The 57,671-nt window shown below is 58.3% G+C and carries 52 protein-coding genes, 1 tRNA gene and 1 riboswitch (2 of these 54 running past the window's edge); of the genes, 20 read left to right on the top strand and 33 right to left on the bottom strand.

Translation table 11 applies throughout. From position 1 onward, the window contains the following. The 6 genes from OKB77_RS03920 to OKB77_RS03895 all read left to right on the top strand — a co-directional run. A protein-coding gene (locus OKB77_RS03920) for a hypothetical protein (RefSeq protein ID WP_224970212.1) crosses the window boundary here: on the top strand, positions 1-655 show its 3' portion. It extends 32 nt beyond the left edge of the window; only the last 655 of its 687 coding nucleotides appear in the window; its start codon lies beyond the left edge, outside the window; the stop codon is at positions 653-655. 82 nt (positions 656-737) lie between these two features. Beyond that, on the top strand, positions 738-1,475 hold the full coding sequence (locus tag OKB77_RS03915; RefSeq protein WP_270816953.1) for a substrate-binding periplasmic protein: 738 nt from the start codon (positions 738-740) through the stop codon (positions 1,473-1,475). Between the two features lie 245 nt (positions 1,476-1,720). Then, positions 1,721-2,116, top strand: coding sequence for a nucleoside diphosphate kinase regulator (gene rnk, locus OKB77_RS03910; protein WP_005334070.1), 396 nt, complete (start codon positions 1,721-1,723; stop codon positions 2,114-2,116). A 193-nt stretch (positions 2,117-2,309) separates the two neighbouring features. Beyond that, positions 2,310-2,900, top strand: coding sequence for a transcriptional regulator UhpA (uhpA, locus tag OKB77_RS03905; protein ID WP_005334071.1), 591 nt, complete (start codon positions 2,310-2,312; stop codon positions 2,898-2,900). Next, positions 2,897-4,417, top strand: a complete 1,521-nt coding sequence (gene uhpB, locus OKB77_RS03900; RefSeq protein ID WP_270816952.1) for a signal transduction histidine-protein kinase/phosphatase UhpB — start codon at positions 2,897-2,899, stop codon at positions 4,415-4,417. Before uhpA ends, uhpB begins: the two co-directional genes overlap by 4 nt. A gap of 21 nt (positions 4,418-4,438) precedes the next feature. Continuing rightward, positions 4,439-5,773, top strand: a complete 1,335-nt coding sequence (locus OKB77_RS03895; RefSeq protein WP_270816951.1) for an MFS transporter — start codon at positions 4,439-4,441, stop codon at positions 5,771-5,773. An 86-nt stretch (positions 5,774-5,859) separates the two neighbouring features. Here OKB77_RS03895 and OKB77_RS03890 read toward each other — a convergent pair whose 3' ends face one another. Continuing rightward, positions 5,860-6,993, bottom strand: a complete 1,134-nt coding sequence (locus tag OKB77_RS03890; protein WP_270816950.1) for a GGDEF domain-containing protein — start codon at positions 6,991-6,993, stop codon at positions 5,860-5,862. Positions 6,994-7,513: 520 nt separating this feature from the next. Here OKB77_RS03890 and OKB77_RS03885 point away from each other — a divergent pair. The 3 genes from OKB77_RS03885 (at position 7,514) to OKB77_RS03875 (ending at position 10,100) form a co-directional block, all read left to right on the top strand. Then, positions 7,514-8,314: a transporter substrate-binding domain-containing protein gene (locus OKB77_RS03885; protein WP_162517391.1), complete on the top strand. Its 801-nt coding sequence runs from the start codon at positions 7,514-7,516 to the stop codon at positions 8,312-8,314. A 99-nt stretch (positions 8,315-8,413) separates the two neighbouring features. After that, the gene (locus tag OKB77_RS03880) at positions 8,414-9,373 is read left to right on the top strand and encodes an amino acid ABC transporter permease (RefSeq protein ID WP_100646278.1); all 960 of its coding nucleotides are present in this window, start codon (positions 8,414-8,416) and stop codon (positions 9,371-9,373) included. Then, positions 9,357-10,100 (top strand): amino acid ABC transporter ATP-binding protein, encoded by a 744-nt coding sequence (locus OKB77_RS03875; protein ID WP_110302921.1) that lies wholly within the window; start codon positions 9,357-9,359, stop codon positions 10,098-10,100. The genes OKB77_RS03880 and OKB77_RS03875 overlap by 17 nt, the downstream gene beginning before the upstream one ends. A gap of 107 nt (positions 10,101-10,207) precedes the next feature. Here the strand turns inward: OKB77_RS03875 and OKB77_RS03870 are convergent, their stop codons facing one another. Beyond that, positions 10,208-10,999 (bottom strand): substrate-binding periplasmic protein, encoded by a 792-nt coding sequence (locus OKB77_RS03870; RefSeq protein ID WP_005334089.1) that lies wholly within the window; start codon positions 10,997-10,999, stop codon positions 10,208-10,210. Positions 11,000-11,167: 168 nt separating this feature from the next. On the opposite strand from OKB77_RS03870, the gene OKB77_RS03865 reads away from it, so the two are divergent. Continuing rightward, positions 11,168-12,007, top strand: a complete 840-nt coding sequence (locus OKB77_RS03865) for a sterol desaturase family protein (RefSeq protein WP_270816949.1) — start codon at positions 11,168-11,170, stop codon at positions 12,005-12,007. Positions 12,008-12,118: 111 nt separating this feature from the next. On the opposite strand, the gene OKB77_RS03860 is transcribed toward OKB77_RS03865, so the two are convergent. The 9 genes from OKB77_RS03860 to tadA form a co-directional block, all read right to left on the bottom strand. Next, positions 12,119-13,534, bottom strand: a complete 1,416-nt coding sequence (locus tag OKB77_RS03860; protein WP_270816948.1) for a basic amino acid/polyamine antiporter — start codon at positions 13,532-13,534, stop codon at positions 12,119-12,121. Positions 13,535-13,543: 9 nt separating this feature from the next. After that, positions 13,544-14,446, bottom strand: coding sequence for a homocysteine S-methyltransferase family protein (locus tag OKB77_RS03855; RefSeq protein ID WP_270816947.1), 903 nt, complete (start codon positions 14,444-14,446; stop codon positions 13,544-13,546). A gap of 293 nt (positions 14,447-14,739) precedes the next feature. Continuing rightward, on the bottom strand, positions 14,740-15,282 hold the full coding sequence (locus OKB77_RS03850; RefSeq protein WP_021231037.1) for a hypothetical protein: 543 nt from the start codon (positions 15,280-15,282) through the stop codon (positions 14,740-14,742). 19 nt (positions 15,283-15,301) lie between these two features. Beyond that, entirely contained in the window at positions 15,302-16,621 is a 1,320-nt protein-coding gene (locus OKB77_RS03845) for a hemolysin family protein (protein ID WP_005334094.1), read from the bottom strand. 190 nt (positions 16,622-16,811) lie between these two features. Continuing rightward, positions 16,812-17,522 (bottom strand): phosphate signaling complex protein PhoU, encoded by a 711-nt coding sequence (gene phoU / locus OKB77_RS03840; protein ID WP_005334097.1) that lies wholly within the window; start codon positions 17,520-17,522, stop codon positions 16,812-16,814. 85 nt (positions 17,523-17,607) lie between these two features. Beyond that, positions 17,608-18,426 (bottom strand): phosphate ABC transporter ATP-binding protein PstB, encoded by an 819-nt coding sequence (gene pstB / locus OKB77_RS03835; RefSeq protein WP_005334102.1) that lies wholly within the window; start codon positions 18,424-18,426, stop codon positions 17,608-17,610. A gap of 133 nt (positions 18,427-18,559) precedes the next feature. Then, the gene (gene pstA, locus OKB77_RS03830) at positions 18,560-20,209 is read right to left on the bottom strand and encodes a phosphate ABC transporter permease PstA (RefSeq protein ID WP_040066195.1); all 1,650 of its coding nucleotides are present in this window, start codon (positions 20,207-20,209) and stop codon (positions 18,560-18,562) included. A gap of 32 nt (positions 20,210-20,241) precedes the next feature. Beyond that, complete coding sequence (locus tag OKB77_RS03825; RefSeq protein WP_204483816.1) at positions 20,242-22,479, bottom strand: ABC transporter permease subunit; 2,238 nt, start codon at positions 22,477-22,479, stop codon at positions 20,242-20,244. Positions 22,480-22,683: 204 nt separating this feature from the next. Continuing rightward, positions 22,684-23,223 carry a tRNA adenosine(34) deaminase TadA gene (tadA, locus tag OKB77_RS03820; protein ID WP_103250562.1) on the bottom strand — a complete coding sequence of 180 codons (540 nt, stop codon included), beginning with the start codon at positions 23,221-23,223 and terminating at the stop codon, positions 22,684-22,686. Between the two features lie 256 nt (positions 23,224-23,479). On the opposite strand from tadA, the gene OKB77_RS03815 reads away from it, so the two are divergent. The 4 genes from OKB77_RS03815 to aceA all read left to right on the top strand — a co-directional run bounded on the left by OKB77_RS03815 (position 23,480) and on the right by aceA (position 27,603). Then, a tRNA-Pro gene (locus OKB77_RS03815) sits at positions 23,480-23,556 on the top strand. 223 nt (positions 23,557-23,779) lie between these two features. Further along, the gene (locus OKB77_RS03810; RefSeq protein ID WP_216954087.1) at positions 23,780-23,920 is read left to right on the top strand and encodes a hypothetical protein; all 141 of its coding nucleotides are present in this window, start codon (positions 23,780-23,782) and stop codon (positions 23,918-23,920) included. A gap of 688 nt (positions 23,921-24,608) precedes the next feature. After that, positions 24,609-26,216 (top strand): malate synthase A, encoded by a 1,608-nt coding sequence (gene aceB / locus OKB77_RS03805; RefSeq protein ID WP_184232274.1) that lies wholly within the window; start codon positions 24,609-24,611, stop codon positions 26,214-26,216. Positions 26,217-26,289: 73 nt separating this feature from the next. Next, positions 26,290-27,603 carry an isocitrate lyase gene (aceA, locus tag OKB77_RS03800; protein ID WP_005344572.1) on the top strand — a complete coding sequence of 438 codons (1,314 nt, stop codon included), beginning with the start codon at positions 26,290-26,292 and terminating at the stop codon, positions 27,601-27,603. Positions 27,604-27,708: 105 nt separating this feature from the next. Here the strand turns inward: aceA and hda are convergent, their stop codons facing one another. From hda to upp, 3 genes are all read right to left on the bottom strand, one after another. Beyond that, positions 27,709-28,410, bottom strand: coding sequence for a DnaA inactivator Hda (gene hda, locus OKB77_RS03795; protein WP_013723920.1), 702 nt, complete (start codon positions 28,408-28,410; stop codon positions 27,709-27,711). Positions 28,411-28,512: 102 nt separating this feature from the next. After that, the gene (locus OKB77_RS03790) at positions 28,513-29,532 is read right to left on the bottom strand and encodes a DUF2066 domain-containing protein (RefSeq protein WP_270816946.1); all 1,020 of its coding nucleotides are present in this window, start codon (positions 29,530-29,532) and stop codon (positions 28,513-28,515) included. A gap of 150 nt (positions 29,533-29,682) precedes the next feature. Further along, positions 29,683-30,309, bottom strand: a complete 627-nt coding sequence (gene upp / locus OKB77_RS03785) for a uracil phosphoribosyltransferase (protein WP_005334115.1) — start codon at positions 30,307-30,309, stop codon at positions 29,683-29,685. A gap of 176 nt (positions 30,310-30,485) precedes the next feature. Here upp and purM point away from each other — a divergent pair, with 176 nt between their 5' ends. Next, positions 30,486-31,523, top strand: a complete 1,038-nt coding sequence (purM, locus tag OKB77_RS03780) for a phosphoribosylformylglycinamidine cyclo-ligase (protein ID WP_042052927.1) — start codon at positions 30,486-30,488, stop codon at positions 31,521-31,523. A gap of 32 nt (positions 31,524-31,555) precedes the next feature. Further along, entirely contained in the window at positions 31,556-32,194 is a 639-nt protein-coding gene (purN, locus tag OKB77_RS03775; protein WP_270816945.1) for a phosphoribosylglycinamide formyltransferase, read from the top strand. A gap of 117 nt (positions 32,195-32,311) precedes the next feature. Here purN and OKB77_RS03770 read toward each other — a convergent pair whose 3' ends face one another. The 5 genes from OKB77_RS03770 to OKB77_RS03750 all read right to left on the bottom strand — a co-directional run bounded on the left by OKB77_RS03770 (position 32,312) and on the right by OKB77_RS03750 (position 38,282). Then, the gene (locus OKB77_RS03770) at positions 32,312-33,073 is read right to left on the bottom strand and encodes a Nif3-like dinuclear metal center hexameric protein (RefSeq protein ID WP_216979065.1); all 762 of its coding nucleotides are present in this window, start codon (positions 33,071-33,073) and stop codon (positions 32,312-32,314) included. Between the two features lie 159 nt (positions 33,074-33,232). Continuing rightward, positions 33,233-34,576 (bottom strand): sigma-54-dependent transcriptional regulator, encoded by a 1,344-nt coding sequence (locus OKB77_RS03765; RefSeq protein ID WP_270816944.1) that lies wholly within the window; start codon positions 34,574-34,576, stop codon positions 33,233-33,235. Continuing rightward, positions 34,573-35,607: a sensor histidine kinase gene (locus OKB77_RS03760; RefSeq protein ID WP_270816943.1), complete on the bottom strand. Its 1,035-nt coding sequence runs from the start codon at positions 35,605-35,607 to the stop codon at positions 34,573-34,575. Before OKB77_RS03760 ends, OKB77_RS03765 begins: the two co-directional genes overlap by 4 nt. A gap of 106 nt (positions 35,608-35,713) precedes the next feature. Further along, entirely contained in the window at positions 35,714-37,135 is a 1,422-nt protein-coding gene (locus OKB77_RS03755) for a sigma-54 dependent transcriptional regulator (protein WP_005350678.1), read from the bottom strand. Positions 37,136-37,403: 268 nt separating this feature from the next. Beyond that, complete coding sequence (locus tag OKB77_RS03750) at positions 37,404-38,282, bottom strand: DUF2726 domain-containing protein (RefSeq protein ID WP_270816942.1); 879 nt, start codon at positions 38,280-38,282, stop codon at positions 37,404-37,406. Positions 38,283-38,478: 196 nt separating this feature from the next. Between OKB77_RS03750 and OKB77_RS03745 the strand changes: the two genes are divergently transcribed. The 3 genes from OKB77_RS03745 (at position 38,479) to ppx (ending at position 42,618) form a co-directional block, all read left to right on the top strand. Further along, on the top strand, positions 38,479-38,994 hold the full coding sequence (locus tag OKB77_RS03745) for a glycine cleavage system protein R (protein ID WP_270816941.1): 516 nt from the start codon (positions 38,479-38,481) through the stop codon (positions 38,992-38,994). 74 nt (positions 38,995-39,068) lie between these two features. Next, entirely contained in the window at positions 39,069-41,138 is a 2,070-nt protein-coding gene (ppk1, locus tag OKB77_RS03740; RefSeq protein ID WP_101529450.1) for a polyphosphate kinase 1, read from the top strand. Then, entirely contained in the window at positions 41,128-42,618 is a 1,491-nt protein-coding gene (ppx, locus tag OKB77_RS03735; protein ID WP_069555280.1) for an exopolyphosphatase, read from the top strand. Before ppk1 ends, ppx begins: the two co-directional genes overlap by 11 nt. Positions 42,619-42,678: 60 nt before the next feature. On the opposite strand, the gene mgtE is transcribed toward ppx, so the two are convergent. The 14 genes from mgtE to OKB77_RS03665 all read right to left on the bottom strand — a co-directional run bounded on the left by mgtE (position 42,679) and on the right by OKB77_RS03665 (position 57,324). Next, on the bottom strand, positions 42,679-44,022 hold the full coding sequence (mgtE, locus tag OKB77_RS03730; protein WP_058056049.1) for a magnesium transporter: 1,344 nt from the start codon (positions 44,020-44,022) through the stop codon (positions 42,679-42,681). Positions 44,023-44,144: 122 nt separating this feature from the next. Then, a riboswitch (M-box (ykoK) riboswitch) is annotated at positions 44,145-44,314 on the bottom strand. A gap of 183 nt (positions 44,315-44,497) precedes the next feature. Continuing rightward, on the bottom strand, positions 44,498-45,706 hold the full coding sequence (gene flgL, locus OKB77_RS03725; protein WP_270816940.1) for a flagellar hook-associated protein FlgL: 1,209 nt from the start codon (positions 45,704-45,706) through the stop codon (positions 44,498-44,500). 4 nt (positions 45,707-45,710) lie between these two features. Then, positions 45,711-47,714: a FlgK family flagellar hook-associated protein gene (locus OKB77_RS03720; protein WP_201951519.1), complete on the bottom strand. Its 2,004-nt coding sequence runs from the start codon at positions 47,712-47,714 to the stop codon at positions 45,711-45,713. Between the two features lie 3 nt (positions 47,715-47,717). Next, positions 47,718-48,791: a flagellar assembly peptidoglycan hydrolase FlgJ gene (gene flgJ, locus OKB77_RS03715; protein ID WP_139742862.1), complete on the bottom strand. Its 1,074-nt coding sequence runs from the start codon at positions 48,789-48,791 to the stop codon at positions 47,718-47,720. Positions 48,792-48,834: 43 nt separating this feature from the next. After that, the gene (locus OKB77_RS03710; protein WP_005350664.1) at positions 48,835-49,932 is read right to left on the bottom strand and encodes a flagellar basal body P-ring protein FlgI; all 1,098 of its coding nucleotides are present in this window, start codon (positions 49,930-49,932) and stop codon (positions 48,835-48,837) included. An 8-nt stretch (positions 49,933-49,940) separates the two neighbouring features. After that, positions 49,941-50,612 carry a flagellar basal body L-ring protein FlgH gene (gene flgH / locus OKB77_RS03705; protein WP_005350662.1) on the bottom strand — a complete coding sequence of 224 codons (672 nt, stop codon included), beginning with the start codon at positions 50,610-50,612 and terminating at the stop codon, positions 49,941-49,943. Between the two features lie 14 nt (positions 50,613-50,626). After that, complete coding sequence (gene flgG, locus OKB77_RS03700; RefSeq protein WP_005334158.1) at positions 50,627-51,415, bottom strand: flagellar basal-body rod protein FlgG; 789 nt, start codon at positions 51,413-51,415, stop codon at positions 50,627-50,629. Positions 51,416-51,430: 15 nt separating this feature from the next. Next, positions 51,431-52,177, bottom strand: coding sequence for a flagellar basal-body rod protein FlgF (gene flgF, locus OKB77_RS03695; protein WP_005334159.1), 747 nt, complete (start codon positions 52,175-52,177; stop codon positions 51,431-51,433). Positions 52,178-52,318: 141 nt separating this feature from the next. Then, a complete protein-coding gene (gene flgE, locus OKB77_RS03690; protein ID WP_042080196.1) occupies positions 52,319-53,692 on the bottom strand; it encodes a flagellar hook protein FlgE in 1,374 nt (457 codons plus the stop codon). 10 nt (positions 53,693-53,702) lie between these two features. Continuing rightward, entirely contained in the window at positions 53,703-54,443 is a 741-nt protein-coding gene (locus OKB77_RS03685; protein WP_270816939.1) for a flagellar hook assembly protein FlgD, read from the bottom strand. Positions 54,444-54,458: 15 nt separating this feature from the next. Further along, the gene (flgC, locus tag OKB77_RS03680) at positions 54,459-54,878 is read right to left on the bottom strand and encodes a flagellar basal body rod protein FlgC (RefSeq protein ID WP_005350658.1); all 420 of its coding nucleotides are present in this window, start codon (positions 54,876-54,878) and stop codon (positions 54,459-54,461) included. Further along, a complete protein-coding gene (gene flgB, locus OKB77_RS03675; protein ID WP_005334169.1) occupies positions 54,878-55,276 on the bottom strand; it encodes a flagellar basal body rod protein FlgB in 399 nt (132 codons plus the stop codon). Before flgB ends, flgC begins: the two co-directional genes overlap by 1 nt. A gap of 294 nt (positions 55,277-55,570) precedes the next feature. Then, complete coding sequence (locus tag OKB77_RS03670; RefSeq protein ID WP_005350656.1) at positions 55,571-56,395, bottom strand: CheR family methyltransferase; 825 nt, start codon at positions 56,393-56,395, stop codon at positions 55,571-55,573. Between the two features lie 17 nt (positions 56,396-56,412). After that, positions 56,413-57,324 carry a chemotaxis protein CheV gene (locus tag OKB77_RS03665; protein WP_005334174.1) on the bottom strand — a complete coding sequence of 304 codons (912 nt, stop codon included), beginning with the start codon at positions 57,322-57,324 and terminating at the stop codon, positions 56,413-56,415. Between the two features lie 144 nt (positions 57,325-57,468). Here OKB77_RS03665 and flgA point away from each other — a divergent pair, with 144 nt between their 5' ends. Continuing rightward, positions 57,469-57,671 carry the beginning of a flagellar basal body P-ring formation chaperone FlgA gene (gene flgA, locus OKB77_RS03660; protein ID WP_005334175.1) on the top strand. The gene runs 481 nt beyond the window's last position, so 203 of the gene's 684 nt are visible here — the first part of the coding sequence; its start codon is at positions 57,469-57,471; the stop codon falls past the right edge of the window.

The raw sequence follows: 57,671 nt of genomic DNA, 5'->3' as shown, positions 1-57,671 counted from the left end.
TGGCAGCACCCTCGCCTTCCCTCTGCATGCTGACGACACGCCCCCGGATCTCGCCGCCCGGATCAGCTATCACGACCGGAACACCGGCAGCGATGGCATCGCCAGAGAGAGTATCTGGCAAGAGAAGTGGCTGCGGGTGGGTAATCAGGTGTGGAGCCAGCGGCTCATTCCCCTACCCCTTGCCCGCGCCTATCACGCCACTCACGACGCCACCCCCGGCCACAAGCACTTTACCCACCAGATGGCAGCCCGCTGGGTCAGTCGCAGTGATGAAGGTGAGTTGCAACTGCGTTATGCCGACAGCTGGCACAACCAGCTGGTTGAAGTGCCGGTGGAAGAGTATGGCCAGGTGGCCTTCAAACCCGACTGGCCACGGATCCGCCATCTCGTCAACCCGGCGCTGATCGAGGGGATGACCCCGCTGGATGAGGCCGCCCCCGAGCAGGCCCGCTGGTATGAAAAGCGCGAAGGGCAGCAACGAACCCGCATTCTCTGGTCGAGTCAGTGGCAGATCCCGCTGGTGGTCGAATCGGCCAGTCTCGACGGCTATCGCAGCTACCGGATGGAGGTAACCCTGCGCAAGCTGCCTGCTCAGCTCCCCTGGCAGCAACTCGCTGATTACGAAGTGCGCGATCTGCGGGATTTCTTCGACTGAGATCCCAACCCCTCAGCGGGTACAACGACAACGCAGGCAGGAATGTTACACTCTGCATATTCGACTCTGGCTCACGACCTTGATGCGCGCTCTCTGCCTGCCCTTTTTTGCACTGCTGTTATTGCTGGTACACACCGGTGCCCAGGCTATTGTGCTGGTGGCGGCCGAGTTGCCCCCCTATGTCATTCGCTCCTCTCACGGCAAACCAAGCGGTGTCGCCATCGAGATCATGGAAGAGGCCGCGCGACGCCTCAAAGAACCGCTCACCATCGAGCTGATGCCACTGGCCAGAGCCCTGACTCAGGCTATCCACCGCAAGGATGTGCTGCTGCTCCCGCCGGTACGCAGCACTCAACGGGAACACCTCTACTACTGGGTAACACCGATACTCGATGACGATTTTGTCATCGTCAGCGATCGCCGCTTTCATCCTGCCCCCCTCAAAGTGACAGATCTCCCACCGCTGCAGATCGGCACCTTGCGCTACTCCTTCGGTCAGCATCTGCTCAGACAACGACTTAAGCTTGAAAGTGATACCGTGGCCACCGAGAAGCTCAATGCCCAGAAATTGCATCGGGGCCGTATCGATGCCTGGGTGGCCGCCTGGAACGCCATCCTCTACAACCAGCGCCTTGGTGATTTGCCAACCGACCGGCTGGTACGCGGGGAGACGCTGATGCGTACCCAGTTTTATGTCGCCGCCAGCAAGGAGTTCCCCTTCACCGAGGGACGGCGCTGGCAAGCCGTGATAGACGAGATGCGCCATGATGGCACACTGGCGCGGATCATCCGTCAGTACAACTATCAGGCTCCTGAGTAGTCACTCAATCACGGTTGCCAAGGCCGGCCAGAATGGTTATGGTAGCCCCATGAAAATACTCGCTATTTCCTCGCATTTGCTCACACCCTGCTGAGCCCCCGCCTCGCTCCTTCGGCCGCGAGTCGCTTGGGGGCATGGCATTTTCAATCGATTGAACCTGTTGAATCCATTTTTGTAACACTTTGCGTGATGGCCAACCTGCACCCGCCGGTATGGGCCTATCCGCTATTGATAAGGAATATCTTATGAAACAACCTCATCTGGTTATCTCCAGCCTTGATCTGGACCGTATCGAACAACTGCTTGGCAACCACCCGCAGCATCTGGCCCTGCAAGAGGAGCTGGACCGCGCCGAGATCCGCGAACCGGCCGACATGCCACCGGACGTGGTCACCATGAACAGCAAGGTACGCTTCAAGATGCAGAGCAGCGGCAACGAGTTCTGCCTCACCCTGGTCTACCCGCGCGATGCCAAGGGCGACGAGAGCAACATCTCTGTACTGGCGCCGGTAGGCAGCGCCCTGCTCGGCCTGAAAGTGGGCGACAGCATCGCCTGGCCGGGCCCGGCCGGTCGCACCATCGAGGTAGAAATTCTGGAAGTGGTTTATCAGCCGGAGCGCGCCGGCGAGCTGCACCGCTGAGTCCCCCGGGCTGGTCATCTCCCTGTTGATCAGCCCGCTTGCTCGCTCTTGCCAGCTGATCCCGATCAAGCTTTGCGCACCTTGCCCCCCGGTTTTTAGCCCCTTTTCCTGCTGCTGCTTGAGCCTGACTCGGGGGGCAGGTATCTTGTTGGCCGCGTCATGGTCATGACGCACCGAATTTCAGGCTGACATCATGATAAAAATTGCCCTCATCGACGATCACCAGATCGTCCGATCCGGTTTTGCCCAACTGCTCAATCTGGAGCCCGATCTGCAGGTGGTCGCCGAATTCGGCTCCGCCAGCGACGCCCTTGCCGGTCTGCCCGGCAGCGGGGCGCGAGTCTGCGTCTGCGACATCTCGATGCCCGACCAGTCGGGGCTGGATCTGCTCAAGCAGCTCCCCTCCGGTCTGGCGGTGGTGATGCTCTCGGTACACGACAGCCCCGCCCTCATCGAGCAGGCACTGCAGACCGGTGCCAAGGGATTTCTCTCCAAGCGGTGCAGTCCGGACGAGCTGATCGCCGCGGTGCGTACCGCCGCCCAGGGGGGGTGTTATCTTACGCCGGACATCGCCCAGAAACTGGCCAGCAGCAGCCGGGATCCCCTCACCAATCGGGAGCGGGAGATTGCCCAGTTGCTGGCACAGGGGCTGGAGGTGAAGGCCATCGCCGAGCAGCTCGGCCTCTCCCCTAAGACGGTGCACGTCCATCGCGCCAACCTGATGGACAAGCTCAAGGTCAGCAACAACGTCGAGCTGGCCCACCGCATGCTGGATAGCTGGTGATCTCCCGTTTCGCCAGCTATGTCGCCATCGCGCTGGCGGCCTGCTTCATCTTTGCCGCCGGCTGGTTTTGCCTCTGGAGCATCAGCCTGCATCTGGCGGGCGACCCAGCGCTGGCGGTGCTGCTGTTCCCCTTCGGCCTGCGCCTCGGGTTATTGTTGCAAAGTCCCGGCCACTACTGGCCGCCGCTGTTGCTGTGCGAAGGGCTGCTGCTCTACTGGCTCAATCTGGAGGTGGGGCTGCCCCACTGGCCTTGGCTGGTCGCGGGCAGTCTGCTGACCCTGCTACCGCTGCTGATTGCCCGCCGCCAGCAGGTGCGCAACGACTGGCAGCAACTGTTGCTGCTGCTCGCCACCGTCACGGCGGCGGCGCTGCTGCAAGCCCTGCTCTGGCATCTGGCGGGGGAAGATGGCCTCTCGGCCCTGCTGCTCAGTCTGACCGGCGGGCTGACGCTGACCTCCACCTGCATGCTGATCTGGCACTACCTCACTCGCGCCACTTGGGTGCCGCTGGGGCCTGCGCTGGTGGATCAGCCGGTAGAGTGGCGCTTTCGCCATCTGGTCTGGTATCTGCTGCTGTTCGTATTGAGCCTCTGGCTGCAACTGGGATTGCCCAACTCGCTGGTGCGCTTTACCCCGTTTTGTCTAGCCATCCCCATCATCGCCATGGCGTGGCGCTACGGCTGGCAGGGGGCGCTGCTCGCCACCCTGATGAACACCATCGCCCTGCTGGCCAGTCAGGCCTGGCACGATCACCCGCTGGATCTGCTGCTCTCCCTGCTGGCCCAGAGCCTCACCGGCCTGCTGCTCGGCGCCGGGATCCAGCGCCAGCGCGAACTCAATCAGGCGCTGACCCGCCAGCTCGCCCATAATCGCCAACTCACCGAGCGGCTGCTGGAGACCGAGGAGAGCATCCGCAAGGAGGTGGCGCGCGAGCTGCACGACGACATCGGCCAGACCATCACAGCCATTCGTACCCAGGCAGGGATCGTGCGCCGCCTCGCCCCCGACAACGCCGGGGTGGGCCAGAGCAGCGCCCTGATCGACACGCTGTCGCTCGGGATCTACGACGCGGTGCGCGGCCTGCTCGGGCGGCTGCGCCCGCGCCAGCTCGACGACATGACTCTGGAACAGGCGATACGGGCACTGCTCAGAGAGCTGGAGCAGGAACGTCACGGCATCGTCACCCGGCTGGAGTGGCAGCTGGCGGATGGGGATCTCTCGGATGCCCAGCGGGTCACCCTGTTTCGGGTCTGTCAGGAGGGGCTCAACAACGTGGTCAAACATGCCAACGCCCACTCGGTCACCATTCGCGCCCGAACCAGCGGCGAGCAGTTGCAACTGGTACTGGAAGATGATGGCCGCGGTCTGCCGGAAAGCCGCCCGCAACAGGGCTATGGCCTGCTCGGCATTCGCGAACGGGTACAGGCGCTCGGGGGCAGTTTGCAACTCTCCTGCATCCACGGCACCCAGCTGACGGTCAACCTGCCCAGTCGCAGACGGGAGGAGAGTCATGGCTAATCATCACCAGAGGGCCTGCCTGTGCTGAGTTTTATGAGAAGTGCGCCGCCCCGGCCCCTTATCCGGGATCAGGCCGAGATCGACGCCACCTATCGCCACTGGCGGCTGCACCTGCTGCTGACCATGTATCTGGGCTACGCGGTCTTCTACTTCACCCGCAAAAGCTTCAACTTCGCCATGCCGGACATGCTGGCGAGCGGCATGCTGGACAAGTCCGACATTGGCATGCTCTGGACCCTGTTCTACATCACCTACGGCTGCTCCAAGTTCTTCTCCGGCATCATCAGTGACCGCGCCAACCCGCGCTACTTTATGGGGGTCGGGCTGATGGCCACCGGCGTTATCAATATCCTGTTCGGCCTCTCGTCGGCACTCTGGATGTTTGCCGCCCTCTGGGTCGCCAACGCCTTCTTCCAGGGCTGGGGTTGGCCCCCCTGCTCCAAGCTGCTCACCAGCTGGTATTCGCGCACCGAGCGCGGAGTCTGGTGGTCGGCCTGGAACACCGCCCACAACGTCGGCGGCGCGCTCATTCCCCTTATCGTCAGCACCATCGCTCTGCAACATGGCTGGCGCTACGGCATGATAGTGCCCGGCCTTATCGCCATCATCGCGGGATTGTTCCTCTGCTGGCGACTGCGGGATACCCCGAGCGCCATGGGATTGCCAACAGTGGGCGAGTGGCGCAAGGATGCGATGGAGCTGGCCCAGCAGACCCAGGATGCGGGGCTCTCCCATCGCCAGATCCTGCGCAAATATGTGCTGGGTAACCCCTATATCTGGCTGCTCGCCTGCTGTTACGTACTGGTCTATGTGGTGCGCACCGCCATCAATGACTGGGGCAATCTCTACATGACCGAGCAGCGCGGCTTCAATCTGATGAGCGCCAACTCGGCCATCTCCATGTTCGAGGTGGGAGGCTTTATCGGTGCTCTGGTGGCGGGTTGGGGATCGGACAAGCTGTTCAACGGCAACCGTGGCCCGATGAATCTCATCTTTGCGGTGGGGATCCTGCTGGCGGTGGGATCGCTCTGGCTGATGCCCTTCTTCAGCTACGTGATGCAGGCGGCCTGCTTCTTCACCATCGGCTTTTTCGTGTTTGGCCCCCAGATGCTCATCGGCATGGCGGCAGCGGAGTGCTCCCACAAAAACTCGGCGGGGGCGGCCACCGGCTTTGTCGGCCTGTTTGCCTACATGGGGGCGGCGCTGTCAGGCTATCCGCTGGCCAAGGTGATGGAGATCTGGCACTGGAACGGCTTCTTCGTGGTGATCTCGGTGGCGGCGGGCGTCTCGGCCCTGCTGCTGCTCCCCTTCCTCAAGGCGCAGGCACCGAGACCCCCTCAAACGAATGCAGAGTAACGGATGGCATCTGACAAGTCATAACCGGCAAGCAGACAGGGCGCGGATCACCGCGCTCTGATTTTATTCCTGGACCCATTCCTGCATCAGGCAGCCTGACAGACCCGATTTTTTCCTTCCCGCTTGGCCCGATAGAGAGCGTCATCCGCACGGCTGAACAGGCTGTCAAAGTGCCACTCCCCCTGCCAGTGAGCAATACCCATGCTGACGGTGATATGGATCCCCTCTACCTCGCTGGCCGCAAGCTGAACCCGCAGTGACTGGCAACGGGCGATCGCCTCCTCTGCGGTGGCATGGCGAAACAGCAGCACAAACTCCTCGCCCCCAAAGCGACTGGTCAATACGCCCTCCAGCTCGCGCAGTGCCAACCCGACCCGCTCCAGCACCCGATCCCCCACCTCATGACCATGCCGATCGTTGATCTGCTTGAAGTCATCCAGATCAAGCACCACCAGCGCCCCCTGCTGTGCAGGGCGTCCCCGGGCCAGACGCTCCATAAAACCACGGCGATTGAGTAACCCGGTCAGCGGGTCATGACTGGCCTGATAGCGCAGCTCCAGCGCCCGGTGCTGGTTGCAGAGCAGCAGCACCCCGAAGGTGAGCATGGAGCTACCCACCAGCATGGAGACATAGGGCAATACGTTGAACAGCTGACGCTGGAACGGGCTTTCGATCACCTCGCCCCACACGGTAAACATCCGCATCAGGGTCATGGCGATCAGCACCAGATTGAGGCCAATCAGCACCCAGACCGCCACCTGATAATCAGGGCGGCCATGACGCCAGAGCTGCCAGATGATGAGCGTACTGAGCATGAGGAAGGTGGCACTGCTGATCATCACCCGTACTGCAATCCGGCCATCGATGGCGACCGACCAGGTCATGACGGCGGCAAACAGTAGGATGAATCCCCAGCAGACAGGCCAGCCCGGCGATTGACGGAAGAAACAGCGTTGGGCGACCAGCAATAACGACACATGAAAAATCAGGAAGACATTGCCAACCCAGGAGCCATAGGGGGTGGGTGTCAGCAGCAGACTGGCAAATCCCGCCTGACCCAGCATGGCAAACAGACTGGACCACCACCAGACCACGACGCCGGGAATATCGTTGTGGGTAACGCGAATGATGGTAAGAGTGAGGAAACCGAGACAATAGCCACACAAGGCCATGATCATCAAGGTAAAAATATCCAGCTTAAGCAGTAGTGAGGCGTCCATACCAAAGCCATGCAGAGAGGGTAACTGAGTATATGAGAAGCGTTTGCCAAGACCCAGTGCGACTTGATGGTTTTCACAATAAAGCCCGTTCGTTTGCTGACAAACAGAGCAATGCGTGTGATATCCCACCAATGCGTATTCGTCTTAACCCCATAAAAAGCCTCTTACGGGGCCCAACAACACAATAAGAGCCGCAAGCGGCGCCCTGACTTTGTAACAAAATGTCTTGGGGATAATTTGGGCTTGAACCCACCCCATTAGATAGATATGTTGTTTTCGTGTGATTTTATGAATGAAGCCATGAGCAATAAATGTCTCTAACCTGTTGAGTCTTCTGACACAATCTGTTTTTGGTACATTTTTCACTCAACCACTATTCATAGCATCTCATATGGGGCTTTTGTCCCGCTCAAGACATTCATCCTGTCTTGCCTGTTGCCGGATGCAGCAGTCTCTTGTGCCACGGAGTCGCACGGGATCAGGTTCAAGGCCGAACACACCACCGACAGAGACGTCACTTATGATCAAAAAACTGATTCTTTCTACCCTGCTGTTTTGCGGGATCGCCACGGCGGCCCCGACCCCAGCCCCTACCTCCACCCTGGATGCCGTGCTCGAACGCGGTGTGCTGCGAGTCGGCTTTGATGCCGGCTATCAACCCTTCGAGATGACCAACAAGCAGGGCCAGTACATCGGCTTTGACGTGGATCTCGCCAAGATGGTCGCCAAAGAGATGGGCGTGAAGGTCGAATTCGTCAACACCGCTTGGGATGGCATCATTCCAGCGCTGCTGACCAACAAGTTCGACGTCATCATGGGCGGCATGACCGTCACTCCCCAGCGCAACCTGCGGGTCAACTTTGCCGATCCTTACATCGTGGTCGGCCAGACCATAGTCCTGCGCAAAGAGAAAGCGGGCGAAATCAAATCCTTCAGCGACCTCAACGACCCGAAATACAAGATCGCGGTCAAGCTCGGCACCACCGGCGAGCAGGCAGTCAAGCGCCTGATCCCCAAAGCCACCCTGCTGCAGTTTGAAACCCAGGATGACGCCAAGCTGGAAGTGATCAACGGCAAGGTCGATGCGTTCGTCTATGACCTGCCCTACAACGCTATTTTCGCCTCCCAGAATCAGGGCGCCGTGGTGCACCTCGACAAGCCGTTCACCTTCGAGCCGCTGGCCTGGGCCATCCGCAAAGGGGATCAGGACACCCTCAACTGGTTCAACAACTACCTGCGCCAGATCAAGGGCGATGGCAGCTACGACCGTCTCTACAAGAAGTGGTTCGAATCCAACGCCTGGCTGAACCAGCTCAAATAACCTCCGGGGGGCGGCACATGCCGCCCCTGCACCACGCAGCTCCCCACACAATAACGAGAAGAGGTTGTGACTGTGCACACACCCAAACCGACAAGACAGATGGAAAAACAGCCCAATCAGCTACTCTGGCATGGGGTTTTCCTGCTGATGCTGCTGGTTGCCGTATTCGGCATCTACAAGGCTGTCCAGTCAGTGGATTACACCTGGCGCTGGGAACGCATTCCCCAATACATCGCCTATCAGGCGGAGCAGAAGAATCTGGCCGAATTTGACGGCACCGTGATGGCGGGCACCAGCGAGGCCGAGAAGGGCAAGCTGTTCCTGCAAGACGATCTCGACCCCAATGTGCGGCAAGCCATCGCCAGTACCGGCGTACAAGTCGCCGAAGGGGATACCGTTTTTCGTGGCGATACCCTCGACACCCAACTGAGCTGGACCGCAGGCCCCATTGCCTGGGGCGTCTGGGTCACCGTCAAGCTCTCGCTGGTGGCGGGCATCTTCGCCATCCTGCTCGGCACCCTGGCCGGGCTGGCGCGCCTCTCCCCCAATCCCGCCCTGCGCAATCTGGCGGTCACCTACGTTGAGCTGATCCGCGGCACGCCGCTGCTAGTTCAGATCTTTATCGTCTACTTCTTTATCGGTACCGTGCTGAACCTCGATCGCTTCACCGCCGGGGTCGCGGCACTGGCGGTCTTTACCGGCGCCTATGTGGCGGAGATCGTCCGCGCCGGTATCAGCTCCATCCACAAGGGGCAGATGGAGGCGGGCCGCAGCCTGGGTATGACCTCCGCCCAGACCATGCGCTATGTCATTCTGCCGCAAGCGTTCAAGCGGGTGCTGCCACCGCTGGCGGGCCAGTTCATCAACCTGATCAAGGACTCCTCGCTGGTCTCGGTCATCTCCATCACCGATCTGACCAAGGCGGGGCGCGAGGTGGTGAGCTCCACCTTCAGTCCGTTCGAGGTGTGGTTTACCGTCGCCTTGCTCTATCTGGTGCTGACCGGCACCCTCTCTTTCCTGGTACGCCGTCTCGAGGTGAAATATGCGAAAAGCAACTGATCCCATCATCAAAGCGACCGGTGTCGAGAAGTTTTACGGCAGCGAAGTGCATGCCCTGAAAAATGTCAGCACCCAGGTCGCCGAAGGGGAAGTGGTGGTGATCGTCGGCCCCAGTGGCTCGGGCAAGTCCACCTTCCTGCGCACCCTCAACCAGCTGGAGACCATCAACGACGGCAACATAGTAGTCGACGGCATCAGCCTGACCGAGCCGGGCGATGTCAACAAGCTGCGGGAAGAGGTGGGCATGGTGTTCCAGTCCTTCAACCTCTTTCCCCACCTGACGGTGCTGGATAATATCTGCCTCGCTCCGCAGAAGGTGCGTGGCCTGTCGCGCCGTGAGGCCGAAGACAGAGCCAAGGCGCTGCTGCTGAAAGTGGGGCTGTCGGTGAAAGCGGCCAGCTATCCCTCCCAACTCTCCGGCGGTCAGCAACAGCGGGTGGCCATCGCCCGCGCACTCGCCATGCAGCCGCGCATCATGCTGTTTGACGAGCCCACCAGTGCGCTGGACCCCGAAATGGTGGGGGAAGTGCTGGATGTGATGAAGGGGCTGGCTCGCGAGGGGATGACCATGGTGGTGGTGACCCACGAGATGGGCTTTGCCCGCGAAGTAGCGGATCGGGTGCTCTTTATGGAGAGTGGCGAACTGCTGGTGGATGAAAAACCGGCCGATTTCTTCGACAATCCCCCCTCCCCGCGTCTGCGCCAGTTCCTGAGTCAGGTGCTGTAGCCAACACGCTCTGCTGGATAAACGAAGAGGGACCGCAAGGTCCCTCTTCTTGTGTGTCACGCTGAGCAAACTCAACCCAGCTGAACCCGAGTGCCCATCTCATCGGCTCAGCGCGGGGACTTTCCCAGATAGCGCTCCACGATCACTTTCACCCCGTCACGTTTTTTGAGCTGATAGAGCTCCTTGTCAAACTGGTCGATAAAGGCCTGTTTGTAGGGGTACTCCCCCTTGCGGCTATAGCCGAGAAACCCCTGCTCCTTGCTGAGCACCGGACCCTGTTTGAGCAGGGACATATCGGCCACCGCCAGCTGATCGGCCTTTATCATGTTGAGCAACTCATAGAGCAGGGAGAGACGATCATTAATGGTGCAATCGACCCGGCCGCGGACAATCTTGAGCAGGTTCTCCCGATTGCTTTTCACCTCCTCCACGTCGATCTGCTTCTCTTTTACTGCCTGCCAAAAGGCATCGCCGCCGACGGCAAAACCGGCGTTCATGCCAAAGCGTAAACCATGATAGTCGAGCGGAAACCTGGCCTGCGGGGTATTGGCCGCCACACTGGCGCCGCACATCACCACCAGCTCTTCATCCAGCATCGGCTGGGAGTAGGGCCACATATAAGGGCGGGTATCGGGCATGTAGTAGGGTGGAAAGATGGCGAAGGCGGTCCCCTGCTCCACCATGCTCAGACCGCGCCGCCACGGCATGGGCTTGAGCACTACCTCATAGTCAGGCATAGCAGAGGTCACCTCGCGGATGATGTCGGCATAGATCCCCCTGACCTCCTCCCCCTCCTGCCAGGAGTAGGGGGGATAGGCGGCATCCGCGAGGATCTCGACCCGGGTCTTGGCGTGCGCCATCATGCACAACCCCAGCAACAAGCAACACCAGACTCGCATAAGCCAGCACCTTCTGAAAAAGCCTGTATCAAGCATAGCCATCCGCCGCGCCTTCCTCTGCTGGCGCGCCATATTTCATGCCATCTCTTCGTTGGCTGAAAAATGTTAATGAAATATTAAAGCCATCCTTTATGCTGGAGAGCAATTGCTCTGAATGGATGGCCGCATATGGATGTGCAACTGCTTTTGCTCTACCTCTCCCCGATTTTTCTGGCCTTTATCGGCTGGGAGATGCTCTACCTGCGCAAACATGGCGCTGACTTTCCCACCGCCACCTACCAGTGGCGGGATCTGTTCGCCAACGCCGCCCTGGCCCTGATGCACCAAGGTGGCGATGCGCTGGCGGCCATTGCCATTGCTTATCTGTATGACACCCTCTGGGGCTGGCGACTGTTCGATATCGAGCTGAATCTCTGGAGTGTGCTACTGCTGTTCCTGCTGCAGGATCTCTGCTATTGGCTGTTCCACTTCACCAGCCACCATGTGCGCTGGCTGTGGGCCTCCCACGTGGTGCACCACAGCTCGGAGCGACTCAACCTCTCCACCGCCTTTCGCCAGAGCCTGATGTATCCGATCTCCGGCATGTGGCTGTTCTGGATCCCGATGATTGTCATCGGCTTCCCGCCCGAGGCAGTGGTCGCCACCGTGCTGCTGAGCCTGGGCTTCCAGTTCTTCGTCCACACCCAGGTGGTAGGCAAACTCGGCTGGCTTGAGTGGCTCTTCAACACCCCCTCCCACCACAGGGTGCACCACGCCAGCAACGCCAAATACATAGACCGCAACTTCGCCGGGGTGCTGATCATCTGGGATCGGCTGTTTGGCACCTTTGTCGAGGAAGATCCGGCAGAACCGTGCCGCTTTGGCATCACCAAGCCTATCCACAGCTTCAACCCCCTCACTCTCACCTTCCACGAATGGCGCGACATGCTGCGCGACGCCCGTGGCCTGCCGTGGCGACAAAAACTCGCGGTGCTGTTTGGCAAACCGGCTGGACCTGCCAGCCGCTAGGCCTTCGCCTCGAATCGCAACTCCCGGATAGCAAGCCCCTGATAACCAGTCCCTGATAACAAGAGAGCGCCACGGCGGCGCTCTCTTTTATGGTCAGTCACATCTTCGATATCAGAGATGGGCAAACGACCAGACGGCGGGGATCAGGCTCAGCAAGGTCACTCCGGCCAACAGCCGCTCGCGACCACTCAGGCAAAGATCTGCGCCCAGCTGACGGCGGCTGTAGAGAAACAGCAGCAAGCCCGGCCCGTAGAGCAACAACGACAGCAGCAGATACTCCACCCCGGCGGCATAGAGCAGCCAGAAGCCGTAACCGCTCGACACCAGCGCCACCGCCCGCATCAGACCGCGGCCCTGCCCGCCCTCACCCTTCTTGCTGAACGAGAGCTTGAGCAGAAACAGCCCGATCAGCAGGTAGGGCACCAGGATCATCGAGGTGGAGATAAGCAGCAGGCTGGTGTAACCCTTGCCGAGCAGCCACACCAGCAGCAGGCATGTTTGCACCGTCAGGCTGGTGAGCCAGAGCGAGGCGATAGGCGTCCCGTTGCGGTTCTGTCGCCGGAAGATGGCGGGAAACGCACCGTGGCGGGCCGCGCTGAACGGCACCTCCGCCGAGAAGAGGGTCCAGCTCACGTAGGAGGCGAGCACCGAGACGATAAGGCCGATGCTGATGAACAGCTTGCCCCAGGAGCCGGTCATCTGGGCCATCAGCCCTGCCATGGAGGGGTTGGGCAGCGCCGCCAGCTCGGGCCGGCTCAATATTCCGAGCGCCAGCACCGAGATTAGCACATAGAGCAGCAGCGCCAGCACCACGCCGAGCACGGTGGCGGTGCCCACATCCCGCCGGTTTCTGGCGCGGGCCGACAACACCGCCGCCCCCTCGATGCCGGTAAAAACCCAGAGGGTAATCAACATGGTGTTGCGCACCTGCTCGGAGACCGGCACCGCCAGGGTACTGCCCTGCTGATCCGCCGCGAAGGTGACCGGGTCGAACCAGTAGCAAGCGAACAGGATAAACAGCAGCAGCGGCAGGCTCTTGGCCAGAGTCGCCACCAGATTGAACAGCGCCGCCTGCTGCACGCCACGAGCCACCAGCAGGTGTACCGACCAGAGGATGCAGGACTCGCCGACAAACGCCGCCAGGGTATTGCCGTCACCAAACCAGACCTGCTCCGGGGTATCGACGAAGCTGCCCAGCGCCGCAAAGGCGATCACCAGATAACCCACCACGCCGATGGTGGCACAGAGCCAGTACCCCCAGGCGGAGAAGAAGCCCACCAGATCGCCAAAACCGGCGCGGGCGTAGCTGTAGATGCCGCCGTCGAGATCCGGTCTGAGTCGCGACAGATAGAGAAAACTCATGGCGAGCGCCAGGATGCCCACACCCGTCACGCCCCAGCCGATCAGCACGGCGCGGGCGCCTGCCACCTCGGCCATGTTCTGGGGCAGGCTGAAAATCCCCGCCCCCACCATGGAGCTGAACACCAGCGCGGTGAGGGACCAGAGCCCAATCTTGCTCTCTTTCATGGAAGCTCCTTAGCGCAACCGGCGGCTCAGCGCCTGAATATGCTCGGGGCCGATGCCGCAGCAGCCGCCGATGAGGCTCGCGCCGGCCGCGCGCCAGCGCTCGGCCCAGCCGAGATAATCCAGCGGCCCCAGATCGGCACGGATCTCGTCCAGCCCGTCGTTGGCGGTGGCCTCCTTGGGTTGCGGCGGGAAGGCGTTGGCATAGGCACCGAGGCGAATGTCTGCGCGGTCCAGCGCCTGCAATCGGGTGCGGGCAACCTCGAGGGCCCCCTCGATCACCTCGGGCTGACAGCAGTTGAACAGGATGGCATCGACCCCGGCCGCCACCAGCGCGCTAACCGAATCGGCCACCCGCTCGCCGGAACGCAGTCGCGGTTCGTTGCCCGGCGCCTCATCTTCCAGCGTGAAGGAGACCCAGAACGGCTTGCCGTCATCAGGCAGCAGCGCTTTCAGGGCCAGTGGCTCGGCAATCAGGCTCATGGTCTCGGCCAACCAGATATCCACATAAGGGGATAGCGCCCGGATAAGCGGCGTCGCCAGCTCGCTCACCCGGTCCGCCTTGAACAGGTCGGCACGGTAGGAGCCAAACAGCGGTGGCAGAGAACCCGCCACCTGCACGGCGCCCTTCTGCTCGTCAGCCACCTCGCGGGCCAGTTGACCAGCCAGCGCTGCCAGCCCCTCCCCGTCGGCAAAGAAACGCTCATCGCCGATATGAAACGGCACCAGCGCATAGCTGTTGGTAGTAATGACTCTGGCCCCGCTCGCCACATAGGCCTGATGCACGTCACGCACCGTCTCTGGCGCCTCCATCAAGGCCAGCGCCGACCACTCGGGTTGACGAAACGGTGCCCCCCACCGTGCCAACTCGCGCCCCATGCCCCCATCCAGCACCCACAATTCCCTGGTTTCCATCTGTCGTGTCTCTTCGTTATGTGCGTTGTTTATTTGCGTATTTATCTGTTTGTTTTGTTGATCTGCGGTTTCACATCGAATCGCTGCAGATCGTCCTGCTTCATCCTGTGAAGCCCTTTTATTATGCAGCCATAAAAACATATGGATGTTTAGATGGCCAAAACAAGATAAAGCAAAGCGCCACGGGCGGCAATCAGTATCAGCAGAAATGAGCGTGCAAACGGCGAGGCAAACGCAGAAATGCAAGAGGCCACCCTAAGGTGGCCTCATCACAATCTTGATCCGCTGGTAACTTAACGCCCGGCCAGCACTCGCTTAATCTGTTTGACCCAGTCGGAGACCCGACCCTGCTGCGGCAAACCGCGCCAGACCTGCTCCCACTGGGCAGGGCTGAGCGGACGACCGAGGCGACGCTGCACACCCGCATAGAGGTAGTCATGGGCCGTGGTGGCCGCATGCTCGGAGGTGAGGAATTTGGAGACCGGATCGGTCAACCGCACATCCCGCATGCCGAGCAGCGGATAGTCGTTGTGCACCGCCGCCAGCATGGTCTCGCGCATGGCGGACTCGATGTAGCCACGGGCAAACAGGGCCGTCACCGACTCCAGCGACCCCTGGTCCGGGCCATGGTACTGCTCGTCAAAGACCGGGCTCGGCTCGGCCATGCCACTTTGAACCACCGCGTCGGGATCCGGCTGCGGCACGACCACGGCAGGCTTGGGGGTTACCGGCTTGGCTGCCACTGTGGCTTTGCGCGGCGCACTCTGACTACAGGCACCCAGTGCCAGGGCAAGCGCGACACAGGCCAGCGCACGGGAATGAGACTGCATCTTCATGACTCTTATGTCGCTCCTTTTACGATTCCTGAGCTGGCTTCTCGGCAACAGCCGGTTCGACCCGGGTAACCAGCAGCTGATCAATCTTGTAACTGTCGATATCCACCACTTCGAACTTGTAACCGGCGTATTTGACCGAGTCAGTGCGCTTGGGGATCTTGCGCAGCATATACATGATAAAGCCGGCGATGGTCTCGTAGTTCTGGTTCTCGGGGAACTCTTCGATATCGAAGGCGCGCATCACGTCGGAGATGGGGGTGACCCCGTCCACCAGCCAGGAGTTCTCGTCGCGCTGGACGATCTGCTCTTCCACCACGTGGGTCGCCCACTCACCCATGACGGTGCTCATCAGGTCGTTCATGGTGACGATCCCCACCACCAGCGCATACTCGTTCATCACCACGGCAAAGTCGCCACGATGATTCTTGAAGTACTCCATCGCTTCATAGAGGTTCAGGGTATCGGGGATGATGATGACGTTCTGCACCAGGTTGCCACCGATAAGGTCGATGCTCTGGCCGCCGATAACGCGGATTAGCAGCTCTTTGGCATCGACAAAGCCCTTGATGCTGTCGAGGTTGTGGTCACAGACCAGAAACTTGTTGTGGGGATGCTCGGCGATCTTCGCCTTGATGCTCTCTTCACTCTCTTGCAGGGTGAAGTAGATGAGGCTCTCGCGGGCCGTCATGGCAGAGGTGACACCAAGGGACTGCAACTCGAACACGTTCTCGATGAGCTGATGCTCCTCGCGCTGGATAACCCCCGCCTCGGCACCGGCATCCATCACCGCATAGATATCGTCGGAGGTGATCTCGTCGTTACGCACCGTGGAGACGCGCATCAGACGGAACAGGGAGTTCGCCAATCCGTTGAAGACCCACACCAGCGGCATCAAAACGGTGACGAAGAAGAGCATGGGGCGCACCACCACCACGGCAATCTGCTCGGGCATGGTCATGGCCAGACGCTTGGGCATCAGGTCGGCGATCAGGATAAACATGCCGGTAACAAACACGAAGGAGGCACCGGAGCTGATCTCGCCAAGCCAGGGGCCCTGGTAGAACTGGGAGACAATCCCCTTGATGGCGGGGTTGAGGGCAGACTCACCCAGGATACCGCCCAGAATGGCGACGGTATTGAGGCCAATCTGCACCACGGTGAAAAAGTTGCCCGGCTGGGCCTGCAGGGCCAGCACCTTTTCGGCCTGGCGATTACCTTCATCCGCCATCACCTGCAATTTGATTTTGCGAGACGCGGCGAGAGAGATCTCGGAGAGGGAGAAGAACACACTGCCGCCAACCAGCAGCATTAAAAAGAACAAACTATCGGCAAAACTCATGATTAACCTATTGCTACACCCGCCTTAGCACAAGACGGCAAACTGGGCCCGGGAGACCGGACCGTGAGCCCATCCGGGACTCACACAGGGGGAGTATTCTATCAGAAAACAGCCAGTTGGGGGCTTTATCTTACTCCGACCAGTTATGCAACAAAAAAGGCGCTTCACGCGCCTTTTTATTCACTTCCGGTTAGCCCTTGCCCAGCAAGGTGCCCAGATCATCCGCCTTGGTGTGGCGCACATCCTTGCCTTTCACGTAGTAGACGATGTACTCGCAGATGTGCTGGCAGCGATCGCCGACCCGCTCGATGGCCCGCGCCGCCCACAGGACGTTGAGCACCTGGGGGATGGTGCGGGGATCTTCCATCATATAGGTCATCAGCTCGCGGATGATGGACTCGTACTCGCGGTCTACCTTGTCATCTTCCTTGTAGACCGCCAGCGCCGCATCCAGATCCATGCGGGCGAAGGCGTCGAGCACATCGTGCAGCATCTTGATGGTACGACGGCCCATGTTCTCCAGAGACACCAGCGGCGGCTGCGGCTTGTTGGCGTTGTCGGTCAGCATGCGGGCGATCTTGTCGGCCACGTCACCAATGCGCTCCAGATCGGTGATGGTCTTGATGATGGCCATCACCAGTCGCAGGTCGGAGGCTGTCGGCTGACGCTTGGCGATGATGCGGGTGCACTCCTCGTCGATCGCCACTTCCATGGCGTTGACCTTGTGGTCGTTGGCCACGATTTTACGCGCCGCATCGAGATCCTGATCGTGGATCGCCGCGATGGCGTCGGTGAGCTGCTGCTCCACCAGACCGCCCATCACCAGCACCTGGTTGCGCACGCTCTCTAGCTCGGCATTGAACTGACCGGAGATGTGTTTATTGAGGTTCATATTGTCCATACAAATAATCCTTGATTGCTCCGATTATGCCTTAGCCGTTGAACCGACTGCCAATCTGTTTGCTGAGATTCATCCTCTCCTCTCCTTAGCCGTAACGACCGGTAATGTAATCTTCGGTCTTTTTCTTGGCCGGGGTGGTGAAAATGGTGTTGGTATCCGAGTACTCGATAAGCTCGCCCATATACATGAAGGCGGTCTGATCCGATACACGCGCAGCCTGTTGCATGTTGTGGGTCACGATCACCACGGTGAACTGGCTCTTGAGCTCGTTGATCAGCTCCTCGATGGTGAGGGTGGAGATGGGGTCGAGCGCCGAGGTTGGTTCATCGAGCAGCAACACTTCCGGCTCGATGGCGATGGCACGGGCAATCACCAGACGCTGCTGCTGACCACCGGAGAGACCGAAAGCGTTGTCGTGCAGACGATCCTTCACCTCGTCCCACAGGGCCGCACCGCGCAGGGAGCGCTCGGCCGCTTCATCCAGAGTGCGACGATCGTTGATCCCCTGCAGGCGCAGACCATAGACCACGTTCTCGTAGATGGACTTGGGGAAGGGGTTCGGGCGCTGGAACACCATGCCCACCTGACGGCGCAGGGCGGAAACATCGACGCTCTTGTCATAGATGTTATGGCCGTGCAGCTGGATTTCCCCCTCGATGCGGCAGATCTCCACCAAATCGTTCATCCGGTTGATGCAGCGCAGCAGGGTCGATTTACCACAGCCTGACGGGCCGATAAAGGCGGTCACCTGCCCTTTGGGGATCTTCATGTTGACGTTGAACAACGCCTGCTTGCTGCCGTAGTACAGGTTGAGATCCTTCACCTCCAGCGCGGTCTGCTCCGGGGTCAGGTTGAGCAGGTCCAGCGCGGTGTGCTGGGTAGACGTGGTCGTTACGTTGATCATCTGTTACCTCAAAATCTATCTGGAGTGGCCGGACAGCTGCCGGCGCCCCTCACATATTGGTGCAGAGAGATGGCGGCTCGCGCTCGGCCGCCCCTCTGTTATCTCACTCTTGTATCACTCAAGTGGCGCCGGATTAATGCTCCAGCGACCGGAATTTCTCGCGCAAGTGGTTACGAATACCGATAGCGGTCAGGTTCAGACCCACGATCACCGTCACCAGCAGGAAGGAGGTGGCGTAGACCAGCGGGCGGGCAGCCTCGACGTTGGGGCTCTGGAAGCCGACGTCATAGATGTGGAAGCCCAGGTGCATGAACTTGCGCTCCACATGCAGATACGGGAAGTTGCCATCCATCGGCAGGGTCGGTGCCAGTTTTACCACCCCCACCAGCATCAGCGGCGCCACTTCACCGGCTGCACGGGCAATAGCCAGAATAAGGCCGGTCATGATGGCCGGGCTCGCCATCGGCAGCACGATGCGCCACAGGGTCTCGGCCTGGGTGGCACCCAGTGCCAACGAGCCCTGACGGATGGTGCTCGGGATCCGCGCCAACCCCTCTTCGGTGGAGACAATCACCACCGGCAGAGTCAGGATGGCCAGGGTCAGCGCCGACCAGATCACGCCGGGTGAGCCAAAGGTCGGGCTCGGCAGCGCTTCCGGGTAGAAGAGGCGGTCGATGCTGCCCCCCAGGGTGTAAACGAAGAAGCCCAGACCAAACACGCCGTAGACGATGGAGGGCACGCCCGCCAGGTTGATCACCGCAATGCGGATGATCTTGGTCAGACTGTTCTTGCCCGCGTATTCGTGCAGGTAGACTGCCGCCACCACCCCCAGCGGGGTCACGATGATCGCCATCAGGAACACCATGAACACGGTGCCGAAGATGGCCGGGAACACCCCGCCCTCGGTGTTGGCTTCACGGGGATCGTCAGAGACGAACTTGCCTATCTGGTGGAACCAGTGACCTACCTTGGCCAGCAGGCTCATGTCGTTGGGCCATACCACGTCCAGTACCTTGGACATCGGCATGGTCACCAGCTCGCCACGCATATCCTTGACGGTAATGGCGTCGCGGTCCGCTTGGCTACGCAGGGAGAAGAGCTCTTTTTCCAGCACTTGATAGCGATCGTTGAGGGCCTGACGCTCGCTGGCCAGTTCGGCTTTGAGCTGATCGGTCAGCTTGTCATCCAGCTCGGCCTTGCGCTCTTTCAGGCGCAGCCGCTCCAGTTGATAGTTGATGCTGCCGATGTCCCCTTTTTGCAGATCGTTGGCCTGTTCGGAGAGGGCATTGGCTCGCGCCAGCACCCGCTGCAGGGCAGGATGCAGATCAGAGGTGAGCTCGCGGCCATCCTCTTTCACCCCGACGATATAGCCATAGAAGTTGCCGTTGGTGGCACGCTCAACCATGGCCAGCTCGGCTGGCTGGCTCTGGGACTTGATGTCCGTCTCCAGCACCCAGCGAAAATCGAGGTCAACAAACTCGCGGTTGCCGGTCTTGACCAGATAGCGGGTTAGCAGCTCGCGCTCTTCCCCTTCCAGCGCCAGACCTGCGGCGCGCAGTCGCTCCACCGGAACCTGCTCGCGATCGTTGATTTCGCCGATCAGTACGCTCTTGTTGCCGCTGGCGTCTTCCAGCTGCCACTCATAGATGGGGTGCGGCCAGAAGTAGACCAGACCACGCCAGCCGATCAGCAGCAGCAGACCCAGTACCGCCACCAGACTCAGGCTGACGGCACCGCCGGTCATCCAGATCCAGGGGGCCCCTGATTTAAACCACTTACCCATTGTCGATTCCTTGTCCATTACAGAGTCGCCCCTTACATCGAGCTGTATTTTTCACGCAACCGCTGACGGACAAACTCGGCCAGGGTGTTGAACAAAAAGGTGAACACAAACAGGACGAAGGCCGCGAGGAACAGTACCCGATAGTGGGAGCTGCCCACTTCCGATTCCGGCATCTCCACCGCGATGTTGGCGGCGAGGGTGCGCAGCCCCTGGAACATGGAGAAGTCCATGATGGGGGTGTTGCCGGTAGCCATCAGCACGATCATGGTCTCGCCCACGGCGCGGCCAAGGCCCATCATCACCGCAGAGAAGATGCCCGGGCTGGCGGTGAGGATCACCACCCGGCTCAGGGTCTGCCACGGGGTGGCCCCCAGCGCCAGCGAGCCCTGGGTCAGGTGCTTGGGCACCGAGAAGACCGCATCTTCAGCGATGGAGAAGATGGTGGGGATGACCGCGAAGCCCATGGCGATACCGACCACCAGCGAGTTGCGCTGGTCAAACTTGATGCCCATTTCGTGAGTCAGCCAGATGCGCGAATCGCCGTGCATAAAGGCATTCTCGATGAGCGGGCTCAGGGCGAAGGCCCCCCAGCCAATCAGCAGCAGCACCGGGATCAGCAGGATGGCGTGCCACCCCTCCGGCAGCCAGGACTTGCCGCGCTCCGGCAGATAGTTCCAGAGCAATGCAGTCAGCAGCATCCCCATCGGCAGCAATATCAGCAGCAGGATCACCCCGGGCAACGCACCCTCGATGATGGGCGCCAGCCACAGACCCGCCAGGAAGCCCAGGATAACGGTAGGCAGCGCTGCCATGATCTCGACCGTCGGCTTGACGTATTTGCGCAGCCCCGCCGACATGAAGTAGGCGGTATAGATGGCACCGGCCACGCCGAGCGGCACAGCAAACACCATGGCGTAGAAAGAGGCTTTCAGGGTACCGAATACCAGCGGCACCAGGCTCAGCTTGGCTTCAAAGTCGTTGCTGGCGGAGGTGGATTGCCACACATACTGGGGCTCCGGATATCCTTCATACCATACCTTCTGCCAGAGGGCCGACCAGGTCACCTCGGGGTGATCGTTCTCCACCGAGAAAAGCTTGAAGGTCTCCCCTTGCTGCATCAGCAACAGGTTGTGACGGGGGGAGATGGCCAGAGCAGAGAGCTCGCCCCCTTCCACCGTCTCGGTCAGTAGCTTGGTCTCGCCGGTGGCGTGGAAGAAGCTGATGATGCCGTCCTTGTCGGCACTGATGAAGCCTTTGCGAAAGTGCTCGGGAGTCAGCAGATCCACTGCGCCATCGCCCTTGAAGTCACGGATCTGGGTGAACTGGCGTTTGCCATCCTTCGCCACTTCGAACCACTGTGAAATCACGCCGTTGTCATTACCCACCAGCAGTGAAGAGGCGCCGGAGAGCAGCTGAACCCGGGTCACATTGGCGTTGGGGGCATTGATCTCCAACACGTTGCGCAGGGAGATTTCGCTCAGGTTATGAATGTCATAGACGGAGAGGCGATTACCCTCGCGCACGAACAGGATCCGCAGATTAGGGGTCAGCAACATCTGATCCACATGGCGCGGCAGGGAGGGAATCGTGTAGTTTTCACTGCTCCACTCAATCTCCCCGGAGATGAAGTTCTCCTCACCGCTCATCACAGTCATCACGCCACGACCATCTTCGGTCACGGCGGCGGTCGCCATCTTGTCCTTGGTGGCTTCGAACACCATCAGTTGCAATGCCTTCCCTTGCGGGTCGATCACCACAGGCTCTTCGCCGAAGGGATATTGCAGGCTGGGTTCAATCACCCGAACATCGTTGGGATAGGAAACCTTGAACGCTGGCTGGACGACCTGCGCCTTGCCATCGGCAAAGCCGTAAGCGATCAGCCGCTGGCCCGGTGCCGGGGTCGCTACCGTGGTGATGTCACCAGCAACCTGGGCCTGACCCAGTGACTGGCCGACCTTGATCTTGTCATCTCCCTGCACCGCAAAGAAGTTGACCTGCCCTTTATCGCTGAAGCGATAGCCGATCTCGTTCTGCTCTTCCACGCCGAGCCAGGCGGTCTTCCCTGCGGCAGGCAGGGTAAACGAGGCTGTCGGCTCCATGGAGGCGCCATTGAAGATGGGTTTCACCACATAGAGCAGATAAAAGAAGATGAGCAGCAGCGCCACCAGTACCAGGGCTCCGCCTGTGGTGACGCCATATTTGGCCAATTTATCCTTGATCCGGCGTTTTCTACTGCCCGCCATGACCAGGTTTAACGATTCCGATGACATGCAAGACCTCAATGTAAGCTAGGCTTCGCGGCATTATATGGCGGTTGCATGACAGTTTTGTTACATCGAGGACGCTTTAACAGAGGTTGTTAGCGGAAAAATGGGCGGGGATCCCTTCGAAGGCGGGCGAACGTAATATACTGTTTATAAAGGGATATTTATGCTGATGATCAGTAAGGGCAGCCTGCGCTGCCCCCGAATGATTCAGGAAAGGGTATCGTTTGATTGTTGCAGCGCCAGTTTGGCCGCCTTTTTCTCGGCGCGACGGCGCTTGAAGAAGGCCGACAACTGGGCCGAGCAGGCATCGGCCAGCACACCGCCGGTCAGCTCGACGCTGTGATTGTGGCGCGGGTCCTGCAAGATCTCGAACACCGACCCCGCGGCACCGGTCTTGAGATCTCGGGCGCCGTAAACCACCCGCTTGACCCGGCTATGGATCAGCGCACCGGCACACATACAGCAGGGCTCCAGCGTCACATAAAGAGTGGTGTCGAGCAGGCGGTAGTTCGCCAGCTGCTTGCCCGCCGCCCGGATTGCCATCACCTCGGCATGGGCACAGGCATCGTGTTCGCTGATGGAGCGATTCCACCCCTCGCCCACCACCTGACCGTCCAGCACCAGTACGGCACCGACCGGGATCTCGCCAATCCCTTCGGCCCGGGCGGCCAATGCCATGGCATGGCGCATCCACTGCTCGTCCTGCTCGGTCTGACTCGGTGTCTCTGGGACCTCTGATGGTTTCACGCCCATCCCCTCTTTATATTGTTTAATGGTGCTGTTTGCATTCCCGCTACCCACACCTGTCAGATAACTCCATAGATAGCAGGCATGATACCTCGCGGTGACAGGGCGGCAGATTATGCCAAATCTGCGCGTCAGACCCAAGCTGCATCCAGACTGAGCAATAAAGAAGCAATCGGCATCTCTATGATAAAAAAGGAGTTGCACCCGTTTGGCCATGCTATTAGACTTCCTCCCCGTCAGCCGAGTCTGACTCTGTCGGTGTGTAGCGCAGCCAGGTAGCGCATCTGCATGGGGTGTAGAGGGTCGGAGGTTCGAATCCTCTCACACCGACCATTTTCCCCGAGAATAGCCCAGTCAAACGACTGGGCTATTTTTTTGTCTCCGATTTATCCTCCTGACAATGCCGACCTATCAAGCACAAAAAACACTCAGAACCACTTGAATCTTTTTACCGAACTCATTAAGATGCGCAACTTTCCGCCGATAGACAACACAGGGAGGTGGAAACACAAGTGAAGGGATCACTGTCCGGCTTGCGTGCAACACAGGACCAGGCATGAACCAGAACACCAATTTCGCACCCGCTATTGCGCTTTATTCCGTTCCTCACGATACCCCTTGCCATACCGAAAACGAAGATGAACAGGTCATCCAGCTGGATGTAATCGATCTTGCCGAACCGGATGATGACTATTGAGCCCGGCCAGATGGCCGCTCAATCACCGGCGCATCGCCTGTTCAACGCACTCCGTTTCATACCCTTGGCGAGAAATCTGCAAAAAACGACAAACTGCTAATTCTATCAAGGATGGCAGTATTATTGACTGATGTATCTCCCCCCTTCCTCCCCGGCATTCCCCCCGACAATTGATACAAACCTACGTTATTGCGCTTCACTTTCCATCGTTGCAACCGCTGGTGCCAACAGAGCCTGCATCACCACGCCAAGTTTAAAACTCACGTTCACTAACTAGGTCTAGCAATAGCAAAACATTTATTGCCACATTCAAACACGCTTTATACGGCTGTTTTGGCAAAGCCTGGAGTTAGGTCGGGATTTGTTTTTGCATTTGTAATTTTATTACGTAATAAGTTACAAAGTAAGGGGCTGGGTAACGGCCCAAATTAGCCGTTGTCCGATGGGAAAAATCAGGAGCATAACCATCTGCGTAGAGCTTTTACACCAACCCAATAAAGCAATAAAAAACATCAACTTAACCATATCCAAAAAACAGGTGTTTAAAAAAAACTGTTGACGTACTCAACAATATTTCGCACCTTATCAATCGTGTTACCCCGTTGTTTCGGGAACGTTTCAGGAACAGGGATTCGACTTTAGTCGTAGTTAGTAAGTTCAAAATGTAATTCTCAAAGGAGTGAACCTTATGTCGGCACCGGCTCAGACCCACTGCAGCGCCCGCCTTCGCATCCAGGGCGAGATGCTACCCGAATACGCGCAAATTCTGACGCCGGACGCGGTGGCTCTGGTCTCCGAACTGGTGGAACGTTTTGCTCCCCAAAGAGGGGAATTGCTGAAACAACGTGTGGCACGCCAGGCCCGTATCGATGGCGGCGAGCTGCCGGACTTCCTGCCGGAAACCGCCCACATCCGTGAAGGTGACTGGACTATTCGCGGCATTCCCGCCGACCTGCAAGACCGCCGTGTGGAGATCACCGGCCCGGTCGAGCGCAAGATGGTGATCAACGCCCTCAACGCCAACGTCAAGGTGTTCATGGCGGACTTCGAGGACTCACTGGCCCCCGCCTGGAACAAGGTGATCGAGGGTCAAATCAACCTGCGCGATGCGGTCAACGGCACCATCTCTTACACCAGTCCAGAAGGAAAGGCCTACACCCTGACCCCCAATCCGGCGGTGCTCATCTGCCGGGTGCGTGGTCTGCACCTGCCGGAAAAACATGTCACTTTCGATGGCGAGCCCATCCCAGGCGGCCTGTTCGATTTTGCTCTCTACTTCCTGCACAACTATCAGGCGCTGCTGGCCAAAGGCTCGGGCCCCTACTTCTACGTGCCCAAGTTGCAGAGCCATCTGGAAGGGCGCTGGTGGAGCGAGGTGTTCGCCTGGACCGAGGACAAGTTCGGTCTGCCCCGCGGCACCATCAAGGCCACCGTGCTGATTGAAACCCTGCCAGCCGTATTCGAGATGGATGAGCTGCTCTATCAAATGAAGGATCACATCGTTGCGCTGAACTGCGGCCGCTGGGACTACATCTTCAGCTATATCAAAACCTTGAAGAACCATCCGGATCGCGTCCTGCCCGACCGCCAGGTGGTGACCATGGACAAGCCGTTCCTCTCCGCCTACTCGCGGCTGCTGATCAAGACCTGCCACAAGCGCGGAGCGCTGGCGATGGGCGGTATGGCTGCCTTTATTCCGGCCAAGGACGCGGCCGTCAACGAGCAGGTCTTCGCCAAGGTCAAGGCCGACAAGGAGCGCGAAGCCAACAACGGCCACGACGGTACCTGGGTCGCCCACCCTGGCCTCGCTGATACCGCCATGGCGGTGTTCAACGCCACCATTAAGGCTGGCGCCAAGAACCAGATCGGCGTGCTGCGCGAGCAGGATGCCCCCATCACTGCCGCCGACCTGCTGGCACCCTGTGAGGGTGAGCGCACCGAGGCAGGGATGCGCACCAATATCCGGGTCGCCCTGCAATATCTGGAGGCCTGGATCAACGGCAACGGCTGCGTGCCCATCTACGGCCTGATGGAAGATGCCGCCACCGCCGAGATCTCCCGCACCTCCATCTGGCAGTGGATCCGCCACGGCAAGAGCCTGTCGAATGGCAAGGTGGTGACCAAAGAGCTGTTCCGCCAGATGCTGGCCGAGGAGTTGGAGGTGGTCAAAGCCGAGGTGGGTACTGCGCGCTGGCAGGCAGGACGCTTTGCCGAGGCAAGCGAGCTGATGGAAGAGATCACCTGCGCCGATACCCTGATCGATTTTCTGACGCTGCCCGGTTACGAGCGGCTCTGAATCACGGGCCCCCAGCGGGGCTCGCCAATAACAAGTCAATGGAAACGTGAAATCAATGAAAGAGGGAACTGATATGGCACTGACCCGTGAGCAACAGATCCAGGCTATCGAGAAAGACTGGGCGGAAAACCCCCGCTGGAAAGGGATCAAGCGCGGCTACAGCGCCGAAGACGTGGTGAACCTGCGCGGCAGCTTGCAGCCGGTGCACACCCTGGCCCAGCGTGGTGCCGACAAACTGTGGGGCCTGATCCACGGCGACGCCAAGAAAGGCTATGTCAACTGCCTCGGCGCCCTGACCGGTGGTCAGGCGGTGCAGCAGGCCAAGGCGGGGATCGAGGCGATCTACCTCTCCGGCTGGCAGGTGGCGGCGGACAACAACTTGTCCTCCACCATGTATCCGGATCAGTCCCTCTACCCGGCCAACTCTGTACCGTCCGTGGTGGAGCGCATCAACAACTCCTTCGCCCGTGCCGACCAGATCCAGTGGGCCAACAAGGTTGGACCGCAGGATGAGGGCTTTATCGACTACTTCCTTCCGATCGTAGCCGATGCGGAAGCCGGTTTCGGCGGCGTGCTGAACGCCTTCGAACTGATGAAGGGAATGATTGAAGCAGGCGCCGCTGGCGTGCACTTCGAAGATCAGCTCGCTTCCGTCAAGAAGTGCGGTCATATGGGCGGCAAGGTGCTGGTACCGACTCAGGAAGCGGTGCAGAAGCTGGTTGCCGCCCGTCTGGCAGCCGATGTGTGCGGCACCACCACCCTGGTGATCGCCCGTACCGACGCCAACGCCGCTGACCTGTTGACCACCGACGCCGACCCGTACGATGCAGACTTCCTGACTGGCGAGCGCACTGCCGAAGGGTTCTACAAGGTACGTGCCGGTATCGATCAGGCCATCGCTCGCGGTCTGGCTTACGCACCCTACGCAGACATGGTGTGGTGTGAAACCGCCAAGCCGGATCTGGACGAAGCGCGTAAATTTGCCGAAGCAATCAAGGCCAAGTTCCCGGATCGTATCCTGGCCTACAACTGCTCCCCGAGCTTCAACTGGAAAAAGAATCTGGACGATGCCACCATCGCCCGCTTCCAGCAGGAGCTCTCCGACATGGGCTACAAGTACCAGTTCATCACCCTCGCGGGTATCCACAACATGTGGTTCCACATGTACGAGCTGGCCTACCAGTACGCCCGTGGCGAAGGGATGAAGCACTACGTCGAGATGGTGCAGGAGCCGGAATTTGCCGCCGCCAGCCGTGGCTACACCTTCGTGGCCCACCAGCAGGAGGTTGGTACCGGTTACTTCGACAAGGTGACCACCGTGATTCAGGGTGGCCAATCCTCGGTGACCGCACTGACCGGCTCCACCGAAGAAGATCAGTTCCACTAATAAGAGAGCTGCCTTGAAATAGCAAAACCCCGGCCTGAAGCCGGGGTTTCTTTTTATCTACCATTCAAACGAAAGTCAGGCCACAACCGCACACTGCAGAGAGGATCAGAGCTCGAGGATCTCTTTGACAAAGGGAATGGTGAGCTTGCGCTTGGCGCGAAATGAGGCGTTGTCGAGCTGATTGAGAGTGGTGAGCAGGGTTCGCATATCGCGGGAGAGTCGGTTGAGCAGGAAGCGGCCCACATCGATAGGCAGTTTGAAGCCCCGCAGCTCGGCACGCAGCTGCAGGGCACTGAGCTTGCCTTCATCATCCAGCTCTTCGAGATGGAAACTCACCCCCCAGTCGAGGCGCGAAGCGAGATCCGGCAACTGCAGCCCCAGTTTGCGCGGTGCGCTGCAGCCGGTGACCACCAGCGTCCCCTCGCCCTTCTCCTGCCAGCGATTGTAGAAATCGAACAGCGCCCGCTCCCACACGGCATTGCCGGCGATCGCCTCAAGGCTGTCGAGACAGACCAGCGGCAGGCTTTCGAGGGCATCGAGCATGCTGGGGTCGAGCTGTTCAAACTGATCGAGGGAGAGATAGGCCGCCGCCGCATCGCGGGCGTTGACCTCGGCACAGGTGGCGTGGAGCAGATGAGAGCGTCCGGATCCCTTGGCTCCCCAGAAATAGAGGAAAGGCGATCCCTGACCGATGGCCGCGTTTTTGAGAGCGGTGATCAGATGAGCATTGTTGCCGGGATAAAAACTGACGAAGGTTTCATCATCCGGTAGTTGTACGGCTAAAGACAGTTGGGCCGGTTGCTTCACTCGTTGGGCTTTGACTGTGACATTTGTGGCTAAGTGTATCATCGCAAAGGCAGATAGAGAACCGCCCGGACAAGCCGGGCGGTCTACAAAAGCCTTATAAAATCAGGGCTGCGACCATTGGTAACGCAAACCGCTGCCATTATCGTCAACCTTGCGCAAACGACTCTCGAGCTGCAGTGCCCGCACCAATTCGGCCTGATCCCCTTGCAGAGTAAAGTTGAAGGTGACCTGGTCCCCCTCCAGCTTGCCGATCGCCACCTTGCTGACGTTGCCCATCCCCTGCAGCATCTTCTGCACGGCGATCATGCTGTCCACTTCGGAGAGGCCATCTACCACCAGGGTCTGGCTGGTTGCCGGACCAGAAATACGGGCACCGTAGTTTTTCACCAGCCAGGCCGCCAGGGTATCGGCAAACCCTTGCGCCACTTCGGCCTGAGTGCCGGTGCTATTGCCACGGGTCAGCTCGGCCACTTCACCGGCCGCTTTGGGGCCGTAGAGTCCCCAATCGATGCTCCACTTGTCACCTTCCGGTGTCAGCTTGCCCAGCACCACCATCTCGGCGCCATAGCGCTGGCTTGCCTGCAAAATCGGGTCGGCAAAGCGTCCCCAGACGTCGGTGGCACTGACCGCCATGTTGTCATCGAGATCCATCAGCGGAATGCTGATGGGTAGCCCCAGCGTCTGGGCCTGCTCGCGCAAGGCTTGCGCCCAACCATCGCTGGATTGATCCGCCAGCAGGCGACGCTCCCCCTGATCCACCACCAGCCAGATCGCCATCTGGGGACGCGCCGGGCCAAGCAGGGCAAACTGGCTCTCGGAGACCAGGCTGTTGACCTTGTCACTCTTGAACTCGGCTTTCAGATACTTGACGGAGTCCTGATCCTGATAACCATAGCTTTTGACATAGTCGCCCGGGGCCGCCAGCGCCTTGACCACCACCGGCTGGGTGAGGATGTCACGCTTGCCGGTCACCTTGATCAACACCTGACCCAGTGCCTGCCCCTGAGCGGCCACCATGTCACCACTGGTCGGGGCCTTGCCCTGATAGAGGTCGGTCACCTGAGCGGCCGAGGCCATGAATGACAAGCCGCAGCAGAGGGCGGTCACAACACGTTTGAACATGAACAGAGTCTCGAAATGGGAGAGTGTGCTTATGGTAGCGGCAAGGCGCATCCTGCGGCAAGGCTGGCACAAGCGGCCACAAACAGCAGAGCCGGCGATGCGCCGGCTCCGATCACCCCTTCCACATGGGAAGCGGGTCAAGGCATTAACTTATTTGGTACCGAAGATCTTGTCGCCTGCATCGCCCAGACCCGGCACGATGTAGCCTTTCTCGTTCAGCCCCTGGTCGACAGAAGCGCAATAGAGCTCTACGTCAGGGTGAGCAGCTTCCAGCGCCTTGATCCCTTCCGGCGCGGCAACCAGTACCAGCACCTTGATGGATTGGCAGCCTTTCTTCTTCAGCAGATCGATGGTGGCGATCATGGAGCCGCCGGTGGCCAGCATAGGATCGATGACCAGCGCCAGACGCTCTTCGATGTTGCTGACGATCTTTTCGAAATAGGGAACCGGTTGCAGGGTCTCTTCATCACGGTAGATACCGACCACGCTGACGCGGGCGCTCGGCATGTGCTCCAGCACGCCATCCATCATGCCAAGGCCGGCACGCAGGATGGGTACGACGGTTACCTTCTTGCCTTTGATCTGGTCAACTTCTACTGGCCCATTCCAGCCATCGATGATAACCTTCTCGGTTTCGAAGTCAGAGGTCGCTTCATAGGTCAACAAACTGCCCACTTCTTTGGCCAGTTCACGGAAACGCTTGGTGCTGATATCGCCTTCACGCATCAGACCGATCTTGTGTTTGACCAGGGGGTGTTTGACTTCAACGACTTTCATTATTATCTCCTCTAACCTGCCGCAAAAAAATCGCGGAATCATACAACAAAAGCCACCGCTTGTAGAGCATTTCCGCGCAAAAACGCGCAAACGATTTCCTTTCTGGTTTTCCACCGCCACTGTTAGAATACGCCCCGAATTTTACCCTCCACTTCTTTACATGACGGGGAATACTCGTGACTGACAAAACCTCACTGAGCTACAAGGATGCTGGCGTAGATATCGATGCCGGCAATGCACTGGTTGAACGTATCAAGGGCGTGTCAAAGCGCACTCGTCGTCCTGAAGTCCTTGGTGGTCTTGGCGGCTTTGGGGCCTTGTGTCAAATCCCTGCGGGCTACAAGGAGCCGGTACTGGTCTCCGGTACCGATGGTGTGGGCACCAAGCTGCGGCTGGCCATCGACCTGAAGAAGCACGACACCGTGGGCATCGATCTGGTGGCCATGTGCGTCAATGACCTGATCGTACAGGGCGCCGAGCCGCTGTTCTTCCTCGACTACTATGCAACCGGCAAGCTGGACGTGGACACCGCAGCCGCGGTGGTCACCGGGATCGGTGCCGGTTGCGAGCAGTCAGGCTGTGCCCTGGTGGGCGGCGAGACCGCCGAGATGCCGGGTATGTATGAAGGGGAAGACTACGACATCGCCGGTTTCTGCGTCGGTGTGGTGGAGAAGAGCGAAATCATCGACGGCAGCAAGGTCGGTGAAGGGGATGCCCTGATCGCCTTGGCCGCCAGCGGCCCTCACTCCAACGGCTTCTCCCTGATCCGTAAAATTCTGGAAGTCTCCAAAGCCGACGTTCATCAACCGTTGGGTGACACGACCCTGGCCAACGCCCTGCTGGAGCCGACCCGCATCTATGTGAAACCTGTGCTCAAGCTCATCAAGGAGTGCGAGATCCACGCCCTCTCCCACATCACAGGTGGTGGCTTCTGGGAGAACATCCCCCGCGTCCTGCCCGCCAACACCCAAGCGGTAATCGATGAGCAGAGCTGGCAGTGGCCGGCAGTGTTCAGCTGGCTGCAGCAGGCTGGCAACGTCACCCGTCACGAGATGTATCGCACCTTCAACTGCGGTGTCGGCATGATCATCGCCCTGCCCGCCAACCAGCTGGAGAAGGCGCTGACCCTGCTCAAGGCGGAAGGCGAAAATGCATGGCATATCGGCCATATCGCCAAGGCAGCCGATGGTGAGGAGCAGGTCGTCATTCAATGAATGACCGGATCAACAGCCAAATGAACTCCCCTATGAAACGCATCCTGGTGCTAATCTCCGGCAGCGGCAGCAACCTGCAGGCGATCATCGACCACTGTGCCAGCGGCAAGATTGCCGGTGAGGTGGTCGGCGTCATCAGCAACAAGGCCGATGCCTATGGTCTGGTTCGCGCCAGAGAGGCAGGCGTGGCGACCTCTATTCTGGCCCAGCAGCAGTTTGCCAGCCGGGAGGAGTATGACGCCGCCCTGCTTGCGCTGATGTCAGACTATCAGCCGGACTTGGTGGTGCTGGCCGGGTTTATGCGGATATTGAGCGGCGATCTGGTGCGCCATTTCGCCGGGCGGATGATCAATATCCACCCCTCCCTGCTGCCCAAGTATCAGGGCTTGCACACTCACCAGCGTGCTATCGATGCCGGTGATAGCGAGCATGGCGCCAGCGTCCACTTCGTCACCGAAGAGCTGGATGGTGGCCCGGTGATCCTGCAGGCCCGTGTGCCCATCTTTGAAGGAGACAGTGCGGACGAGGTAGCGGCACGGGTACAGGCGCAGGAGCACAGCATCTATCCGCTGGTGGTACGCTGGTTCTGCGAAGGCAGGCTGCAGATGGTGGACAGCGCTGTGCAACTGGATGGCACCTTGCTGGGTGCCGCGGGTTACGCCAGCGAGTAACCGCTAACAACTGCATGTCAGATACAACAAGGGAGGCTTAGGCCTCCCTTGTCATTTCTACCTACCTCACGATGGCTTAGGTCAGGTCCGATTACGCCGCTACGCGGCCAAGCGACCCTAGACCGGATTGTCGATATCGATAAAGGTGACATCCAGCCCATGCACGGTCGCCAGCCACTCCCCCAGCGCCTTGACACCATAACGCTCGGTGGCGTGATGGCCAGCGGCGTAGAAGTGCATCCCCATCTCGCGAGCGGTGTGAATGGTCTGCTCGGAGGCTTCGCCAGAGATAAAGGCATCGATGCCCTGCTCCGCCGCCAGATTGATGTAGCTCTGACCGCCACCGGTGCACCAGGCTACGGAACGGATCAGCTCGGGGCCGCTGTCGCCACAATAGAGTGGTTCGCGGCCAAGGCGATCGGCAATCAGCTTGGCAAAGTCGGCCCCATTCATCGGCTCTTCCAGCTTGCCCACCATGGCGACGCTCTTGCTGTTCCACGGCTCCAGACCGCGACGCACCTTGATGTCGAGCAGCTTGGCGAGCTGGGCGTTGTTACCCACCTCGGGATGGACATCCAGCGGTAAATGGTAGGCAAACAGGTTGATATCGTGGGTCAGCAGGGTCTTGAGCCGACGCTGCTTCATGCCGGTGATCTGGGCCGGTTCACCGCTCCAGAAGTAGCCGTGATGGACCAGAATAGCATCGGCCTCGGCAGCCACCGCCGCGTCGATAAGCGCCTGACTGGCGGTGACACCGGTCACCACCTTGCGAATGCGCTCGCGCCCCTCCACTTGCAAGCCGTTGGGGCAGTAATCCTTTATGGCGTGAGGTTCGAGCAGATGGTTCAGTACGGTTTCGAGTTTTCGATGAGAGATCATAGGGGTCCCTTATTAAGGCTCGGTCCCCTGCTTTACCAATAAAAACAGGGGCCAGGCTCAAAGCGCCAAGGGCCCCATGATAATCGAGCCGGGCTGTCAAGACCATGACAGCGCCAGCACGATGAAGCTTCGCCCTCACTCTCGGGCAAACAACCTGACTCAGGCGGGCAAATCGATCCCCGCATCCCGCATCTGGGCGAGCTTGTAGCGCAGGGTGCGCGGGCTGATGCCGAGCCGATCGGCCACCGCCTTGCGGCTGCCGTTACAATCTTGCAGGGTGTCGAGGATGATCTGGTGCTCCTGCTGCTTGAGCTCGCTGCCAAGGCGATCGCCGCCATAGCTGCGCTCCACGCTGACAAACTCCATCTCCTGCTCGTCCAGCTCCTCCAGAATGAGGTGGTCACAATCAATGATCCCGTCGGGGCTGAGGATCAGGGCACGCTGTACCACGTTGTCCAGCTCCCGCACATTGCCGGGCCAGGGGTGAGCCAGCAGTCGTTCCCGCGAGGCATCCGTCAACTGTGGTGTCGGCAGCCCCTGCTGACTGGCATGGAGGGCCAGCAGATGCTCCGCCAGCGGCAGAATGTCGCCGGGCCGCTCACAGAGGGCAGACCAGCGCAGCGGGAAGACGTTGAGACGATAGTAGAGATCTTCGCGAAACAGGCCATCCTGCACCGCTTTTTTCAAATCCCGGTTGCTGGTGGCGATGACCCGCACATCCAGCGGGATCATCTTGCGACTGCCGAGCCGCTCCACCTCTTTCTCCTGCAGTACCCGCAGCAATTTGGCTTGCAGCCCCTGATCCATCTCGGTGATCTCGTCGAGCAGCAGGGTGCCCCCCTGCGCCTGCTCGAACTTGCCGGGGCACCCCTGCACCGCACCGGTGAAGGCCCCCTTCTCGTAGCCAAACAGGGTAGCCTCCAGCATGTTTTCCGGAATGGCGGCGCAGTTGATGGCGACGAAAGGCTGCTCGGCGCGGCTGGAGTTATCGTGAATGTAACGGGCCAGCACCTCTTTCCCCGTCCCGCTCGGGCCGGTCACCATCACGGTCGCTTCGCTTCTGGCCACTCGGGTCGCCAGCTGGAACAGCTCGGCAGTTTTGGGATCCCCGTAGACCACAGCGCGCTTCTCCACCTTCTGGGCGGGCACATAGCGGCTGACCTGATTAAGCAGCACCTCCGGCGAAAATGGCTTGGCCAGATAGTCGATGGCACCTTCGCGCATGGCGCGCACCGCGCCATCGATGTTGGCGTAGGCGGTCATCAGCAGCACAGGGATCTGCGGATATTGCTGGCGGATGGTGGCCAGCAAGGTGAGACCGTCCATTCCCCCCATCTGGATATCGGAGATCACCATGTCAAACGGCTGACGGGAGAGGGCCAGCAGAGCCCGCTCGCCGCTGTCCGCTTCACGGCACTCATAACCGCCGAGCAAAAGGGTATCCACCAGCGCTTCGCGCAGGCCATTGTCATCTTCAACTACCAGGATCCTGGCCTGTGTCATGCTACACCTCCAAGCTGCACCGGTTGCTGATGCAGGGGGAACGACAGAGTAAAGCAGGTGCCCTCACCGGGAACCGAGGCCACACCGACCTCCCCCTGATGGGCACGCACTACAGATTGCACCACCGCCAGCCCGAGGCCTGTGCCCTGGGAGCGAGTGGTAAAGAAGGGTTCGAATACCTGACCGAGCTGATGGGAAGGGATCCCCTTGCCATTATCAATGACCCGCATCTCCACCCGGGCACCGCTGCGCACCGCGCTGACCAAGAGTGAGGTGGCCCCTGCCTGCTGGGCATTGGCAATCAGGTTGTTGATGGCCCCCGCCAGCGCACTGCTGTTGGCCAGCAGACAGAGATCGGGCTCCGGAGCTTCCATGTGCAGCTCGCAGCCCTGTTGCTGGCAGAAGGCCTCGGCACCTGCCTGCACTTCGGCCAGCAGCCCTTGTACCGAGATGGGAGTGACCACCTGATTGTCACCGTTGCGGGCGAACAGCAGGATGTCGTTGATCTGCTTCTCCAGATCCTGCAAACGGGCCATCAGCTTTTGCTGAAACTGAGTGCGAGATTCCGGCTTGAGGGTGCGGTTGGCCAGGTTTGCGGCATAAAGCATGGCAGCGGAGAGCGGTGTGCGGATCTGGTGGGCGAGCGAGGCCGCCATATTGCCGAGCGCCGACAGCCGCTTCATGTGGTTGATGCGGTCTTGCAGTTTACGGGTTTCGGTCAGGTCATTGATAAAGACCAGCTGGCCGGACTGATCCGGCAGCGGCTGGGTCGAGAGCTGCACCCGGCGCCCGTCGCGCAGGGAGATCTCGTGGCCATCATCCTCGCGCGGCTCGAAGCAGCGGGCAATGATGTGGCGCCAGAGCTCCCCTTCCAGCGGCTCCCCCAGCAGGGAGATGGCCGCCGGATTCGCGCGGGTGACCACCCCAGCCCCGTCAAGCAGCAACACCCCGGTGGGGAGCGCCTTGAAGATGGTATAGAGCTGGCTCACTTCGTGGGACTGGAGTGGCATGTCCTGCTGCTGGATTGTCATAAACCTGACCTCAAACTGGCTATTGGGTCAGGTTATTCAATTTCCATGCCACTAAAATATATGAATAAAAACAATGAATTGCGCATTAGCGTCAAGGCTTTGACCCTCAGACGTCCTTGCTCATCCCGTACTTTTTCATCTTCTCAACCAGAGTGGTACGGCGCATGCCGAGCAGATCGGCAGCGCGGGCCACCACCCCGTCCTGAGACTCCAGCGCCTGACGGATCAGCTCCACTTCAAGGTCGGCCAGCATCTCTTTGAGGTTGACTCCCTCTTCCGGCAACTGCATGGTGCGGGCCGAGGCGAGGGAGTGATCCAGCTCGGGCGGATCCTGGAATACCGCCGCCAGCGCATCCCGTTCATCCATCTCGGTCAGCCGCTCATCCCGCGGCTCGCTCGGCAGCAGGCGATAACGGCTCGGCAGATCGGCCACATCGACAATCTGGTGCGGGTAGAGGATCAGCAGCCGCTCCAGCAGGTTGGAGAGCTCGCGCACGTTGCCGGGCCAGGGGTACTGCATCAGCGACTCCAGCGCCCGCTGGGTCAGCCGGATAAAGCCATGGTGCTGCTCGGCATGGCGGTTGAGCAGCTCCTGCAGCAGCAGCGGGATGTCGTCGATGCGATCCCGCAGCGGCGGCGTCTCAATGGGGAAGACGTTGAGGCGGTAGTAGAGATCTTCACGAAAACCCTGAGTGCGGATCATCGCCTCCAGATCCCTGTGGGTAGCCGCTATGATGCGCACATCGGCCTGAATGGGCTTGCCGCCACCGACCCGGTCGAACAACCGCTCCTGCAACACCCGCAGCAGTTTGACCTGCATCGGCATCGGCATGTCGCCGATCTCGTCGAGAAACAGGGTGCCCCCCTGCGCCAGCTCGAAGCGACCGCGACGGGCCGCGATGGCGCCGGTAAACGCCCCCTTCTCGTGGCCGAACAGCTCGCTCTCCAGCAATTCGGCCGGAATAGCGCCGCAGTTGATGGGCACGAAGGGGCCACTGCTGCGAGAAGAGAGTTCGTGGATAGCGCGAGCCACCACCTCTTTACCGGTGCCGGACTCCCCGAGGATCAACACGTTGGCATCGGTCTCGGCCACCTGGCTGATAAGCCGACGCACCTCCTGGATCCCCTTCCCTTTGCCCACCAGCAAACGCAGCAGAGCCTGCCCCTTGTCATGGGTCTGCTGACGAGGATGCAAGGAGACGAACGCCTGACAGAAGTGCAGATGACGGGTGAGGGATTCATAGGTAAAAGGCGAGAGCGCGACCCCGATAAAGTTGCTGTTGGGCAGATCGGCCTCAACCAGCGAGAGGAAGGGGGTACGGGGGAAGGCTGCCAGCAGCTCTGACAAGGGACGGTCGGTCAGCTCACCCACCAGCACCCCTTGCAGCGGTCCGGAGGATTCGATGGCTACATCCAGATCGCTTTGTGCCACCTCCTGCCACGGGATCCCCATAAACGAGAGCACGGTTCCCAACTGTTGGCGCCGCTGCGCATCGGCATCAACAATCAACACGCCCATCTCCACCATATCCATTCCTCGCGATGTCCTGAACTAACTTATTGTTTTATTTGATGATAAAACAGCTACCGACTGTCTTTTTGCTGGCACACAAAGTGCCAAAATTCCGACACATTGTCAAAAATTGTCGTATTCAGGCTAAGTGTATCGACAGAAACGAGAGATTAGATAAATTTTGCCGAGGAATTTTCTGCATTGGCGCGGTTAACAAACGCAGCCAAAAGCGGAAAGAAAACTGCCCTCTTCAGAGGGCAGCATGGGACACGGTGAAGCGCATTCAGTGGCGATTATGGTGGTGCGGCGCCGCATAACGACACTCGGGAAAACGGCTGCAAGCCAGAAAGAGTCTACCGGCGTGGGGGCCTTTTTTCGCCTCCCGCTCCACCAGCGGCGCATCGCAACGGGGGCAGTGGTGTACTTCATGCTCCTCGTCATCCTCTACATCGGCGAACAAACCATCGACCAGTTCACCCTCACTCTGCGGCGTCTCCACCACCCCCTTGGACTGGATGACGGGCTCGTGAAATGGCGCGGGCGAGATCGCCTCGGCATGGGGAGTGCGGCCACGCATCCCGGCACCGACATCCACGCCGTCCAGCAACAGAGGGTTGAACGTCGGCTCGCGGCGCGCCCCGTGCGGCAGATCGTCGATCACCGGTTCGCTGGTTTTGACCAGCAGCGGCAGGATCTGTTCGCGCAGCTCTTCCACCAGATAGCTGGCACTTGCCGGGATCTGCAGCAACGGCAGTCCGGCGCTGTCGCAGGCAGTTTTCAGAAAGAGATCCCGCGCCTTGCGCTTCTGGTGACGATGGGTGCTGTCATCGAGTTCGATGGCGCAGATAAAGGAGAGATCCGCGGGGTGGCAAAGCAGATAGTCGAAATGCTTGGCGCTGATCTTGTTGAAGTGCTGCTGCCATTTGCTTTTGCCGATCCCGGCCTGCGGCGTCAGCACATCGGCCACCCGCACCTTGGCAAAGACCCGGGCCTTGTCACCCACCGCCAGATCCAGCACCCCGAGGAAGGATCGCTCGGCGGGACTGAACAGGGTCTCCTGCACATCATAGGGCAGGCGCTTTTGCTGTCTGCCTCTGCTCCAGAAGATCGCCAGCACAAGCAGCGCCAGCAACAACAATCCCGATAGGACAAGGGTATTCATGAGAGCACGATCCAGTTCACGACACGAAAGGGGTATCACTTTACCACAGCCGCCACGGAGCAAGGCAGCAGACCCGTGTATAGAAAGTGAAAAGTCCCGTCTTTTTATCTATTTGTCAGCAGGCGGGGGTTCATATGACCAGTCCCAGCAGGCACAATAGGGATAGAGCAAGAAATCCCATTTCAAGGAGAGCAGGATGCAAAAGCAATTGGTGGTCACCGTGATCGGTGCAGACAAACCCGGGATCGTCGAGAGTCTGGCTGCAGTCATCAGCCGCGAGCAGGGTAACTGGCTGGGCAGCGCCATGAGCGAACTGGCGGGCCAGTTTGCCGGTATCCTCCATGTCTCTGTCCCCGATGAGCACTATCGCAGCCTGTGCGAAGCACTGGCCCTGCTACCAGGTCTGACCATCAGCTTTGCCGAAGGGACACCTACCGCCGAGCCAGCCCATAAAGTCATGATGACAGTGACCGGCAACGACCGCCCCGGCATCGTCCATGAAGTAGCCAGCATCCTGCGCCAGCTCGAGATCAACGTGGCCGATCTCACCACCGGCTGTGAACCGGCTCCCCACTCCGGCGCCCCGCTCTTCTATGCCCATGCGCTGGTAGCCCTGCCCGACGGGCTCGCGATGGATACGCTTATCACCGCGCTGGAATCCCTCTCCGACGATCTGGTGGTCGACATCGACGAAGCGTTCAGCGAGCAGTAACAATACTGTCATTTATTTGTCATATATTAACGCCATAACTGCCGCGCAGACGCGACCTGAAACAGAGGCACAAGATGAGCACCGACAAGCAGTATGAAGAGAAAGAGCTGAGCTGGCTCTCATTCAATGAACGGGTGTTGCAAGAGGCAATGGACAAGACGGTGCCCCTCATCGAGCGGGTTCGTTTTCTGGGGATCTTCTCCTCCAACCAGGATGAGTTCTTCAAGGTACGGGTATCGGACGTCAAGCGTCGCATCCTCATCAATGAAGTACATGGTGGCGACGATGAAGCGAAAGTGCTGCTGCGCGCCATCCAGCAAAAAGTGATGGCGCTCGGTGAAGCGTTCGACAACACCTATAAAGAGCTGTTGATTGCGCTGGCCCGCCACAACATCTTCCTAGTCAACGAGAACCAGCTCTCCGATGCCATTCAGAAGTGGCTGCGGGTCTTCTTCAAGGAGAAGGTGCTGCGTCACATCATCCCGATCCTGCTCAACAAGGAGGTCAATCCGGTCAAATTCCTCAAGGATGAGTACACCTATCTGGCCATCGAGATGAAGAAGAACGGTCAGGTGATCCAGTACGCCCTGGTGGAAGTGCCGACCGACGACCTGCCCCGCTTCTTCCAGCTGCCGCCGGAAGGGACCCGCCGCAAGAAGCAGATCATCATTCTGGATAACGTCATCCGCTTCTGCCTCGACGAGATCTTCAAAGGCTTCTTCGACTACGACGAGATTGCCGCCTATGCGGTGAAGCTGACCCGGGATGCCGAATATGATCTCTCCGACCAGCTGGACTTGAGCCTGGTGGACAAGATGAGTGACGGCTTGAAGCAGCGCCTCACCGCCATGCCGGTGCGCTTCGTCTACGAGCGGGAGATGCCCGCTGCCATGATTAGCTTCCTCAAGCTCAAGCTGCAGATCAGCTCCTACGACGCCATTATGCCGGGCGGACGCTATCACAACTTCAAGGATTTCATCGGCTTCCCCAACGTGGGCCGTGACTATCTGGAAAACCCCAAGCTGCCGGCGCTGGATTGCCGCGATTTTGACGGCTTCGTCAACGCCTTCGATGCGATTACCAAGCAGGATATCCTGCTCTACTACCCGTACCACAAATTCCACCACTTCACCGAGCTGGTGCGCCAGGCGGCGTTCGACCCGGCGGTCAGCGCCATTCGCATCAACATTTATCGGGTCGCCAAGAAGTCGCGCATCATCCACTCCCTCATCGATGCCGCCAACAACGGCAAGAAGGTGACTGTGGTGGTCGAGCTGCGCGCCCGTTTCGACGAGGCGGCCAACATCGACTGGGCCAACATCCTTACCGATGCCGGAGTCAAGGTGGTGTTCGGGGTGCCGAGCCTCAAGATCCACTCCAAGCTCTGCCTCATCACCCGCCACGAAAATGGCGAGCCGGTGCGCTATGCCCATATCGGCACAGGCAACTTCAACGAGAAGACCGCCAAGATCTACACCGACTTCTCGCTGCTGACCCGCAATCCGGATATCACCGCCGAAGTGGAAGGGGTATTTGAATACATCGAGTACCCCTATAAGCGTTACAAATTCAACCACCTGCTGGTCTCCCCCATCAACAGCCGCCGTCAGCTCTATCGCCTCATCGACAACGAGCTCTCCAACGCCAAGGCGGGTCAGCCGAGCGGTATCATCCTCAAGATCAACAATCTGGTGGACAAGGATCTCATCAACCGCCTCTATGCCGCCGGGCAGGCCGGGGTGCCGATCCAGATGATCATCCGTGGCATGTGCGCCCTGCGTCCGGGCGTACCGGGCCTCAGTGACAACATCAAGGTGATCAGCATCATCGACCGCTTCCTCGAGCACCCGCGGGTGATGGTGTTCCACAACAAGGGCAACCCCCAGCTCTATATCTCCAGCGCCGACTGGATGAGCCGTAATATCGACGGCCGTATTGAGGTGGGCACCCCCATTTATGACGAGCGCCTCAAGCAGCGCATCATGGACATTCTCGAACTACAACTGAGTGATACCTGCAAGGCGCGGGTGATCGATGCCGACCAGCAGAACGAATATGTGAAGCGGGGCAACCGCCGCAAGATCCGCTCTCAGGTGGCGATTTACGACTATCTCAAACGTATCGAGTCAAACAATGGACAATAGCCTCTACGCCGCCGTCGATCTCGGCTCCAACAGTTTTCATATGGTGATCGCCCATCTGAGCGAAGGGCGTTTTCGCATCGTCGATCGCATCAAGGAGCGGGTACGGCTGGCGGAAGGGATGGATGAGCAAAAGCGCATGAGCCCGGAGGCGATGGAACGCGGCCTCGCCTGTCTGTCGTTGTTTGCCGAGCGGCTCACCAACATCAAACCGGATCAGATCCGCATCGCCGGCACCTACACATTGCGCCGTGCCAGCAACGCGCGCGAGTTCGTCAGCGAAGCGGCCAAGGTGCTCAACCACCCTATCGAGATCATCAGCGGGCAGGAAGAAGCACGGCTCATCTATCAGGGGGTCGCCCATACCCAGCATATCGAGGGCCAGGTACTGGTCATCGATATCGGCGGCGGCAGCACCGAGCTCATCATCGGTGAAGGGTTTGAACACAAGGCCCTCACCAGCCGCAAGATGGGCTGCGTCAGCTTTACCCAGAGCTTCTTTGCCAGCGGCAAGCTGAGCGACAAACACTTCACCAATGCCGTGCTGGAGGCGCAGCACCAACTCGCTCCCATCGTCAACCAGTACCGCAAGCTGGGCTGGCAGAGCTGCCTTGGCAGCTCAGGCTCCATTCGTACCGTGCGCGACGTGCTGCAGGGTGAAGGGCTGACTGACGGCAGCATTACGCTGGAAGGGCTGGAGCGGCTCAAGGCGCTGATGATTGAGCGCAAGCGAGTCGATAACCTCAAGCTGACAGGGCTTACCGAGGAGCGCCAAGAGGTGTTTGCCGCCGCGGTCGCCATCCTGCTCGGGCTGTTTACCTCGCTGCCCATCGAGCGGCTCGACTACTCCGATGGTGCTCTGCGCGAAGGATTGCTGTATGAGTTCGAGGAGCGCTTGCAGCACCACGATATTCGCGAGCGTACCGCACAGGCGCTCGGCACCCACTACCGGATGGACCGCAAACAAGCCGCCCGGGTGGAGCAGAGCGTGCTGACCCTGTTTGATGCCTTGCAAGAGCCCTGGCAGATGGAAGTAGAGCCCTATCGAGCCATCCTCGGCTGGGCGGCCCGGCTTCACGAAATTGGCCTTGCCATCAACTACAGCGGCATTCATCGCCACTCAGCCTATATCCTGCAACACACCGACCTGCCCGGCTTCAACCAGGACGATCAGGCCCTGCTGGCAGCGCTGGTACGCTTTCAGCGCAAGGGGCTCAAGCTCTCCGAGCTGCCTCCCCTGCCCAACCACGACATGCAGACGGTGCTGCGCTGCATCCGCATCCTGCGCCTCGCAGTCGCCGCTCACCACAAGCGCCAGGACAACCTGCTGCCCGAGTGGAAAGTCGCGGTACAAGGCGATCAGCTGGTCGTGACCCTGCCGATCGACTGGTGCGAGGAGAACCGTCTCCTGATGCAGAATCTGGAGAAGGAGCATCGTTATTGCCAGGAGCAGGGCTGGCCACTGTTGTTCCAGCTCGGCTAAACCGGAAAGATAAATAAAAAAGGCAGCCCACAGGCTGCCTTTTGCATCTCAATCTCCCGGTTACTGCAACTCGGGCAACAACCACTTGGCCATCTCGAAGTAGATGATAAGGCCGGTGCCATCCACCAGTGTCGCGATGAATGGCGCAGAGACCACCGCCGGATCGATGCGGAAACGGCGCAGCACCATGGGAATAATGGACGCGACAGTGGCACTCCAGAGCACGATGGCGATGATGGTAAAGGTCACCACCATGCCAATCTGGGGACCGACGCCAAGACTCCATGCCCGCACCCAGGCCGCCATGGCAATGGCCCCCGAGATGAGCAGACCGGTGGAGAGCTCCTTTTTCAGCACGGTGCCGAGATTGCGCAGACTCACCTCCCCGACCGCCATGGCTCGTACTATGGTGGTGGTGATCTGGGTGCCACTGTTACCACCAGTACCGATCAGGAGCGGAATGAAGAAGGCCAGCGCGATAGCCGCTTCCAGCTGCTCCTCGAATGCCCGCAGCACGGTGCCGGTGTAGGCTTCCGCCACAAACAGGATAAGCAGCCAGCCCACCCGTTTGCGCCACAGCTGCCAGGGCGTCGCCTGCAAGTAAGGGGTATCGAGCGGTGATGAGCCCCCCTGCATCTCGGCATCCTCGGTGGATTCGAGCTCCAGAATATCCGCCGCATCATCGACGTGGAAAATACCGACCAGTCGCCCCTGATCCTCGACCGGCAATACCGACAGGTCGCGGTCGATCAGCAGGCGCGCTGCCAGCTCCTGATCCGCCCGAGCGTTGATCCGCACCGTCTCCCGATCCATCAGGGTCGCAACGCTGGCCAGCGGGTCGGCGATCAGCAAGGTCTTGAGGGAGAGGCTCCCTTGCAGACGACCATCCCCGTTGACCACATAGATATGGCGAAACAGCTGGGCATTGTCCCAGGCATCGTGGATCAGCTGTTTGGCGTGACCGACCGTGTCCTCCTCCCGCACCGCCAGATATTCGTGGCGCATGTTGGCCCCCACCGACTCGGTGGGCCAATCCAGCAGGGAGTAATACATGGCCTGCGCCTGGGTCGGGAAGCGAGCCAGCAACATGGTGCGATCCTGACGACTCAGTTTGCGCAGGATGGCGACCATCTCACGGCGGGGAATGGCCTCCTGCAACACGCTGACGATGCTGCCATGGAGCCGCTGCAACAGGCGCCCGGCACTCTCGGCCGAGAGTGAACCAAGCAGTTCGGCCCCTTGCGGGATTGGCAGGGTATCAAAGATGCAGTTGAGCTCTTCCGGACGCAGGGTCAGCAGTTGATCGGCGCGCTGAACCGGATCCAGATTATGTTCCAGCCAACCCTGCAGGGCGGCCAGATCGAGCAGTTGGTGACGGTTAAGAATGGTATGTGTTTTCTTCATCACAGATATCCTCATGTGATTTCAGGCGAGCCTGAATGCCTCCGGAAATAGCCGGAGGCAACGACAAGAAAACAGCAATTTGATTGACGAGTAATAGGCAGGAAATGACGCCGTTCGGCGTGTCATCATCCCCACGTACCAGCTTTAGCACTGTATAACGTATCCGGCATGCCGGAAGCCACTTGGGTTTACACCTTAATCCGATGAAAACTGTCCTGATCTTGGGCGTCTCTGGACGTCGTGAGATCAGTGGCCTGTGTTTATACAGGAGCCTCGCCTAACGAGATGCTGCAAATAATTCGCACAACCCTCAGTTGTGCGGGCGGCATGATTATCCAATCCCGCAGGGAGGTCAACCCCGCAACCACCATTAAATTGGCAACGGCAACAGCTTGTTACAATTGGCAGGAGATGACACGGAACCAATTTTCATAGTCTGGACAAAAGAAAAGGCCCCAAAGGGGCCCTTCTTTAATTAGCGAATATAGTCAAATAATGTCAGACGGCTTATTTTGCTGAAAGAGAGTTGCGAGGCACTCAATGCCGCATCCTCTTTTGACAGCGCGGAAATCACTTCATAGAGATCCGCTTCCGATACCTTGGCTCTCGCCTCGGCGTTGAGGGTACTCAATCCCTCATTGGAGCCCATAGCCTGTTCCAGACTGTTCATCCGGCCGCCCAACTCACCCAACCCATGATCGATATTCAGGCGGGCATTTTTCATATGAACGGTGGCATCGGCTATTTTCTGCTCGAAGGTCTCGGCAGAAATAGCCGGATCTCGCAGAGCCGTAATAAATTCCGACATACCATTCAATATGTTGTCATTCTTCGGTGGATTAAGGTCAAACTGCTGAGCCGCACCACCTGCAGGCAAATCAAGGGTCAACTCCAGACCATTAAAGGGGATCTTGGTGCCAGCAGTGTAGTTACCCGTTTGCAACGTATTGCCACCGGCATCCTTGATATCATAGGTATCAGGCGGACCTATGGTGGTTGATACGGTATAGGTGTTGCTGGGCAGTGCCGAGTTATAATTGGACTTATAGAAATTATCAAAGTTACCCTGATCGCCTATCCCGACCTTGATATTTGCGGTGGTTGCACTGGCGGTTCTTCTGGTCGCCACGATTTCAAACAGATCCTGCCCTGAATCATTGGCAGCGATTTGTACTGTGGGTGAGACCTGAATATTTCGCTGACCTGGATCACCCTGATAAATATATTTTCCGTTGACGTCTTTTATATATGGCTGGGTCTTGCTCTGATTGCCACCAAATATAAATTCACCCGATGAGTTTTTGCTATTCATCAGGTCGAACATCTGCTGCTGCAACCCTTCAAGCTCGCTGGCGATGGCCTTGCGATCATCGTCACTGATCGAGCCGTTATTTGACTTCTGGATCAGGGTCTGGGCACTGAGCATTGCTGTATTAAGAGAATCCAATACTGTCTCTTCATGCCCCAGGCTGTTTTCCAGCAAGCTGCCATTGACACTGTACTGCTTGAACAGGTCAATCTCCTTGGTCAGAGCCATTTTCTGGCTCATCCCCGCAGGATCTTCTCCGGCAGTCTGAAATTTATTGCCGGTTTGCAGCTGTTGATAGGCAGTATTCAACCGCTCGTTGGCGCTGTTGAGGGAATAGATATTCCGGTCGTAGATCATGTTGGTGGTGATGCGCATGACATTACCTCACGGAAGAGAGCAGTGTATCGAAAATGGTTTTGGCCGTGCTGACGATTTGCGCCGATGCCGCATAGGATTGCTGGAAGCGGATCAGATTGGCCGCCTCCTCCTCCAGATTGACCCCTGACACGCTTTCAAAGATGCCGGTGCTCTGGATAAGCTTGGACTCATTGGCCTTGAGCAGCGTTTTTGCCTGACTGGTATTGTTACCCACTTCCATCACCAACCCGGAATAGGCCTGATTGAAGGTCATCTTGTCGTTGGTCGTCCCGCCATTGGTACTCTTGCGCACCAGATCCTTGTTTTGCAGCTCGGCCAGAACCAGGCCATTGCTGTTATCGGCAAAGCCATTGCTGTTGTAACTGAGCTTGAAGCTGTCACCGGCATCCACCGTGCCGGTGATGCTGAACTCGTAGCCGGGGGCCTGTTTCGGGTTGGCATAGACTGCAGCTCCGGCGGGGAAAGGGTTGACGATCGCAGACATCAGGTTTTGCCCCTTGCTGCTCGCAGGGGCCGTACCTATCAGAGTAGTACCATCGGCTTGAAACACCTGATAGTTACCACTGGCATCGATTTTGACCACCTGAGGCGCTGTCGGGCTCAGACTATTGGTACCAAAACCTGACCCCGCACCTGTATTGAATACACCACCCAGTTTGATATCAGCCCCGCCGCCATTATTGGTGGTCTTTTCCGCTTTAAGCGGAGAGGCCAGGGCCAAATCTTCCGGTCGGGTGATCAGCTGACCCAGACCGGCGGCCGCACTTTTGGTCGGTTGCAGCAACAGTCTGTCACCCGCAGCCGGCGCACCGGTGAGATCGATTGAAATGCCATGACCCGTGAGTTCAAACGTTGCAGGAGGGGTCGTGCCAGTCGCCACAGAAGTTCGATTACCAGACTTGTCCAGCGAGAACACCTCATAACCGGTAGCGCTGCTAAATTGCACTTCGTAATCAAACGGGGTCACTGATGTCCCCTTGCCCGGCACGAAGCTGACATTCGCCCCGACCGTCCCGGTGTTATTGCCGTAGGGTAAGCCCTTGCTGGTAGGCAGGGTGAAGATATCGCCGCCAATCTCGTTATCCAGATCCATCCCGAGGCGGTTCTGCTGGTTCATCGCATCCGCCATCGCCACGGCCAGCTGCCCCAGTTCGCGCTTGGTCGGCTCAAGGTCGGTACGCGCCTTGAACAGCCCCCCCATGGCACCACCAAACGTATCGTGATCGATGGTTGCCTTGTTCGCCCCCAGGGTCAGCTGCAGCTCCTGATCCCGGGAGTCAGGATCTCCTGCAATCACCTTGAACTGGGCGACGCCCCCATCGAGGATAAGCGAATGGCCGGTGCTCATATTGACCAGCATGCTGCCGTTGGGTTGGGCTACGGTGCGAATATCCATCTTCTCCGACAGCTGGCGGATCGCCTCATCCCGCTGATCAAACAGCATCAGGTTCTCTTCGGGTGACCCCTGGGTGCGGATGATGGCCTGATTAAGATCATTGATGCTGGTGAGCAGGCTGTTGACCTGCTTGGTTTCATCTTCAATGCGGGTGTTGAGGGTATCGCTCTGCTTGTCGAGCTGCGCCGAGAGGGTATGAAAACGGTTGACCATGCCACTCAACTCCGTCATCACCACCTTGCGCCCACCGATCTCGGCAGGCGATTCATTGGCAGAGTGAAATGACTTGAAGTAGGAGGTGATGGCCGCCCCCACGCTGTTGCTGGTATCCCCCAGCAAGCTGTCAACACCAGCCAGCTGTTCATAATGGGTCAGGGATGCATGATAGGCAGAGGTATCACGGCGCACCTCCCCCTGCATATAGTCGTTGATTACCCGCTGGGTCTTGATGTCACCGGTCCCCAGACCGATGGTATTGGTATACACCAGCGTACGCTCACGCACATAGCCCTGGCTATTGACGTTCACTATGTTGTTACTGGTGGTCTGCAGCAGGCGTTGCTGTGCCAGCACGCCCGATGAACCAATCCCAAGCAGGTCGCTTGCCATACGTTACAGCTCCATCTCGTTGTATTGGGCAATGGCATCACTGCGCAATACCTGTTTCAATTTTCTGGCGTAGTGCGGGTCGGTGGCATAACCCGCCTGTTGCAGCGCCTCAAAGTAGCGATCAGGACTATCCACCTTCGCCAGGGCTCCCTTGTAGCGAGAGCCGGAAGTGAGGAAGTCCACGTAGTCGTTGAAGCTCTCTTCAAACGACTCATAGGAGCGAAATGCCGCTTTCTGGCGGGAGGCGACGCCTTGCTCATACTCGAGCGTGCTGACCACCGCCTTTGGCCCTTCCCAGCGCGGATCGGCCTTGATGCCAAACAGGTTATGGGTCACCTGCCCCTCGCCATCCTTGATCACCCGCTTGCCCCAACCGCTCTCCAGTGCCGCCTGAGCGACCAGTACCGCCGGGCTTAACCCCAACTTGTCGGCCGCTTTCTTGGCCAGCGGCATCAGGCGATTGACGAACTCTTCCGGCGTATCGAACTCCTTGCTCCCACTACCAGTGGCACTGCTCTCTTCGCTGGCCATGCGTCCCATGGGCGGAATGCTACGGTGTGGTCGACGGGGCATAGTGAGTGCGTGGCTCTCCTTGACCCCCTCGGTCATCTCTTTTTCAGCAAAATCTTTGCCAACTTTTGATGCCGCGATCAAATCATCGGCCGCCGCCGTGGGGGGCTGATAGGGTTTGTAGGTCCGTTCGGTGCGCTGCGGCATCTTGAGCACCCGCCCATCCTGATGGGTAAAGGTCTCGGGAGAGAGCTGCTTGGCCACCATGTCAGCCAATCCCAGCCCCCCCTTGCTGGACATGTCGGCAACCCGCTGCTCATCCAGCATCCCTTCATAGAACTGGGTATAGCTGCTGTTCATCGGGTTGTCCTGAGTCAACACCCCGTTGGCCTGACGCATGCTCTGAAACAGCATCTGGGTAAAGATTGACTCGAACTGGCGTGACGCACTCTTGAGCGCTTCGGCCTGTCCCTCTTTGCTTTGGCTCATCTGGCGCAGACGATCCAGGTTCTTGATGTCCTGTACCATCCCGAGATTCATGCCGCTGTTGCTGTCAAACTCCGCCATTTTGCTTACCTCATTGCCACCCGTGGCAACCACTTGCCGCTTGTTACAATATGACCAGTTGCCCCTCGATGGCGCCTGCCTGCTGCAGCGCCTCAAGGATGGCCATCAAATCACCGGGGGCGACCCCGACCTGATTGACCGCCCGGACCAAATCGTCCAGGGTCGCACCGGTATCAAACTTGAACATCCGCCCCGGCTCCTGCTGGACATTGATGGTCGAGTTGTTGGTCACCGTCGTCTCTCCTCCCGCCAACGGGTTGGGCTGGGAGACCTGCTGGTTTTCGGCGATGGTCACCGTCAACCCGCCGTGGCTGATGGCCGCCGGTTTGAGCTTGACCTGACTGCCGATCACTATGGTGCCAGTGCGGGAGTTAACGATGATCTTGGCCGCCTCGTTGGCCGGATCCACCTCCAGATTCTCGATGGTGGCGAGATAGGAGACGCGCTGACCCGGATCCCGCGGGGCATAGACCTTGACCGAGGTAGCATCGAGCGCCTGAGCGGTATTGGGCCCCACCAGATCGTTGACCACATCGGCCAGACGGCGCGCCGTAGTAAAGTCTGGGCGGTTAAGGTTGAAGGTGATGGTGTCCCCCTGACTGAAGGAGTTGGGCACCTCTCGCTCCACAGTTGCACCGTTAGCAATCCGCCCGACGGTCGGGGTATTGATCACCACCTTGGAACCATCAGCCCCCTCGGCCCCCAGACCACCGACCACCAGACTGCCCTGGGCGACCGCATAAACCCGCCCATCGAGCCCTTTCAGGAAGCTCTGCAGCAGAGTGCCGCCCCGCAGGCTCTTGGCCTCGCCAATGGCAGAGACCGTCACATCGATGGTCTGGCCCGGCTTGGAGAAGGGGGGCAGGTCGGCATGGATCGCCACCGGAGCCACATCCTTGATCTTGGGCTTGATGTTATCCGGCACCTTGATGCCAAAATTGTTGAGCATGGTACGGAAGGTCTGCTCGGTGAAGGCGTTGTTCTTCTCGCCAGTACCGGGCAACCCCACCACCAGACCGTAACCAATCAGCTGGTTGTTACGCACCCCTTCAACCGAGCTGATGTCCTTGATCCGGGCCGCATTGGCCACACCCAAGGGCAGCAGGCAGCAAAGCAGAGTGACAAGACGGAGTGACTTCATAACATCTCCTAGAGCGGCCACCAGGGACCATTGAAAAAGCTGGTAAGCCACCCTTGCTCCTGGCTATTGGCCAGATCGCCGGTACCACCGTAGTAAATGCGGGCATTGGCCACTTTCTGGGACGAAACGCTGTTATCAGACGTCACATCCTCCGGGCGAATAAGGCCGGTGATCCGGATATATTCATTGCCATTGTTGAGCATGATCCACTTCTCACCGCGCACCACCAGATTGCCGTTGGGCAGTACCTTGGCCACGCTGACCGAAATATTGCCCTGCAGGCTGTTGCTCTGATCCGCCTTGGCCTGGCCCTTGAACGCGCTGTCTTGAGCAATGGAGGCTGAGAGATCATAGGGGCTGGCGGTCACGGGCACGCCACCCAACTTGACCGGGTCCAGATTGAACTTGTTATTCTTGCCACTCTGGGTATTGGCCTTTTTCGAGGCAGAGGTCGACTCCGACAACTCGATGGTAATGATGTCACCTACCTTGTGTGCCTTGATATCCGAATAGATGCCATTGACCTGATCCGGCTGGAAAATCGCCCCTGTCGGTCGCACCGACACCGGCTCCGACTCCCCGTAGACGGGGGAAAACTCGGGATCATCAGGCTTGGGCGTATTGGGAGTGCTGCTACACCCTCCCAGCACCAACAATCCCAGCATCCATACGGCTTTCATCATGCACCTCCTAATTAGGTACGCTGGATCAGGAAGGACATCATGCCGTCCACGGCGGAGAGCACCTTGGAGTTCATCTCGTAGACCCGCTGAGCCTGAATGAGGTTCACCAGCTCTTCGGTCACGTTGACGTTGGAAGTCTCCAGCATCCCCTGCTTGATCACCCCCAAGCCATCGGCACCGGCAGTCCCCTGAGCGGCAGCACCACTGGATTGGGTCTCGACAAACATGTTCTCCCCCATCGGCTGCAAGCCGCTGGCGTTGACGAAGTCGGAGATGTTGATCTGACCGACTACCTGAGAAGCGCCATCCCCCTTGAGCTGCACCGAGACCTGGCCATCTTCACCCACCGTAACGCTCTGGGCGTTTTCCGGGATCTGGATTTCCGGTTGCAGCGGGTAGCCATTACCCGGGGTCACTATGGTCCCTTCATCGTTGAGGGTGAACTGACCGTTGCGGGTATAGGCCGCACTGCCATCCGGCAGCTGAATTTCAAAGTAGCCACGACCACTGATCATCAGATCGAGCGAGTTGTCAGTGGTTTGCACGTTACCCTGGCTGTGGTTTTTCTGGGTCGCCACCACCTTGGCACCCGCCCCCAGCATCAAGCCGGAGGGGAGCTCGGTATCGGCAGAGGAGCGGCCACCGGGCTGATTGATGTTTTGATAAAGCAGATCTTCAAAGATGGCCCGTGACTTTTTGAAGCCCACGGTGCTGGCGTTCGCCAGGTTGTTCGAGGTGACCGAAATATTGGTCTGCTGTGCATCCAACCCGGTCTTGCTGATCCAGAGTGCAGGATTCATAGTGTAACTCCTTGATTAGCTGATTCGCAGCAGTTGGGTTTGAGCTTCATCATTCTCTTCGGCCGTCTTCATGATTTTGACTTGGGTTTCGAACTGGCGTTGCAGCCGGATCAGGTTGGTCATCTCATCCACCACATTGACGTTGCTCCCCTCAAGGGAGCCGGCAATCAGGCCGACATTGGCAGAGGCGGGTTCATTCTGGCCATCTTTGCGGCGAAACAGACCATCTTGCCCCTTCTCCACCGCATCGGCGGCCGGGTTGACCAGCTTGATCCGCTGAAAATCTTCCGGCAAGTTGGCGGCAGCCCCCTCAGGACGACCGCTGATGGTGCCATCCCGATTGATCTCGAGTTTCTCCATCGGCATCGGCAACACGATGGGCTGACCGCCGTCATCCACCACATTCAGACCGGTCGAGGTCTGCAAGTTGCCGGTCGCATTGACCTGCAAATTCCCCATGCGGGTATAGGCCTCACCGCCCTTGGGATCCTGCACGGCAATCCAGCCAGGACCATCCACCGCCACGTCCAAATCCCGTCCGGTGGTCATCAGCATGCCATGCTGCAGGTTCTGCCCCGGGCGCTCAGCCATGGCAAACACCCGGCTTGGCAAGCCCTCTCCGAACGCCTGCATGCTTCTGGCCTGCTCGAAATCGGACTTGAAACCGGTGGTATTGGCATTGGCGAGGTTGTTGCCCCGAACAGCCAGGCTGTTCATGGTCTCTTTGGCCCCGGACATGGCGATATAAAGCAGGTGATCCATGGAATTCTCCGTCAAACAGATGACTCTGACAGGAGAAATGCAATTAGAGTGCCAACAGCAGAAATATGGGGGGATAAGGATGGGAATGCGACAGAAACAGAGAGGGGGCCAAGCCCCCTCTCATTATCATTTATTGCGCGATTAACGGATCTGCAGGATGGTCTGCTGCAGCGAACTGTTGACCTCCAGAGAACGGGAGTTGGCCTGGAAGTTACGCTGAGCAGTGATCAGGTCCACCAGCTCGGAGGTCAAATCCACGTTGGACTGCTCCAGCGCCGATGATTTGATGGTGCCAAATGTCCCTGAGTTTGGCGTCCCCGGCAAGGCATCACCAGAGAGCAGAGACTGTCGCCAGGAGGTATCGCCAACCTGAGTCAATCCTTGCGAGTTGGCAAATTTTGCCATGGCAACCATAGCGACCTTGAGTGTGGTGGCATTACTATAGGTAGCAGAGACAATCCCGTCTGGCGTGATCTCCACCTTGGTCAAACGGCCGACAGTAGAGCCATCTTGAGTCAACTTGTTGACTTCAAACGGAGAAGAATACTGAGTCACAGTGCCAAGTTGAATCTCAACTTCCTGGGTGGGATCTGCGCCGTTGGTGATAATGCCAGCACCTGCCGGGGGCGCGACCCCCAATTGTTCTGTCTTGATGGTTGCCGGTGTTGTTGGCGTCACCATCTTGCCATCAGCACCAAAGGTGATGCGTGCGGCAAGCGGTGGAACAGGAGTCACACCAGCCGCCATCGTTGTTGGAACCCCCCCCGCAACATCAATGGGTTTATCCCCCTCATACATGTACATACGCCAAGCGGTAGGGTTGGCAGGCTTTGTCACATCAGCTGGGTCAGCTTCCTTGACAAAATATTGTGTGATCACATGAGGAGAACCCAATGAATCATAAATAGTGACCGATGTAGATGAGGCATAACTTTTAGGATTATTGATCGGATCAAAAATGGAGGCGTCTGCAGCAGTGTTACCTGCAGCCAACGGGGTTGAATCAGACTTCAGATTGAAGCTGGCTTCAATCTTGGTTGTTTGTTTCGGCTCCCCTGCCCGATCCGGGATCTGGATAGGCTTGGTTGCGTTTATGCTCACCGCTTTTGGCGTTCCATCAACGTTCACCTCATAGCCTTGCAGATAATGGCCCTGATTGTTGACCATATAACTGTTTTCATTGAGCTTGAAGGCACCGGCACGAGTATAGGTGCGATCCAGGTTGGTCAGGCCATCGGAGGTCACAAAGAATCCATTCCCCTGAATCGCCAAGTCTAGTGCGTTATTGGTAAATTGCAGCGCCCCCTGATGGAACTGCTGGGCAACCGCACCGGTCGCCACACCATTACCGACCTGGGTCTTGGCGTTGACAAAGATGGAGTTGGCATAGACATCCGCAAACTCGGCTCGGGACTCCTTAAAGCCCATGGTGTTAACGTTGGCAATGTTGTTGGCGGTGACGTTCAAGTCTTTTTGTGCCGCGTTGACACCGCTCAAGGCATTGTTAAATGACATATCCAGCTCCTTAGATCGATGCTGTCGACGTGGTTTTTGACTGAGTTGTTGGTTTGTTCTGATTAGATCCTGAAATTTGCAGGATACTGTTAAGCGTTGTAGTGCCTAGACCTCTCAGATTAAGTTGAGTCGGGTTGGTTCCGTTCCCCAGGACCACACTATCAACCTTGCCATAGGTCAGGGCCGAGATGCTCTCCGACTTTCCATCCATGGTGCCGTTAGCTTTAATCACGTATTTTCCAGGCTTGGCCGGATTGCCACTCTTGTCTTTACCATCCCAAGCAAATTCAACATTGCCGCGTAAATCACCTTCCAGAGGAAACTCCTTTATCACCGGACCCTTTTCATCTTCCACCGTGATTTTCACATTCGAATACTTGTTCTCGACACCGACAGCCACAACCCCGGATATGGACCCATCTTTCTCCAAATAACCGATATTGCTAGGGAGCAGCACATTTTGTCCGACCAGTGCAGAGGCTTGCAGCGCCTGACTAGATGTCATCAGAGTATTGAGATTGCCCATCTGGGTGGACAAGCTATTGATCCCCTCAGAAGTCGACATGGATGTCATCTGGGAGAGCATCTGGGCGTTATCAACTGGCTTGAAAGGATCCTGATACGACAGCTGCATGGTCAGCAGCTTCAGAAAAGAAGCTTGATCCAGCTCTTTCTTGGGCGTCGTGGTTGTGCCTGTCGTCTGGGTCGTGGTACGGCTGATGCCGTTCACATTATTGGTTGTATCGACCATGCTGCATCCCTCCTATCAGGACTTGCCAAGCTGGAGCGTCTGCTGCAGCATCTTCTTGGCCGAATCTGCAACCTGTACGTTGGTCTGGTAGCTGCGCGAGGCATTGATCATGTCGGCCATCTCTTCAACCATGTTGACGTTTGGCTTGAAGATAAAACCGTCTTTATCCGCCATCGGGTGGTTGGGGTTGTACTCCTTGAGTAGTGGCGCCTTGCTCTCGACAATCCCCTTCACCTCAACCCCGACCGAGCCCTGCTTGTCAGACATCGCCTGATCGAGCTGGGCGGCAAAGACTGGCCGCCTGGCGTGGTAAGTATTTTCCACACTGGAGCTGACGCTGTCCGCATTGGCCATGTTGCTGGCAACCGTGTTGAGGCGCACTGACTGTGCGCTCATAGCCGAGCCTGCTATGTCAAAGACCTTGAACAAACTCATCACTGCTCTCCTTTCAGGGCCTTGAGCAGGCCACTGATCTTGCTATTCATAAATTCAAGGGAGGTTTGATATTCGAGGCTATTGCGCAGAAATTCGCTGCGCTCCTGCTGCACATCGACTGTATTGCCGTCACCGGTATCCGGTTGCAGCGGGTTGCGATATTGCACGGTACCTGGGGCGTCCATATTCAAGGCAAAGTGCTTTTCGCTGGTCGTTGCCAAACCAAACCCCTGATGCGACTGGGCCTCCTGCAATGCCTGAGCAAAATTGATATCCCTGGCTTTGAAGCCCGGGGTATCTGCGTTGGCAATATTGCTGGAAAGCACCTCAGCACGCTTGGCGCGAACGCTTATGGTGTGTTGATGCACACCGAATGCCTTGTCAAATGAAAGAGCCATAGCACACCTCCTGCTTGGTTTATTTTGTTTGCAAGAGGTGTGCCATAAGCAAATCACTCAGTTCGATGGTTTGGGTATGAGCACAGTTCAGACCAAAACGGCAGGAGCATCTCGTGCCTTGAGTCAGACGGCATCATTTGGCCACCTTAAGGTTTTAACCACTTTGCAGTGGCGAGATATGGTAGGTAAATAGAAAGACCGAGCAGTAGATAAAGAAAGAGGGAAGCTCGTAGCTTCCCTCTTTGCATGAACTGGCAATATCCGGTAAAACCCCGAATATCCTGGGCATCAGGCCTATTTGACCTTGTAGACAATCCCCGGATTACAGCGGATCATCTCAAACCGATCGGTCAACCCGGCCAGTGACTCCGACGCTCCCAGCATCAGATATCCACCGGGATTGAGACTGGCAGCAAACTGGTTGAGGATCTTCGATTTCACTTCCGGCGCAAAATAGATGAGCACGTTACGGCAAAAGATAATGTCAAACTTGCCGAGCAGACTATAACTCTCCAGCAAGTTGAGTGGCCGGAAGGTGGTCAATTTTCTGACTCGCTCGGCAACCCGCATCTTGTTGTCACCGTAAGGCTCAAAAAACATCTTCTTGCGCTCCGGTGACAAACCGCGTGCCAGAGCAAGGCTATCGTAAACGCCTTCCTTACACTGATTGAGCATGGTCGTCGAAATATCCGTCCCGACAATCTGCACGCCACCAGGCAAGGTCCCCGGCTTTTTCATCTGCTGCTCCAGTGCCGTCATGGCAATGGAATAGGGCTCCTGACCTGACGAGGATGCAGCCGACCAGATCTTGATGGGGCGGCCACTTTTCCCCAACTCGGGGAAAATCTTGTCAGTAAGAAGCTGAAACGGGTAAGTATCACGAAACCAGAGGGTCTCGTTGGTCGTCATGGCATCTACTACGGCCATTTTCAGGTCACGCTCTCGCACACTCATTGCACGGGTAACCAGATCAGACAGACTCTCGATGCCAAACTGAGCCATCAAAGGTGAAAGACGGCTCTTCACCAGATACTGTTTGTTATCCCCCAGCACAATTCCGCTCTGTACCGCCAGAAAGTTGCTGAACTGTTTGTATAAGTCGTCCGAAAGTGTCTTCATGCAGCTGTTCTTCTTTATTAGAGTGCGTTTTGTACGGCCTTGGCCAATTCATCAGGCTGGAACTTGGCGATAAAATTGTTCGCACCAACTTTCTGCACCATTGCCTGGTTGAATACTCCACTGAGCGAGGTATGCAGAATAACATGCAAATCCTTGAGATTGGGATTATTCCGGATCTCGGCAGTGAAGGTATAGCCATCCATTTCCGGCATTTCGATATCCGAAATAACCAGCGCAACCTGATCCTTGATAGGACCATTTTTGGTCATTTCCAGCAGCATGTTCAATGCCTCGCGGCCATCTTTTGCCAACACGCACTCGACACCGATAGCCTCAAGCGCACGTTGTACCTGTTTGCGTGCCACTGAGGAGTCATCCGCAACAAGAACAGGACGCCCCAGAGTCGGGTGGTCGACACTGGCCTGAACCAGCTCCTCACTCACATCCGTTGCAACCGGCGAAATTTCGTTCAATATCCGCTCAACATCAAGGATTTCGACCAGCTCGCCATCGACTTCAGTCACGGCTGTCATGTAGTTGATGCGACCCGCACCTTTGGGCGGAGGAAGGATGGATTCCCAGTTCATATTGATGATGCGCTCGACCGAATGCACCAGAAATCCCTGAATAGAGCGGTTGTACTCGGAGATGATAATGAAGCATTTGCTCAGGTCATCTATCGGGCGTTTGCCAACTGCCATGCTGAGATCGATGACCGAGATAGTCTGGCCACGAATATGTGCGACCCCGCGGATGCAGGAGTTCAATTTGGGCATCACGGTCAAGGGGGGACACTGCAACACTTCACGCACTTTGAATACGTTGATGCCAAATCTTTGACGTCCATTGAGGCGAAACAACAACAACTCCAGCCGGTTTTGCCCCACTAGCTGGGTACGTTGGTTGACCGAGTCCAGGATACTGGCCATAAACACTCCCTAAAAACGCTTGGCATTAATAATGCATGCGTGATGGATTGCGTCAGACTATCGATGTGACAACGAACAGATTCTGAAGCAATCATAGTTAAATATGGTGATATGCGTGAACAACTTATCGACCAACGAGCGAAAATGATTAACCGACTTTTACTCATCAGCCTCTTTTTTGGCAGCATATCTTCCAGCTACGCCTCGGACGTCACTACTTATCTACAAGAAAAGGCGCAAGAGTTCGTTTACAGCCAGCTGGATATTCCGTTGGATGCCAGAGCCGAGGTTACCTCTGCCACACTGGATGAACGGCTCCCACTGACCCGCTGCGAAGATCTACTCAC

Source organism: Aeromonas sp. Y318-3, assembly GCF_027706185.1.
Lineage (GTDB): Bacteria > Pseudomonadota > Gammaproteobacteria > Enterobacterales > Aeromonadaceae > Aeromonas > Aeromonas veronii.
Note: the sequence above shows the minus strand (reverse complement) of the source record. Positions and strands in the feature narration are given on the sequence as shown.

Bases quoted from the DNA above. Each gene is read 5' to 3' on its own strand.
- OKB77_RS03915 (WP_270816953.1), top strand. From the start codon at position 738: ATGCGCGCTCTCTGCCTGCCCTTTTTTGCACTGCTGTTATTGCTGGTA.
- rnk (WP_005334070.1), top strand. From the start codon at position 1,721: ATGAAACAACCTCATCTGGTTATCTCCAGCCTTGATCTGGACCGTATC.
- uhpA (WP_005334071.1), top strand. From the start codon at position 2,310: ATGATAAAAATTGCCCTCATCGACGATCACCAGATCGTCCGATCCGGT.
- OKB77_RS03890 (WP_270816950.1), bottom strand. From the start codon at position 6,993: ATGGACGCCTCACTACTGCTTAAGCTGGATATTTTTACCTTGATGATC.
- OKB77_RS03885 (WP_162517391.1), top strand. From the start codon at position 7,514: ATGATCAAAAAACTGATTCTTTCTACCCTGCTGTTTTGCGGGATCGCC.
- OKB77_RS03880 (WP_100646278.1), top strand. From the start codon at position 8,414: ATGGAAAAACAGCCCAATCAGCTACTCTGGCATGGGGTTTTCCTGCTG.
- OKB77_RS03875 (WP_110302921.1), top strand. From the start codon at position 9,357: ATGCGAAAAGCAACTGATCCCATCATCAAAGCGACCGGTGTCGAGAAG.
- OKB77_RS03870 (WP_005334089.1), bottom strand. From the start codon at position 10,999: ATGCGAGTCTGGTGTTGCTTGTTGCTGGGGTTGTGCATGATGGCGCAC.
- OKB77_RS03865 (WP_270816949.1), top strand. From the start codon at position 11,168: ATGGATGTGCAACTGCTTTTGCTCTACCTCTCCCCGATTTTTCTGGCC.
- OKB77_RS03860 (WP_270816948.1), bottom strand. From the start codon at position 13,534: ATGAAAGAGAGCAAGATTGGGCTCTGGTCCCTCACCGCGCTGGTGTTC.
- OKB77_RS03855 (WP_270816947.1), bottom strand. From the start codon at position 14,446: ATGGAAACCAGGGAATTGTGGGTGCTGGATGGGGGCATGGGGCGCGAG.
- OKB77_RS03850 (WP_021231037.1), bottom strand. From the start codon at position 15,282: ATGAAGATGCAGTCTCATTCCCGTGCGCTGGCCTGTGTCGCGCTTGCC.
- OKB77_RS03845 (WP_005334094.1), bottom strand. From the start codon at position 16,621: ATGAGTTTTGCCGATAGTTTGTTCTTTTTAATGCTGCTGGTTGGCGGC.
- phoU (WP_005334097.1), bottom strand. From the start codon at position 17,522: ATGGACAATATGAACCTCAATAAACACATCTCCGGTCAGTTCAATGCC.
- pstB (WP_005334102.1), bottom strand. From the start codon at position 18,426: ATGATCAACGTAACGACCACGTCTACCCAGCACACCGCGCTGGACCTG.
- pstA (WP_040066195.1), bottom strand. From the start codon at position 20,209: ATGGGTAAGTGGTTTAAATCAGGGGCCCCCTGGATCTGGATGACCGGC.
- OKB77_RS03825 (WP_204483816.1), bottom strand. From the start codon at position 22,479: ATGTCATCGGAATCGTTAAACCTGGTCATGGCGGGCAGTAGAAAACGC.
- OKB77_RS03810 (WP_216954087.1), top strand. From the start codon at position 23,780: ATGAACCAGAACACCAATTTCGCACCCGCTATTGCGCTTTATTCCGTT.
- aceB (WP_184232274.1), top strand. From the start codon at position 24,609: ATGTCGGCACCGGCTCAGACCCACTGCAGCGCCCGCCTTCGCATCCAG.
- aceA (WP_005344572.1), top strand. From the start codon at position 26,290: ATGGCACTGACCCGTGAGCAACAGATCCAGGCTATCGAGAAAGACTGG.
- OKB77_RS03790 (WP_270816946.1), bottom strand. From the start codon at position 29,532: ATGTTCAAACGTGTTGTGACCGCCCTCTGCTGCGGCTTGTCATTCATG.
- upp (WP_005334115.1), bottom strand. From the start codon at position 30,309: ATGAAAGTCGTTGAAGTCAAACACCCCCTGGTCAAACACAAGATCGGT.
- purN (WP_270816945.1), top strand. From the start codon at position 31,556: ATGAAACGCATCCTGGTGCTAATCTCCGGCAGCGGCAGCAACCTGCAG.
- OKB77_RS03770 (WP_216979065.1), bottom strand. From the start codon at position 33,073: ATGATCTCTCATCGAAAACTCGAAACCGTACTGAACCATCTGCTCGAA.
- OKB77_RS03765 (WP_270816944.1), bottom strand. From the start codon at position 34,576: ATGACACAGGCCAGGATCCTGGTAGTTGAAGATGACAATGGCCTGCGC.
- OKB77_RS03760 (WP_270816943.1), bottom strand. From the start codon at position 35,607: ATGACAATCCAGCAGCAGGACATGCCACTCCAGTCCCACGAAGTGAGC.
- OKB77_RS03755 (WP_005350678.1), bottom strand. From the start codon at position 37,135: ATGGTGGAGATGGGCGTGTTGATTGTTGATGCCGATGCGCAGCGGCGC.
- OKB77_RS03750 (WP_270816942.1), bottom strand. From the start codon at position 38,282: ATGAATACCCTTGTCCTATCGGGATTGTTGTTGCTGGCGCTGCTTGTG.
- OKB77_RS03745 (WP_270816941.1), top strand. From the start codon at position 38,479: ATGCAAAAGCAATTGGTGGTCACCGTGATCGGTGCAGACAAACCCGGG.
- ppk1 (WP_101529450.1), top strand. From the start codon at position 39,069: ATGAGCACCGACAAGCAGTATGAAGAGAAAGAGCTGAGCTGGCTCTCA.
- ppx (WP_069555280.1), top strand. From the start codon at position 41,128: ATGGACAATAGCCTCTACGCCGCCGTCGATCTCGGCTCCAACAGTTTT.
- mgtE (WP_058056049.1), bottom strand. From the start codon at position 44,022: ATGAAGAAAACACATACCATTCTTAACCGTCACCAACTGCTCGATCTG.
- flgL (WP_270816940.1), bottom strand. From the start codon at position 45,706: ATGCGCATCACCACCAACATGATCTACGACCGGAATATCTATTCCCTC.
- OKB77_RS03720 (WP_201951519.1), bottom strand. From the start codon at position 47,714: ATGGCAAGCGACCTGCTTGGGATTGGTTCATCGGGCGTGCTGGCACAG.
- flgJ (WP_139742862.1), bottom strand. From the start codon at position 48,791: ATGGCGGAGTTTGACAGCAACAGCGGCATGAATCTCGGGATGGTACAG.
- OKB77_RS03710 (WP_005350664.1), bottom strand. From the start codon at position 49,932: ATGAAGTCACTCCGTCTTGTCACTCTGCTTTGCTGCCTGCTGCCCTTG.
- flgH (WP_005350662.1), bottom strand. From the start codon at position 50,612: ATGAAAGCCGTATGGATGCTGGGATTGTTGGTGCTGGGAGGGTGTAGC.
- flgG (WP_005334158.1), bottom strand. From the start codon at position 51,415: ATGAATCCTGCACTCTGGATCAGCAAGACCGGGTTGGATGCACAGCAG.
- flgF (WP_005334159.1), bottom strand. From the start codon at position 52,177: ATGGATCACCTGCTTTATATCGCCATGTCCGGGGCCAAAGAGACCATG.
- flgE (WP_042080196.1), bottom strand. From the start codon at position 53,692: ATGTCATTTAACAATGCCTTGAGCGGTGTCAACGCGGCACAAAAAGAC.
- OKB77_RS03685 (WP_270816939.1), bottom strand. From the start codon at position 54,443: ATGGTCGATACAACCAATAATGTGAACGGCATCAGCCGTACCACGACC.
- flgC (WP_005350658.1), bottom strand. From the start codon at position 54,878: ATGAGTTTGTTCAAGGTCTTTGACATAGCAGGCTCGGCTATGAGCGCA.
- flgB (WP_005334169.1), bottom strand. From the start codon at position 55,276: ATGGCTCTTTCATTTGACAAGGCATTCGGTGTGCATCAACACACCATA.
- OKB77_RS03670 (WP_005350656.1), bottom strand. From the start codon at position 56,395: ATGAAGACACTTTCGGACGACTTATACAAACAGTTCAGCAACTTTCTG.
- OKB77_RS03665 (WP_005334174.1), bottom strand. From the start codon at position 57,324: ATGGCCAGTATCCTGGACTCGGTCAACCAACGTACCCAGCTAGTGGGG.